The sequence below is a fragment of the Nocardiopsis valliformis DSM 45023 genome (assembly GCF_000340985.1).
Taxonomy (GTDB): Bacteria; Actinomycetota; Actinomycetes; order Streptosporangiales; family Streptosporangiaceae; genus Nocardiopsis; species Nocardiopsis exhalans.
The window spans coordinates 1-57,671 of the sequence record NZ_ANAZ01000028.1; the positions used below are offsets into that span (position 1 = coordinate 1).

Sequence of the window (57,671 nt, forward strand, 5' to 3'; positions counted from 1 at the left end):
GCTTCTGGTAGCAAGATCACCGGGGATGAGGGGGTTTCGGAAGCAGTGGACAGCCTCAGGCGCAGGTTACGGACACCCCGGCTTCCCCAGGACCAACACCACAGCGCTGAACCCCATCCTCGCCGCCGCTGTTGCGTCGGCACGAGTGATCGGCCGCGACACGTCCAGGCGTTGGGCGCCGGGCTGGGGGCGCTCCCGCCTTCGCTGCCGGTTTTCGTTGCTGACCTTGACCGGCCGCGACACGTGGCCCGGTCCGCGCAGGGCTGGGGAGACCGGGATCTTCGCGGCCGCTTTTCGTTGCTGACCTTGACCGGCCGCGACACGTCCAGGCGGTGGGCTCCGGGGTGTGGAGGGCACCGGCCGAAGGCCGCGCAGTTGGCAGTTGCAGTTGGCAGTTGCCGTTGGGCCCCTTTGGGGCCCGTCTGCCACCCCGACCACACCTCCCCCGTTTCCCGATAGCCGCCACCCGCCGTCGCAGCGAAGCGGGTCAAGGTGGAGCGCCCCGATCCGGCGAAGCCGCGATGGCGAGGACCTTGACGCGCGCAGCGCAGACAGCAACCATCAAGCGGCGGGAAACGGGGGAACCGCAACCCGAACCGCAGGCCCCAGGCCCCACACAGACCCCACCCCGGAATTGACCAACAGCATCGGGGGAGTGCGGGTCCTACGGGAGAACACCTGGCCGGCCGAGAGGTGACGTCCTCAGCGCCGGGCGCTCGGCATGGGCGGGGCGGGACGGTTGGGCTTCGCGTTCCGCCCGGCCTGGCGGGGGTCGTGTCCCTCACTGATGCAGTCCAGGATCTCGCGGGCGGCGTGTCTTCCGGCGATCTCGAAACTCTGGAGGTTGGAGTCGACCTCGCTCCACACGGCGTCACGGAGTACGACCCGGGTCGCGTAGGGCGATCTGCCCCGGCCGCGTGCCTCCATACCCTCTCGGACCCCCCTGTGCGAGGTAACGCCGGAACACGGCGGGGAGGGGTTCGTCCGGGTGCCGGCAGGTCGGGGGCAGGGCGTCGACGAACTCGAAGTCCACGCCACTCCGTGCGGGTTCGGCGTCGAGCCAGACCTGAGCGAAGTAGCCCGGGCAGGCCGTCTGCATGACGTTGGCGACGAAGACGCCGCTGACCGGCCGGGGCAGCGGGGACAGCGAAGAACCGGAGCTGAGGGGCATACCGCCTTTCTGCTCGGTCGGTCGGACGGGGCGGGCTGACCGGTGTCCGTTCCGGTCAGCCCGCCCGAGGTCGGTCCGTCCCCGCCCCGTGTTCAGTCGGCCAGTCGTTTGAGCAGGTCGGGCAGGTCGGCCTCGTGCGCCACGGTCAGGCGTTTGGTCGCTCGGGTGACCGCCACGTACAGGTCGTTGGCTCCGCGCGGCTGGGCCAGCAGCTCCTCGGGGCGGACCACGATCACCGAGTCGAATTCCAGCCCCTTGGACTCCGTGGCGGTCAGCACCACCGCGGTGTTGCCCAGCTCGTCGTCCGAACCCGTTCCGGGGCGGCCCGCCTCGGGGAGCGCGGACGCCACCCCGGGCAGGGAGGCGTCGGAGGTGACCACCGCGATCCGGCCCTCGCCCACCGCTGCACGCTCCTCGTCGACCAGCGCGGGCAGACCGCCCAGGCCGGTCAGCCGCATCGCACGGGGCGGCTCGCCCTCCTCGCGTACGGATTCGGGGATCTGCTGGTCGGGCGCTGCCTCGCGCAGGACGTCGGCGGCCACGGCCATGATCGGCGCCGGGGTCCGGTAGTTCACCCGCAGGTGCTCCACGTGCACCTTGCCGGGGGCGTACTCCTCCAGCGACCCCTGCCAGGAGCTGGTCCCGGCTGCGCTGCCGGTCTGGGCGACGTCGCCGACGACGGTCAGGGAGCGGGTCGGGACCCGGCGCATCACGGTGCGCCAGGCCATCGGGGACAGTTCCTGGGCCTCGTCCACGATCACGTGCCCGTAGGACCAGGTGCGATCCGCCCCCGCCCGGTCGGCGGTGGTCAGGTTCGGCCCCGAGTCGCGGTGGCGGGCGGCGAGGGTGACCGCGTCCAGTCCCTCCGCCGGGTCCTCGGTCAGGCCGGTGAAGTCCAGCACGCCCTGGGCGTAGCGGACCTCCTCCTCCCGTTCGGTGTCCAGCTGGCGCTGCCGCGCGCGCAGGAGGCTGTCGTCCTGGCCGAGGAGCTCCGCCACCTCGTCCAGCAGCGGCACGTCCTCCACGGTCCAGGGTGCTTCCGGGTGGCGGGCCATGGATCCGGCCTCCGCGACCCCGGCCTCGGCACCCACCCGGGCCAGGGCCTCGGGGTCGGCGTACAGGTCGCGCAGCACCCGCTGCGGGGTCAGGTCGGGCCACAGGGCGTCGAGGGCCTGCTGCACGGGGGCCTCGTGCCAGAGCCGCGCGCCCACGTGCGGGAGGTCCTCCTCCGTGGCGGGGCGGCTGAGCAGCTGGGACTCGGCCCGGGCGAGTTCGGTGAGCAGCGTGTTCACCAGGTACTTGCGCGCGGTGTTGTGCGGCAGCTTCAGGTTGCGGGTGGTCTCCAGCACGTGCGCGCACACGTCGGCGGGCACGACCAGCGTCCCCGCGTCGGTTTCCACGCGCAGGTCCGCCTCGCCGAAGGCCCTCAGGGGCGAGCGCTGCCGGTCCCGGACAGCGGCGCCCACGAAGTCGATCATGCGCGGGGATCCCTTGAGCACGGCGGTCGCGTGGTGGTCGTGGGCGGCGGTCTCCACACCGGGGAAGAGCTCTCCGACCGTGCGCATCACCACGTCGGTCTCGCCGAGGGAGGGGAGCACGTTGCCGACGTAGCGCAGGAACGCCGGGTTGGGGCCCACGACCAGGACGCCGCGGCGCTCCAGAATCCGGCGGTGCGTGTAGAGCAGGTAGGCGGCGCGGTGCAGGGCGGCGACGGTTTTACCGGTGCCCGGGCCGCCCTGGACGACCAGCACCCCGGCCAGCTGGGCGCGGATGACCCGGTCCTGCTCGGCCTGGATGGTGGCGACGATGTCGGCCATGCGTCCGGTGCGGCCGCGGTGCAGGGAGGCCAGCAGCGCGGCCTCGCCGACCAGCTGGCGGCGGTCGCCCTCGGAGAGGCCGTCAGCGTCGAAGACCTCGTCGTCCAGGCCGAAGACCCGCCTGCTGCGCACCCTCAGGTGGCGTCGGCGGGTGATCCCCTCCGGGTCGCTGGGGGTGGCCGCGTAGAAGGGGCGGGCGGCCGGGGCGCGCCAGTCCACGAGGATGGTGTCGTGTTCGGTGTCACGCAGTCCGATGCGGCCCACGTAACGGGCCTCGGTGTCATCCGGGCCGTAGGAGATGTCGATCCTGCCGAAGCACAGGCCCTCCTCGACCGAGCTGAGCTGGGCCCGGCGCCGGGCGTGCTCGTAGGAGCGGGTCTCGCGTTCCACGATGGCGGCGTACCCGCTGCGTTCCTCCAGGTGGGCGTCGATGAGCCGCTGTTCGGTCTGCGCTCGCAGAGTGTCCAGGCGCTCGTACATGACGCTGACGCGCGCCTGCTCGACCGCGATCGCGGCCTCCTCGGGCGAGGGGGCCGAGCTGTCGGATTGACAGGAATCCATCTGGTTGCTATCCTTGCGGCTAAGAAGTTTTTTGATAGCTCTTTTTTTGTGAATGAGAATCGTAGCCTAGCAGGATGCGTGCACCATTCGCCAATCCGCGTGTCCAGGACCCGCACCCTCCAGGGGTGGGGGTTTTCTTTGTTCCCGGGCTCCGACCGGTTCCCCGCAGCCGCTGGAACCCGCTCCGTGCGCCCGCCCGCCCCGCGACGTTCCGGGAGCCCCGGCGGTGGCAGTGCCCTCAGGCCAGGCCCAGCCGCTCCAGGTCGGCGCCGATCCGGGTGTCCTCCTGGCTCAAAAAGTCGGCGAAGTCCTCACCCTCCATGAACGCGTCCGTCCACCGGTTACGCTCCAGCCTCGCCCGCCACTGCGCCGATCCGTGCATGTCCGACACCATGGACCGGAGCCGCCCCAGGTCGTCCGCGGTAAGACCCGGTGGTGCGAGCAGCCCCCGCCAGTTCATGAAATGCAGGTCCACACCCGCCTGGATCAGGGTCGGCGCGTCGGTGCCCGGATCCGGGTCGGAGCTGGTCACCGTGAGGGCCCGCAACTGGCCGGCGTCGATCGCTGAGCGCTGCTCGCCCGGCCCGGCGGCAGCGAAGTCCACCTCGCGGCTGATCAGCGCCGCCTGCATGGGTCCGCCCCCGTCGAAGGAGCGGTAGTCCACCGCCAGCGGGTCGATGCCGAGTTTCTCGGCCAGCAGCATCGTCACCATGTGGTCGGGTCCGGCCGGTGTCGAGCCGCCTCCCACCGTGATGTCCTCCGGATTCTCGCGCCATGCCTCGAGAAGGTCCTCGATCGACCGGAAGGGTGAGTCCGGCGTCACCAGAAGTACCTCCGGCTCCTGGAGCAGGCGCGCCAGCGGCTCAGCCTCCGTCACTGACTGCGAAGCGGAGGCGGCGTGGGTGTTGGCGACCACTCCCAGACCCATCTGGAGCAGGAGGTCCGGTGTACCGCGCTCGTAGAGCAACCGCGCCAGCCCCGCCGTGCCGGAGGCCCCGGGCAGGTTGAAGACGGTGGTGTCCCTGACCGAACCGCTCTCCTCCAGGACTGAGGCCATCGTCCGGGCGGTGTGGTCGAAGCCGCCCCCGGGCGGGGTCGGCACCATGATCCGCAGGGAGCGCAGCCGCCTCGCGGGCAGACAGCCGGCCAGGGGCAGCACGAAGCCGGCCGCCAGTACGGCGCGCCGGCTCATGCCGCTCATCGCATCCCCTGTTCCCCGGCCCGGGCGTTCCCGCCGTCGCGGCCGCCGCCCGGGTGCCCCGGCGTCACTCTTCCTCAGTCCTTGGCGGACCCCGCCCGTTCGCGCTCTTCGGAGCGGTTGGCGCCCCCGCGCCCCCGAAGGGCCCGCACCAGCGCCGGTGTCACCGACAGCAAGGCGAGCGCCAGCAGGGTGGCGGAGATCGGTCCGCTGACGAACACCGACCAGTCGCCGCCGGAGATCTGCAGGGCCCGACGCATGTTCGTCTCCATCAGACCGCCCAGGATCAGCCCCAGGATCAGGGGCGCGGCCGGGAAGTCGTTGCGCCGCATCAGGAAGCCGATGGCGCCGAACGCCGCCAGCAGACCCAGGTCGAACACGCTGAAGCTGAGCCCGTACACGCCCACCACGCAGAATACGACCACCAGCGGAACCAACACCGCCTTGGGGGTGTTCAGGACCTTGGCGAAGACCGGGATCAGCGGCAGGTTGAGGACCAGCAGGACCACGCTGCCCACGTACATCGAGGCGACCACGCCCCAGAACATGTCGGGGTTGTCGGTCAGCATCATCGGCCCCGGCTGTACGCCCAGCACCAGCAGCGCGCCCAACAGGATCGCGGTCGTGCCCGAACCCGGTACCCCCAGGGTCATCAACGGCACGAAGGAGCCCACCGCCGCCGCGTTGTTGGCGGCCTCGGGCGCGGCCACGCCCTTCGGGTTGCCCTTGCCGAAGGTGGCGCCGTCGCGCGCCAGCTTCTTCTCCATCGAGTAGGACAGGAACGAGGCCACCGTGGCCCCCGCCCCGGGCAGGACCCCGGTGAAGAAGCCCAACACCGACGAGCGCAGCGTCGGCGGGGTGATCCGGCCGAGCTCGCGGCCGGACAGTCGCAGTGAGGTCACACCACCGCGCGCTCCGCCCTCGCCGCGCCGGTTGAGCATGACCAGCACCTCGGCGAGCGCGAACACGCCCAGCGCGACGATGAGGAACTCCACGCCTTCGTACAGCTCGGGCAGGTCGAAGGTGTAGCGCACGATGGCGGTCTGGGAATCGATGCCCACCAGGGCGATCATCACTCCGACCACGGCCGAGATCAGGCCCTTGACCAGGTTGCGCCCGCCCAGGGTCACCACCGCGGTCAGCCCCAGAATCATCAGCGCGAAGTACTCGACGGGTCCGAAGCTCACGGCGAAGGACGCCAGACTCGGCGCGATCGCCATCAGCCCGATGACGCCGACGGTGCCGCCGACGAACGACGAGAGCGCCGCGATCGCTAGTGCCTTGCCCGCCTTGCCCTGTCGGGCCATCGGGTAGCCGTCGAAGGAGGTGGCGACGGTCCCGGCCACCCCCGGTGCGTTGAGCAGGATGGAGGAGGTCGATCCGCCGAAGATCGCCCCGTAGTAGACCCCCGCCAGCATGATGATCGCCGAGGTGGGGTCCATGCCGTAGGCGATGGGGATCATCAGCGCGATCGCGCTCATCGGGCCCAGGCCGGGCAGGATGCCGATGATCGTACCGGCCAGGACACCGATGAAGACAAAGAGGAGGTTCTCCGGGGTCAGCGCGATGCTGAAGCCGTGCAGGAGTTGGTCGAACATGCCCATGGGAGGGGATCCTTGGTTCGGGTCAGGTCAGAAGGGAAGCGGTCCGCTCGGCAGCGACACGCCGAGGCCCCAGGTCATCCCCGCGTAGAGGGCGAAGGGGAGCACGAGGGCGACCGCGGCCGTGACGAGGTGGCGGCGGTAACCGAGGTACCAGGTCATCGACCCCAGGTAGAGGGCGGTGGAGAGGACGAACCCCAGGGGCTCGAACACGGCGACGTAGAGGCACAGGGCGCCGACGAACAGGCCGGTCTCCCAACGTGGGTCCTCCAGGCGGCCGAGCCGGGCCCCTGCTCCGTCGGCCGCACCGCTCGCCGCCGGGCCGTCGGCTTCGGACACGGTGTCTGCCGCTGGTCCGTCGGCTTCGGACGCGGTGTCTGCCGCCGGGGCCTCCGCCGGGGCGCGCTGGAAGAGCAGCAGCACCGCCAACAGCAGCAGAACAGCACCCAGCCAGAGCGGCAGGGTGGAGGGCTGCACCGGGACGCTCACCGCCGTGTAGTCGGGCATCTGGAAGGCGAGGACCAGATAGCCGACCGCGAACAGCCCGATCGCGACACCCAGGGTCCGGGGGGAGAACCGGAAGGCCTTCTCGGGCACGACCGCGCGGCCCGGCGTCCAGGGGCGCCGGGGGCGGCGCGCGGCCGCCCCCTCCTCGGGCGCGCCGCCGGGGCGCGCCGTGGTCTCTTCGCTCACTGGAGGCCGACCTCCGTCAGGATCTCGGCGAACTCGTCACGGGTCTCGTCCAGGAAGGAGCCGAAATCATCGCTGCCCATGTAGGCGTCGGTCCAGCCCAGGCGTGCGGACTCCTCCTGCCAGGCCTCGGTCTCCACCAGGTCCCCGAACAGCTCCTCGTAGTAGGCGACCTGAGCCTGCTCGAGGTCGGCCGGGGCCATGACGCCGCGCCAGATGTCGAACGTGAAGTCGATGTCCTGCTCCAGCAGGCTCGGCACCTCCGGCAGGGCCTCGCTGCGCTCGGGCGAGGAGATCCCGACCGCGCGCATCTCGCCCGCCTCGATCATGCCCAGAGCCTCGCCCGCGCCGGTCACGGCGGCCTCCACGTGGCCGCCCAGCAGGGCGGTCATGGCCTCACCGCCACCGTCGAAGGGGATGTAGTTGGCCTCGGTCGGATCAGCCCCGGCTGCCTCCAGCGCCCCCGCCAGCGCGACGTGGTCCATGCTGCCGGGCCCGGAGCCCCCGCCGATGCTGAAGCCCCCCGCGGATACTTCCGCGGCTAGGTCGCCGAAGGTCTCGACGGGTGAGTCGGCTGCCACGAGGTAGACCATGTAGTCGGTGGCCAGGCGCGCCACCGGGGTGAAGTCGTCGTGGTCGTGGTCGGAGTCGCCGGCCATCGGAACCAGCAGGATGGGTGGGCTCGTCACGAACAGCTTGTGCGGGTCTCCCGCGTTGTTCGCGATGTAGCCCCAGCCGATGGCGCCGCCCGCGCCGGGTTTGTTGACCACCTGGACGGACTGGTCGATCAGTTCCTGCTCTTCCAACAGGCGGGCGCTGGTGCGGGCCAGGGTGTCCCAGCCGCCGCCGGTGGCGGCCGGTGCGGTGATCTCGATCGGCTTGGTCGGCGCCCAGGTCCCGTCCTCGGCCACCCCGTCGGAGGGGCCGCAGGCGGCCAGCAGCACCGGCAGGGCGGCGCCGATCGCGGCAGCGCCCGTCATCCGGGTCCTCAGGGAAGGGGCCGAACCGGTGGCACGGGAACTGACGTGCGTCTTCGTCACGCGGAGCATGATTTCTCCGTAGGGGATTTGGCCGGGTATGTTCCGGTTATCGTGTGATGCAACGCACAGGCAATCAGAGGGAAACCCCCGCGAGAAGTGTTGTGTCTTTTGTGCGGGCAATGGTGGTAAGGAATGTTGTGGTCGTTGTGTTCACGGTCACACCGGAGTCGAGGTGGGAATCGTGGTCACGGCGCGTCGGACGACGCTGGCAGGGCAGTTCCTCGCCCTGCAGCTGGGCATCGTCGTCATCGTGCTGGTGATGGTGGCCGCCGTGTCCCTGGCCCAGTCCGACGCCCGCCTGCGCCAGACCGAGGCCAGGCGTATGCTCTCGGTCGCCGAGAGCACGGCCGCCCGCGACACCGTCCGGGCCGGGCTGGGGGAGCCGGGCGGCTGGGACGTCCTCGCCCCGACCGCAGAGGGTGTGCGAGTGCTCTCCGGCGCCGACCACCTGGTCATCCACGACCGGGACGGGCAGGCCCTGACCCTGGACCCGGGGCCGAAGGCCGGTGGCTCCCAGGGCGACCCGGGTGTGGCATCCGCGCTGCTGGGACGGGCCTGGTCCGGGGTGAGCGAGACCAACGGGCAGCGGACCGTGGCCGCGGCCGTACCCGTCATCGGTGAGGGCGGGGAGGTCCTCGGCGCGGTGGTCGCGGGCATGGACTACCCCAGTACCGGGGAGCTGCTGGTCCTGGCCACCCCGAACCTCCTGGTCTACCTGGGCATCGCCAGCGTGCTCGGCGTGGCCGGATCCCTGCTGCTGTCGCGCCGCGTCAAACGCCAGACGCTCGGGCTGGAGCCTGACCAGATCACCCGGCTCGTGGAACACCGCGAGGCCATGCTGCACGGAATCAAGGAGGGTGTTCTGGGCCTGGACGCCGACGACCGCGTCACCCTGGTCAACGACGCGGCGGTCCGCCTGCTCGGCCTGCCGGCCGACAGCGTGGGCGCTGCCCTGTCCGAGCTCGGCGTGCCCGGTGACCTGGAGGAAGTTCTGCGGGGCCGGGTGCGGGGGCGCGACGCCGTCGTGGTCCTGGGCGACCGGCTGGTCGCCCTCAACCGCATGCCCCTGGAGAGCGACGGACGCCCGGCCGGGTCGGTGACCACCATGCGTGACCGCACCGACCTGGTCGAACTCCAGCACGAGCTGGACACCAGCAAGAACACCGCCGACACACTGCGCGCCCAGGCCCACGAGTTCAGCAACCGGCTGCACGTCATCTCCGGGCTTCTGGAGCTGCGAGAGCACGAGGAGGCGGCCAAGTACGTCCGTCTGGTGGGAGGCGCCCGCGCCCAGCTCAGCGCCGACGTCACCGCCCGGGTCGCGGACCCGTCGCTCGCCGCGCTGCTCATCGCCAAGACCAGCCTTGCCGACGAACAGCGCACCCGGCTGCGCATCGCCCCCGCGACCCTGTTGGGGCCGGTCTCGGAGGACCTGTCCGAAGACCTGGTCACGGTCGTCGGGAACCTGATCGACAACGCGCTGGACGCGGTCGCGCACACCGCCGCGGACACGGACCCTCCCTGGGTGGAGGTCGAGGCCGTCGGCGGTGACGGCGGTCCGGTGAAGGTCGCCGTCCGCGACTCGGGCCCGGGCGTCCCCGGCGAACTCGAGGGCCGGGTGTTCCAGCACGGCTACACAACCAAGGCGGGCTCGGACCGCAAGCGCGGCCTCGGGCTGGCGATCGTCGGCCTGGTGTGCGCCCGACGGGGCGGGGCGGCCACCGTCACCGGATCGGAGTTCACCGCCGTCCTGTACGAGAACCCTTCTGAAGGAGACGAGCACTGATGCCGGTGAGGACCCTCATCGTCGACGACGACTTCATGGTGGCCCGGGTACACCGCGGCCTGGTGGAGCGCGTCCCCGGCTTCACCGTTGTAGGCGAGGCCCGTAGCGGGGCCGAAGCCTTGGACATGGCTGGGAGCCTGCGGCCCGACCTGGTCCTGCTGGACATCTACCTGCCCGACATGAGCGGCATCGACGTGCTGCGCGGCCTGCGCGGGGCAGAGCGGGGAGAGGACCTCGCGGACGTCGACGTCCTGGTCATCACCGCGGCCCGCGACAGCGCGACCGTGCGCCAGGCCCTGCGCGGCGGCGCCGTCCAGTACCTCATCAAACCGTTCGAACCGGCCGCGCTCACCGAACGCCTGCGGGAGTACGCCAGGCTGCGACAAGACCTGGACCGGGAGGGCGCCGCCGACCAGGCCGCCATCGACCGGGCCTTCGGTGCGGCCCGGCCCGCCGCACGCCCCGCGGGGACGATGCCCAAGGGATTGACGAGGCAGACCGCCGAACTCGTGGAGAGAACGCTGAGCGACCTCGCCGTGACAGGGGCGGGCGGGGACAGCGGGATCTCGGCGACCGAATGCGCCGCCGCCACCGGGGTCTCCAGGGTCAGTGCCCGCCGCTACCTGGAGTACTTCGTCGAGACGGGCAGAGTCGAGGTCCGGTTGCGCTACGGCACCGCGGGCCGGCCCGAACGCCGCTATCACTGGTCGGGCTGAGGACGGCCGCGCGCCGCCGGTTCGGCGTCAAGGTGGCTGAGGCCCGCGCCAGGCGTTACACTCGGCTCCATGCGAACCAGTCCGACCCTTCGGGGACAGTGGTGGCGCCGCTTCTAGGCGGCGCACCGACAGTTCGCATTCCCCGAACACCGCAGCGACCGCCCCGGACCGGCGGTCGTTCCTGCTTTTGGCGGCCCCGGCCGGTGATGACCACCCCGACCGCAGAGCGCCAAAAGGACCGGCCGTGAACCCCAGCGACGCACAGACCACCACGTACCGCACCCCGAGCGGCGTGACCGTCCACCGCAGCGCCACCCCCTGTGACCCCGAGATCCTCACCGAACTCGTCAGCTCGGTCGAGTACCGCCGCGGTGGCGTGCTCTCCTCGGGGATGGAGTATCCGGGCCGCTACGACCGCTGGCACCTGGGGTACGTGGACCCCTGCCTGGAGATCAGCACCCGGGGGCGCCGGGTCACCGCCACCGCCCTCAACGCCCGCGGGCGCGTCCTGCTCCCGGTCCTGGCCCAGGCGCTGGACACCGTGCCCGGGGCGAGTGAGCGCGAACAGGACGCCGACCACGTCGCCGTCACCGTGCCCGAGCCCGACCCCGACGCCTTCTTCACCGAGGAGGAGCGCAGCCGCCGCCCCAGCGTCTTCACCGCCCTGCGCGCCGTGGTCGCGGCCCTGCGCAGCCCCGAGGACGCCAACCTGGGCCTGTACGGCGCCTTCGGCTACGACCTCGCCTTCCAGTTCGAGCCGGTGGAGCGGCACATCGACCGCGACCCCACCGACCGCGACCTGGTGCTGCACCTGCCCGACGCCATCGTGGTCCGCGACCGCAAGCGCGAGACCTGTGTGCGCTACACCTACGAGTTCACCGTTCCCGGTGACGCCGGAACCGAGGGCGGCAGTGCCGGGGGCGACAGTGTCAGCTGCGAAAGGGCGCGCCCCGAGGCCACCACCGAGGGCCTGCCCCGCGAGACCGAACTCACCCCGCCGGTGGTCGCCACCGAGGTTCCGCCCGGCCCCCAGCCCGGCTCCTACGCCCAGGTGGTCGCCGAGGCCAAGAAGAAGTTCCGCCGCGGCGACCTCTTCGAGGTGGTCCCCGGGCACCGTACCTACGCCCGCTGCTCCTCACCGGCCCGCTTCTACGAGCTGCTGCGCGACCGCAACCCCGCCCCCTACGAGTTCTTCTTCAACCTGGGCGAGGGCGAGTACCTGGTCGGCGCCTCCCCGGAGATGTTCGTACGGGTCAGCGGTGCGCCCGGCACCGGCCAGCGGGTGGAGACCTGCCCGATCTCCGGCACCATCCGCCGTGGTGAGGACGCGCTCGGCGACGCCGAGAACATCCAGGAGCTGCTCTCCTCGGTGAAGGAGAAGTCCGAGCTCACCATGTGCACGGACGTGGACCGCAACGACAAGTCGCGTGTGTGCGAGCCGGGCAGCGTCAAGGTGATCGGCCGCCGACAGATCGAGATGTACTCGCGCCTCATCCACACCGTGGACCACATCGAGGGCACCCTGCGTCGTGACTTCGATGCCCTGGACGCCTTCCTCACCCATATGTGGGCGGTCACCGTCACCGGGGCGCCCAAGACCTGGGCGATGCGCTTCATCGAGCAGCACGAGACCAGCCCCCGCCGCTGGTACGGCGGAGCGGTCGGGGTGATCAACTTCGACGGTTCCATGAACACCGGGTTGACCCTGCGCACCGCGCACATCCGCGACGGGGTGGCGGCGGTGCGTGTGGGCGCGACCCTGCTCTACGACTCCGACCCCGAGGCGGAGGAGAAGGAGACCTTCCTCAAGGCCCGCGCGCTGCTGGAGACCCTCGCCCTGGGCGAGGAGGCCCTGGCAGCGGAAGAGAGCGCTGACACCGCGGGGTTCGCCTCGGAGGACACCGCGACCGGAACCGAGCCCGCCGCCCCGGCCGAGCAGCCGGGTTCGGGGATGAAGGTCCTGCTGGTGGACCACGAGGACTCCTTCGTGAACACCCTCGCCGACTACGTGCGCCGCCACGGGGCCGAGGTGACCACCGTGCGCTACGGTTTCGACCCCTCGCTCCTGGACCGGCTCGCCCCCGACCTCGTGGTCCTCTCGCCCGGCCCCGGCCTGCCGGTGGACTTCGCGATGTCGGACCTGCTGGACGCGCTGTCCGCCCGTGGCCTGCCGGTGTTCGGGGTGTGCCTGGGCTTGCAGGGCATGGTCGAGCACGCGGGGGGAGAGCTGCGCACCCTGGACGAGCCGGTGCACGGCAAGCCCGGCCGCGTCCGGGTATCCGGCGGTCGCCTGCTGTCCGGGATGGGCGAGGAGGGCGCCTTCCCGGCCGCCCGCTACCACTCCACGTACTCCACGCCCGACCTGGTGAAGAACTTCGAGGTCACCGCGGTCCTGGACCGGGAGCCCGCTGAGGAGCCCGTGGTGATGGCGATCGAGGACCCGGCGGCCCGCTGGTACGCAGTGCAGTTCCATCCGGAGTCGATCCTGACCGCCAGCGTCGGCGAGGGCATCGTCGCCCGGGTGCTGCGACTGGCCCGCTCCTGACCGTCTGACCGCGGGCGCCGCCGGTGTGACCCTGGGGCCACACCGGCGGCGCCAGCGCGCGGTGCACGCCGCAACCCTCCCCACACCCGCCGCGATGACCTGTGGCCCCTGACTCCCGCGACAGCTCAGAGCGGCCACCGGCGACAGGACCAGGGCGGATGGGGGTCACCGTGCTGGCAGTGAGCCCTCGTCGCGCAGCGCGGACACCCTTGCCAACGGTGTGGTGCCGCTGGGTTCGTCACTCAGTGAGCCGTCGCCGATACCCGGGGTTGTCGAATGTCAGGGCAATCTCAACTCTTCTCCGCCTGATTGCGTGACGTGGGCCATGGTGACCACCATCACTACATCAAGGAGAAACACCAGGAAACTTCTCGGCAACAACGTCGTCGCCACTGGTTTTCTCCGGAGGCGGGCATCCGCTCCGCCCGCCTCCCGGATCCCCTCGAAGGAGAAGACCCACCATGGTGACCAGCGAAGCCCGCGGCAAGGCGGGACTGCCCGCCCTGACCACTGAGCAGGCTGCCAGACCCGAACCCACCCGAGCCAAGTTGATCGGCCTGATCCTCGGCCCGGTCCTCGCCCTGGTCCTGTTCCTGTTGCTCCCGGACTCCCTGGGCACCGGCGGAAGGATCACCGCGGGTGTCGCCGCGCTGATGGCCACCTGGTGGGCGACCGAGGCGCTCCCCATCCCGGTGACCGCACTGCTGCCAATGCTGCTGTTCCCGATGCTGCTGCCCGAGGTGGGCATCTCGGACGTGGCGCCCTCCTACGGCGCGGACGTCATCTTCCTGTTCATGGGCGGCTTCATGCTCGCCCTGGCCATGCAGAAGTGGAACCTGCACAAGCGGATGGCCCTGGCCATCGTCGCCTCTGTGGGCTCCAACCCCGTACGCCTCATTGGCGGCTTCATGGTCGCGACCGGTTTCATCACGATGTGGGTGAGCAACACCGCCGCCACGATCATGATGCTTCCGGTCGGCATCTCCGTGGTCGGCCTGGTCATCCAGCTGCGCGGTGGCAAGAAGGACGCGAACTTCGCGACCGCCCTCATGCTGGGCATCGCCTACTCCGCCTCCATCGGGTCGGTCGCCACCCTCATCGGTACCCCGCCCAACGCGCTCATGGTCGGCTTCCTCGCCGAGAACCACGACATCACCATCGGCTTCGGCCAGTGGATGATCGTGGGCGTGCCCCTGGCCCTGACCTTCCTGGTCGTGGCCTGGGTCGTCATCACCCGGTTCGTCTACCCGCCGGCCACCAAGAAGCTGGAGGGCGCACAGGAGCTCATCCGCGAGGAACTGCGGGAGATGGGCGCGATCACCCGCGGTGAGAAGCTGGTCGCTGTGGTGTTCGTGCTGGCCGCGACCTCGTGGATCGCCATCCCGCTGCTCGCCAGGAGCGAGGCCGTCTCCTCCGTCCTGCCCTTCCTGGGTGACATCTCCGACTCCGTCATCGCCATCGCGGTCGCGATCGCCCTCTTCCTCATCCCGGTCGACCGCCAGAACCGCCTGCTGGACTGGGAGACGGCGGTCCGTCTCCCCTGGGGCATCCTGCTGCTGTTCGGCGGTGGCATCGCCCTGTCGAAGCAGTTCGGCGACACCGGCCTCAGCGAGTGGATCGGCCTCCAGGTCGGAGTCCTGCAGAACGTGCCCACCTGGGTCGTGGTGCTGTGCATCGCCGCCCTGGTCCTGCTGCTCACCGAACTGACCAGCAACACCGCCACCACGGCGACGTTCCTTCCGGTGGTCGCGGGCATCGCCATGGGCATGGACCTGCCGGTGATGACCCTGGTCGTCCCGGCCGTGCTGGCCGCCTCCATGGCCTTCATGCTGCCGGTCGCGACCCCGCCCAACGCGGTGGTCTTCGGCTCCGGTCACGTCTCGATCGGTCAGATGCTCCGCGGTGGGGTCTGGCTCAACATCATCGCGATCTTCATGGTCATGTTCACCATGTATGCCTTCGCCGGCTGGGCCTTCGGAATCACCCTCTAGGAAGTTTGTGGAAAACCCCAGGTGAAAGCGGCCTCGTGGAGAATTCTCCGCGGGGCCGTATCAGTGCGGCCCGCTGCCTGTCGAAGGCCTCCCACCCGTGCAATGGACGCTCCGTACACAAGATCTACCGTAGAAGTAGTTTGATCAACCTGTTAGCGGACAGGGGTTGTGTATGAGTATTTTGTTGCTAATCCTCGGGATCATCCTCATCGTCGCCGGTGTTCTGGGCGTCCTGCGCGGCCAGCTCCTCTGGGGCATCGTCCTCATCGTGGTGGGAGTCATCCTTTCGCCCGGTGGTTTCGTCCTTGGCCTCTGACAAGCGACTGAACTCTGCTGACGATCACCATTCCCCTATGAGACCGGCGAGGGGCCGGGTGCCCGACCACGTTCACGCGCGGGTCGGGCACCCGGCCCCTCGGCCTTTCCCTGGTCCTCGCGCAGGTGCCCAGGTCCTACTCCCGCGCTGGACGTGTACCCTCGGGGGAGGTCAATCGGCCCAGCCCCACACACGCTCCCGTGCCCCGGAAAACCCTGGTCATGGCCCTGACGTGTGCCTTGGGGCGGGGAGCTGCGAGAAGAGGTTTCTGTGAAGAAGGTCGAGCCCCAGGTCCGCCTGGTTGCACGTCCGCAGGTGGACTACGACGCGATCGCCGACTACCTCAAGGAGGTCGGCGGTGAGGCGTGGTTGGAGCGCTTCGACCGGGGCGACCTGGACGCCCACCTGAACGACCCGCAGAACCTCGCCGAGTTCGCCGGGCGCCTGTGCTACCGCTCCTGGGAGCCGGGTCTGAACCCGAACGTCACCCGGGTGCGCAAGGACCAGGACGCCTATCTCGGCAACATCCTGGCCAGCCTGCACGGTTCGGTCCTGGAGCACGTCAGCTTCAGCTTCGTGCTGCACAACGTCTCCCGGGTGCTCACCCACGAGCTCATCCGGCACCGGCCCGGCGTGGCCGTCTCGCAGGAGTCGCTGCGCTTCGTGCGCCTGACCGACCTGCCGTTCTGGTTCCCCGAGTGGGCCGAGGAGGACCCGGAGCTGATGGAGCGCGCCACCGCGATGCTCCAGCAGATGGAGGAGTTCCAGTTCTGGATGGCCGAGCACTTCGGGCTGGACGACGAAGGTGTGAAGTTCGCGGAGAAGAAGCACAAGACCTCCTTCATGCGCCGCTTCGCCCCCGAGGGCGTGGCGACCGGCCTGGTGTGGACGGCCAACGTGCGCACCCTGCGCCACACCCTGGAGGCCCGCACCGCCCCGGGCGCGGAGGAGGAGATCCGCCTGCTGTTCAACCTGATCGGCGAGACCCTCAAGGCGGAGGCCCCGGCGCTCTTCGGCGACTACACCGTCGAGGACGGCGTGTGGGTGCCCCAGCACCGCAAGGTCTGACCCCGGTGCCGTGAACGCGCACAACTGAGCTGAACACCGGAGCGCCCGCCCCTGATTTTCGGGGGCGGGCGCTCCGTGCTGTTCGCGGGGTTCGCCCGGAGTTAACAGGTGGCCAATGGGTTGTCACTGGCTGATGAAGGGGAAAGGCCCAGTTCAATTGGGGGTTCTAGGCTCGGTACTCGCTCGTGCACGGAGTGGTGCGAAGGACTGTACTCGAGCTTGTCACCGGGTAGAGGCGGGGAGCGAACCGGGGGAGCACGCTCTCACCGCAGCGAACCAGGAAGGGGCTGTCCTGTGACAGGCGAATTCGTACCCGAGAACCTCGTCGGCCACCGTGTGCTCGACACCGAGGGCCACAACGTGGGCAAGATCAAACAGGTCTTCCTCGACGACCAGACGGGCAGGCCCAGCTGGGTGTCGGTCCACACCGGCCTGTTCGGCATGAGGGAGACCCTGATCCCGCTCCAGGGAGCCCAGCCGGTGGAGGAGGACATCCAGATCCCCTATGACAAGGCCACCGTGAAGGAGGCGCCGAACGTCGACGCGGACCGGCACGTGTCTCCGGAGGACGAGGAGATCGTGCGCGACTACTTCGCCCGCAACGGCGGTTTCCCCCGGCAGGCGCAGGGGGAGCAGCGGCTGCCGGGTGGCGCCGAAGAAGCGGCCAATGACGCGCAGGGGGTCCCGCTCGGGCAGGAGATGCCCAAGTGGCTGGGTGGTCCGGGGCTTCCCAAGGCGGGCCGGGATCGAGCTGAGGAGCCTGAGTCCCCGGGGGCTGGGGGCTACGGTCAGTTCGCGGACCCGCGCGAGGGCCGGGGCGACGAGCCGGAGATGCACGGGAACGCCCCGGCCGACGCCATGACCGAGAGCGGTCAGGCCCACGCCATGCCTCCGGCGGCCCACGATGAGACCGCCGACCACCACGCCGGTGAGCACGCCAGCGAGCGCCTCGGGGGACCGGGCGGGACCGACGCCGAGGAGATGTCGGTGCTCCGCCACGAGGAGCAGGTGGACATCGGCGTCGAGCGGCGCGAGGGCGGGCAGGCCCGGATGCGCAAGCATGTGGAGACCGAGCGTTTCGACGAGACGGTTCCGCTGCACCACGAGGAGCTGGAGGTGGAGCGCCGCCCCGTCACCGACCCCTCGCAGGTGACGGACACCGGTCGCATGGAGGAGGACGAGGAGACCTTCACTCTGTACGAGGAGCGTCCGGTCGTCTCCAAGGAGGAGGTCCCGGTCGAGGAGATCCGGGTCCGCAAGCGCGACGTCACCCGCGAGGAGCACGTCGAGGGCGAACTCCGCAAGGAGCGGATCGAGTTCGAGGACGACGACGGGGAGCCGCCCAGGTCCTGACCGGACCAGGGGCGCGACCGGTCCGCCCGTGACACCGAGTGGCCTCTCCGAGTGGAGGGGCCACTCTCCTTCTGGCATGCTCTGCTAGTGGTATACCAAAAGCGAGGAGGCTGCCATGGCCGAGCGGAGCCACACGACGATCTTCCGGAACGTCCGACCGATGGGCGGGGACGCCGTCGACCTGGTGGTGGTCGACGGGCGGGTGTCGGAGGCGCAGGCGCAGGGGAGCCCCGAGGTGGTGGACTGCGGCGGGCGGATCGCCCTGCCCACGCTCGTCGACGCGCACATCCACCCGGACAAGACCACCTGGGGCGAGCCCTGGCACTCGCGCCGCCCGGCCAGCGGGATCGCCGAGCTGGGCGAGCAGGACGCCGAGGTCTTCCGGGACACCCCCGCCCCGGTCGCCGTGCGGGCCGAGCGGCTCATGGGCCACGCAGTCACCCGCGGCACCCGGGCCATGCGGGCCCACGCCGACATCGCTCCCGCCTACGGGCTGGAGGGCCTTCAAGGGGTCCGGGAGGCCGCCGAGCGGCTCGAGCACGCCCTGGACGTGCGGATCGTCGCCTTCCCCCAGCACGGGGTCCGGCGCGCGCCCGGAACCGACGCCCTGCTGGAGGAGGCGTTGCGCACCGGGGCGGCCGACCTGGTCGGCGGGATCGACCCCGAGGGCTTCGACGGCGACCTCGACGGCCAGCTCGACCTCGTGTTCGGCCTGGCCGACCGCCACCGGGTCGGGGTCGACATCCACCTGCACGACGACGGTCCCGTGGGCTCGCGCACGATGCGGGCGATCATCGAACGCACCCGGGCCCTTGGCCTGGGCGGCAACGTGACGGTCAGCCACGCCTTCGGGATGACGGGGGCGGAGGAGGACTTCGACGCCCTTGCCGCGGCCCTGGGAGAGGCCGGGATCGCGCTCACCACCGTGGCCCCGAGCCCGGCCCGGGTCCTGCCCGTGGCGCGGCTGCGCGAACACGGGGTGCGGGTCGGGGTGGGCTCGGACGGTGTCCGCGACTCCTGGAGCCCCTTCGGTGACGCCGACATGATGCACCGCGCGCACCTGCTGGCCAAGGCGTCGCGGGCCCGCCTGGACGAGCAGCTCTCGGACGCCTACCTCACCAGCGCGCACGACGGCGCGGCGCTGGTCGGCCTGGACCGGGCCGATTTCCAGCCGGGCGCCCCCGCGGACTTCCTCCTGGTGGAAGGCGAATGCCTGCCCCAGGTCGTGGTGGACCTGCCCGAGCGCCATGCGGTCGTGCGCGCGGGCCGGGTCGTGGCCCGGGAGGGGCGCCTGGTCTGATCTTGTTTCTAGCGGCGCAGATCCCCGGCTTCAGCCGTGGGGTCAGCCGCTTTCTTGGAACACACCTGCGATAGATGGCTTCACGCTGTATATTTTTCGGGTGGCTGCCACTCTCAGGTCGAACAGCAACATCACGTTCCAGTGCGCCTTTCACGTGGTGTGGTGCCCCAAGTACCGGCGCCCTGTTCTCGGTGGGCGAATCGAGGAACGGCTGAAGCAGATCATCCGCGAGGTCATCGACGAAAAGGGGGCATGGCTGGTGAAGATGGAGGTCATGCCCGACCACGTGCACCTGCTCGTGGAGGTCGACCCCCAGTTCGGTGTGCACCGGCTCGTCAAGGCCATCAAGGGCCGCTCCTCGCGACTGTTGCGTGCCGAGTTTTTGTCGCTGAAGTCGCGTCTGCCCACGTTGTGGACGAACAGCTACTTCGTGGCGACGGCGGGCGGTGCTCCGCTGGAGCAGATCAACAAGTACGTGCAGAACCAGAAGAACCGCTGAGGAAAGGGGGTGTTCCATGCTGTCGGGTCGCAGGTACCGGCTTGAGCTCACCGGCGTGCAGGCGCAGTCCTGCGCTGAGTTCGGGGATGTGTGTCGGGCGGTGTGGAACACCGCCTTGGATCAGCGCCGTCAGTATGTGGACCGGTATACCCGGGGCCGCGGTGGTGAGTTCTGCGGATACCACCTCCAGGCCGGGCAGCTTGCGGAGGCCAAGGCCGAGGAGGAGTGGCTGAAGGCCGCGCCCTCGCACATCCTCCAGCAGACGTTGAAGGATCTGGATCGGGCCTGTCGTGAGCACGGCACGTTCCAGGTGAAGTTCCGCGCCAAGGGGCGGTGGAGCCCGTCGTTCAGGTTCCCCGACGCCAAGCAGATCCGGGTCGAGAAGCTCAACCGGAAGTGGGGTCGGGTCAAGCTCCCCAAACTCGGCTGGTGCACCTTGAGCATGTCCCGCCCCCTCGGCGGGCAGGTCAGGTCCGCCACCGTGTCGCACAAGTCGGGCCGCTGGTTCGTGTCGTTCCTGGTCGAGGACGGACAGCTCGCCCCCGAACACCACCCGGGGACACCGGTGGGTGTGGATCGGGGTGTGGTGGTCGCGGCCACCACATCCGATGGCCAGTTCCATGATCGGGAGTTCGCCACCGAGGGTGAGAAGACCCGGTACCGGTGTTTGCAGCAGCGCCTGGCTCGGCAGCGCAAGGGCAGCGCGAACCGCCGCAAGACCCTGGCGGCGATGAACCGGATCATGGGTCGGGTCACTGACCGGCGCGGTGACTTTTGCGCCTGGACGGCGAACCGGCTCACCTGCAAGCATTCCGTGGTGGTGTTGGAGGATCTGAATACCCGGGGCATGACGGCGTCTGCACGCGGAACCGTTGAGGACCCCGGTAAACGGGTGCGTCAGAAGGCGGGGCTCAACAAGGCAATTCTCGGCAAGGGGTGGAACCGCCTCGAAGCCGCGTTGAACAACGCCGCCCGGTACACGGGCACCACGATCGTCAAGGTCAACCCGGCGTTCACGTCCCAGACGTGCCACGAGTGCGATCACACGGACTCGGCCTCGCGCGAGAGCCAAGCGCGGTTCCGATGCACCAAGTGCCAGCATGAGTGCCACGCCGATGTGAACGCCGCCAAGAACGTCTGTCGCGCCGCAGGGCATGCGGTGCCAGCCTGTGGAGACCTCGGGGTTACCCGGTCTGAGAAGCAGGAACCAGTGGGAATCCGTGAGGTAGTACCGCACCAACCAGCGCTGCCGCTGGTTGGAATCCCCCGGCTTTAGCCGTGGGGAGGAAGTCAACCCCGCGTGACCCGAGCCCGGACCGGGCGCGTTCGTGCTCGATGGCGGCCAGCCCCCGGTTCAGGCCGGGGGGGATCCGGTCCAGTGCGGGGCCCACCGCGCCCGGGCCGGAGCGCCGATGGCTGGGCCGGTGCCGGGAGAACGTTTTCCGTACCAGCTTCCGGAACTCACTGTGCGGGATCCGTTCCGCGCGGCATTCGTGATCCCCAGCCCCCATGGGCCCGCACACGAGGAGCGGTATGAGCCCGCAGGGCAACCGGACCCGTCCTCGCGGGGCCCTGCCCGCCGCGGCCCCTGGCACGCTGCCCGTCCCGCCGGGGGCCGCCCGGGGCCGGTTTCGGTCGCTCTCCAGCACGAATATCGGGAATGCGCTTTCCGTGCTAGCTTCTCCCACTCCACATGTTTCCGCGAGCGCGCCCCCGTGCGCTCGCCTCCTCCGGATCCCCCTCCGGATCCCCCTCCGGAGCCCGCTGACATGGAGTAGCGATGACAGAGAAGACCCCCACCAGGAGGGCGAACAGGCGACGCCGCTCGCCGTGGATCGCGGCGGCCGCCGCCGCGACCACCCTGGCAGCAGCGGCAGCCCTGGTCCTCAACCCGTTCGGTGACGACGCCGAGCCGGAACTGCAGAGCGGTAGCGAACCCCTGGTCGCGGCCGCCGACATCTCCCCGGACGCCGAGTACGTCCTGGTCAATCAGCACAGCGGCCTGGCCGCCGACGTCACCGGCGGCTCGCGCGAGAGAGGTGCGGAACTCATCCAGTGGGAGCGCACGGACCGCCCCTGGCAGCGGTTCCGCTTCGTCCCGGCCGGCGACGGCTTCTTCAGCCTCGTCAACGTCCACAGCGGTATGGCGGTGGACGTGTGGGAACGCTCCACGGAGGACGGCGCCGAGATTCGCCAGCACGAGCCCAACGACGGTCACCACCAGCAGTGGGAGCCCGTCGAAGGCGAGGGGGGCGTGTCCCTCCTCAACCGCAACAGCGGTAAGGCCCTGGAGGTGTGGGAGTGGAGCGAGGAGCCCGGCGGGCGCCTGTCCCAGTTCGACCACCACGGAGGCCAGGGCCAGGTCTGGTCCGTGGTCCGCGTCGACGAGGCGCCGGAAACGGCCGACTGCGGTGAGGGCGACGCCCACGCCGAAGCGGTCCTCGACGGTTCCACGTGGACCTCGCGTGCCGGGGGCGGCGTCCTCTACGAGGGCGGCGACATGCTCCAGGCGATGCGCGCGGCCGTGGACGGACTCACCCCGGACCGCGTATCGCAGGAGCGGGTCGTCGTGCGGGGCACGGGCACGGTTCCGGCCAACGCCTCGCTCGACCTGCCCAGCCACACCTCGCTGGAGGTGTGCGGCACCATCAACGTGACCGGTACGCCCGGTGCCGGGCACGCTCCCGTCCGGATCCGCCACGCGGAGAACGTGTCGGTGCCGCACCTGACCCTGACCGGCAACCCGTACTTCGGCGTGTACGTGCGCACCTCCGAGAACGTCCATCTGGGTCAGCTCGACCTGCGCCTGTCCGGCGGTCTGGGCGTGCGGATCGACAGCCGCGACAACGACTCGGTCCGCGAGGCGCGGAACATCCGCGTCGACGACGTCTTCGTCTCCGGCACCGGGAGCCACGGTGTGGAGACCTACGGCGTGGACGGGCTGGACATCGGCACCGTCACGGCCCGTGACACCGGTTACTCCGGCCTGCTGCTCAACGACACCGTCAACGCCGACATCGGGCTGGTGGACGCCGAGGGCGCGGGCACCGGTACCGGGTACGCGGCGTTCCGGATGGCCAACCGCAACGGTCGACTCGGCGACGAGTACTCCACCAACATCCGGGTCGGCGAGGTCCGTGCGCGCGGCGGCGGCCGGGGGATCTTCTGCGTCTCGGAGAGCGGCGGCGCCGTGATCGAGCGCGTGGACATCGCCGGGACCGGCAACAACGCGGTGCTCATCGAGAACTGCTACAACGTCACCCTCGCCGAGGAAGGCGGTACCGTCGCCGGGCCGGGCGGTATCCGGATCGCCGCCCGCTCGGAGTTCTCCAACACCCGCGACATCACCTTCGCCAACCTGAGGCTGGTCGACAGCGAGATCACCGAGAACCCGTGCGGTGTGAACACGGTCGTCCGTGACATCACCTGGGAGAACAGCCGGGACAACACCTGCTGATCCCGGACCGGGCAGATCCGGCGAAAGGCAGAGGCGGTAGGCCCCGGATAAAAGAAATCTGAAAGCCTCGTGCACTAGGTTTCTGGACGGGCGAACGCCGGGGAACCCCGGCGGTGACGTGGACTCGGGCTCTGCCACCCGGGTGCCCTGAGCGGTCAGGACGGGACCGCTCCTACGTTCGGGCGGTCAGGACGGGACCGCCCGTGCATGTGGGGGCGGCGGTGGGCGTGAAGAGCGCCGACCGCCGCCCCGCCGCTGTGCGGCCCCTCCCGGTTCCCCCTGAATGTCCTCGGCCCGCGTTATCGTCGGGCCCTGGCTGTCGTCCGGCCCTGGTAGGGGGCGTCTGAACGGGGTGGGTCCATGGAGCGGGAACGGCACGGAAGCGAACAGGGTGCGGGGAACGCGCGGGTCGACCGCGCCGAACGTGTCGTCGCGGCGCCGCCGGCGGCGGTCTACCGCGCGATGACCGACCCCGAGGCCCTGGAGGCCTGGCTGCCCCCGGAGGGCATGACTGGCCGGATCGAGCGCTTCGAACCCTGGCCCGGCGGCGGCTTCCGGATGGTGCTGACCTATCTCGATCCCGGAACCGGGCAGGGCAAGACCACGGAGTCCACCGACGTCACCGAGGTCGGGTTCGCCGAACTGCTGCCCGACGAACGGATCGTTCAGCGCGTGGACTTCGCTTCGGAGGACCCCGACTTCTCCGGGACTATGACGATGACCTGGCGGCTCGCACCGGTCGACGGGGGCACCCGGGTGAGCGTCGAGGCGACCGGCGTGCCGCCGGGCATCACACCCGGGGACCACGCCGCCGGGCTCGGCTCGTCACTGGCCAACCTCGCCGCCCACCTCGAACCCTGACCTCCGCTACCCGAGTTCCCGGGCCCGGTCCAGGCGTGCGCGCAGCCAGGGCGGCGTGTGCTCGGCCGGGCGCGGGAAGTACACCTGGTCCAACGCGAAGCTGAAGTCCGTCGGGTCGGCGGCGAAGGTGGGCTCCTCGGGGCGGCCTGTGGAGTGGAGGGGCATCGGTGGTCTTTCCGTGTGCGGGCGCAACCAACACCTCTGTTTCTAGTGGGCACCCCCGACAGCAGTGAAACGGGAGGCCGCCCGGAAAGTACCTCGCGCGCGAGGTTATCACTTTGAGTGATTTTCTGGGTGGCCGGATCAGGTCAGGCCGAAGACTGAACCAGCGCCATTATCGGCCCGTCTGTACTCGGTGAACAGTGCAAGGAGGTGGGGCTCCGGCCCATGGCAAGGAAGCGATAATATGACTCTCAGTAATGTAAACGGCGTGCGGAAGAATTCGCTGCTGACCCTGCTCGGATCCCTGGGAATCGTGCTGGTCCTCGGAGCGACCGCGACCGGTTGCGGCGAACTGCTTCCGGGGCCCTCCTCCGGCGGTGAGGGTGCCGCGGCGGTCGAGTCAACGGAGGACGGTGCCGCTGAGGGTGCCGCCGCGGAAGGCGACGGCGAGGGTGCCGTCGGCGACGAGGGCGACACCGACGAAGAGAGCGACACCGGAGGCCAGGGCGGAAACGGTGGCGGTGACTCCGCCCAGCCCGGTGACCTGGAGTTCACGTTCGTCTCGATGACCGTGGACGCCGGCGCGTTCACCAGCGCCGGTACAGGAGACGAGTACGTCCCCGACGGCCAGTACGTTCTGGTGGAGCTCGAGCTGGAGAACCATGGTTCCGAGACGGTCGAGTACAGTCCCGCGCCCCTGAGGCTGGTGGACGCCCAGGGCGTCGAGCACGAGCACGACATTCCCGCGACCGTTGCCAAGTACGACGCCCTCGAGTCCTTCCGCCTCTTGGAGCCCGGCGACCACGGCTCCCAGAAGATCCTGTTCGACATCCCGGTCGACGCCCTGCCGAGCTACATGATCGTCGGGGAAACGGGATACGGCGCCCCCACGGCCAACCTCGCTCTGAACTGAGTCCGGACCGGGCTCTCCCGGGGAGGGGTTCCCGTCGGGCCTCTCCCCGGGGCCGGGCCCTTCCCTCCCCTCCCCCCTTTCCCTCCCCGTCTTCCCCTAGCCCTCCTGGCGGTCTTCTTCCGGCTCCCTTGCCGGGTTCCCTCGGGTGTGTCCTCCCTGGTCGGGGCAGTTGGGACGCATAAGGTCGCACTTGTGGGCCGCCAGCATGGAAGCGCCGGCACGGAGGGGGAGTGCGATGAGCGAGGACGTGAGCGCGGAGGTCACCGGGGTGGGTACCCGCGCCGAGCCCGAACCGCGCGGACGCGAGGCCGCCCCGGGACGGGGGCACACCATCGTCGTGGGCGCCGGGATGGCCGGGCTGGCCGCCGCGGACCGGCTGGCCGACCAGGGCGAGCGTGTGACGGTGCTCGAGGCGCGCAGCCGGACCGGGGGGCGCATCCACTCGGTGCACACCTGGGACGGCACCACCCTGGACGCGGGGGCCTCCTGGATGCGCGGCCAGGAGAACAACCCGCTGTCGCGGCTGGTGGAGGAGGTGGGCGCGCGCACCGCCGTGTTCAACCGCTCCACCGAGACCGCCTACGACCCCAAGGGCCGCAGGCTCCTGTTCGACCGGCACACCCGCAACATGGAGGACGTCAACCTCCTGCACGAGCACATGTACTGGGCCACGGTCGGTGCGAGCCCGGAGGAGTCCATGGAGGAGGGCATCAACCACGCCCTCTACGACGTCAACCTCGTGCGCTCGCGGGCCAGGGACGCCGCCGAGATCGTGCACCGCATCGCCGAGGCCGACCACGGGGCGGACGCCGAGGAGGTCGCCTTCTCCGCGGTGGCCTCCGTCCACGAGTTCAGCGGTGACGACGTGGTCTTCCCCGAGGGGATGAGCCAGCTCACCGACTACCTCGCCCGAGGGCTGGACGTGCGCATGGAGCACGTCGTGCTGAGCGTCTCCCACGACGACCGCGGAGCCAGCGTGCGGGTGGAAACCCCCGACGGCGAGGAGACGCTGACCGCGGACCGGGTACTGGTCACCCTGCCGCTGGGGGTCCTGCAGGCCGGGCAGGTGGACTTCACTCCGGAGCTGCCCGCGGACAAGCGCGACGCCGTGCGGCGCCTGGGCAACGGCCGGCTGGAGAAGCTCTTCCTGCGCTTCGACGACGTCTTCTGGGGCGACGCCGAGGTGCTGGTGCACCTGGGCACCGAGGAGGGCGCCTGGTTCCACTGGTTCGCCGGGCAGAACGTTCTGGGCGAGCCCATCCTGGTCAGCCGCAACGGGGGCAACGCCGCGCGGTTCCTGGCCGGGATGGACGACGGCGACGTGGTCGAGCACGCCATGGCGTCCCTGCGCGGCATGTTCAAGAAGGCACCGGACCCGATCGACCACTACCTGACGCACTGGATGGACGACCCCTTCGCGCGGGGCGGGTTCTCCTTCACCGCCGTCGGGGCCGGGGACGACGACCGCACGGCGCTGGGCGCGCCCGTCGGCGATCGGGTCTTCTTCGCGGGGGAGGCCACCGACATCGAGCACACCGCCACGGTGCACGGGGCTCTGCTGTCGGGGCGGCGCGAGGCCGAGCGCATCCTCTCCCTGGACTAGCGCCGGCCGGGGCGCCGCGGCGGGCCGCTCCCCGCTCCGCGGCGGCTCCCCGGGCTCTCGTCCGCCCGGCGGCGCCGCCCTCTCGCGGCGCGGCGGGCAAGAAGCTCCCCGCCCGCCCTTCACCGTGGCGAACGTCACGTGCTAATTTCGCCTGCACTGTATACACCCTAGTCAGGCGCCAATCCCCTTTCCCAGCCGCACCCGGTGCCGTGAGTTCGAAGGAACCCCCATGTCGGCCCTAGCAGTCCTTCTCGGAGCCCTGGCGCTGTTCGCCCTCGGCTACCGGTTCTACTCGGCCTATCTCGCCAAGCGGGTCTACGCCCTGGACCCCGACTTCGTCACCCCCGCCCACGCCTACAAGGACGGCATCGACTACGTCCCCACCAACAAGCACATCGTCTTCGCCCACCACTTCATCTCCGTGGCGGGCGCGGCGCCGATCGTCGGCCCCGCCATCGCGGTCTTCTGGGGGTGGGGGCCAGCGCTCCTGTGGGTGGTGCTGGGCACGATCTTCGCCTCCGGCGCCCATGACTTCGGGGCGATCGTGGTGTCGGTGCGGCACAAGGGCAAGAGCATCGGCGCTCTGGCCAAGGACGTGATCGGGACCCGGGCCCGGATCCTGTTCCTGCTGATCATCTTCTTCCTGGTGACCATGGTCAACGCGGTGTTCGCGGTGATCATCACGGGCCTTCTCATCGCCAACCCCCAGGCGGTGCTCCCGGTCCTGGTCACCATTCCGCTGGCGATCGGGGTGGGCCAGGTCGTCTACCGCAGGCGCACCGCCGCGCTCGTCCCGTCGCTGATCAGTCTGCTGGTCGTGTACGCGTGCATCCCGCTCGGGCAGGCGTTCCCCATCACCGTGGACCCGTTGGCGAACCTGCTGGGCGCCGACCCCGCGCTGGTGTGGCTGGTGCTGATCTTCGTCTACACCTTCTTCACCTCGCGCCTGCCGGTGTGGCTGCTCCTACAGCCCCGCGACTACATCAACCAGCAGCAGATGGTGGTGGGCCTGCTCGTCATCATGGTCGGCATCATCGTGGGCATGAACACGATCGAGGCCCCCGCCTTCCGCGGTGACCTGCCCGAGGGAAGCCCGCCCATCTTCCCGCTGCTGTTCATCACCATCGCCTGCGGTGCGGTGTCCGGTTTCCACAGCCTGGTCGCCTCGGGGACGACCTCCAAGCAGCTGAACAAGGAGACCGACGCACGTTACGTGGGCTACCTGAGCTCGCTCGGTGAGGGCACGCTGGCCGTTTGCTCGATCCTGGCCTGCACCGCGGGCATCATGGTCTTCTCAGCCAACGAGGGGACCGCCTGGACCGACCACTACGCCGACTGGGCGACCGCCGGTACCAATCCGGCGGGCCGTTTCGTCGAAGGGGTGGCCGGTTTCGCGTCCAACATCGGGATCCCCGAGGGCGTCGGTCTGGTGTTCGCCACCGTGGTCGTGGTGAGCTTCGCGGCCACGAGCCTGGACACCGCGGTCCGACTCCAGCGCTACACCATCCAGGAGATCAGCTCCATCGTGAAGGAGAAGGCGGCCGAGGGCGGCGCGCTCGAACGCTCCTCGCGCTTCCTCAGCCGCAACATCACCGCGGCCACGCTCGTCGCGGTGGTGATCCCCTTCGGGCTGGCGCTCATCCCGGGGAACTTCGCCGCCGGGACCCTCTGGCAGCTGTTCGGTACGACCAACCAGCTGACCGCGGGACTGGCGCTGTCGGTCATCGCCGTGTGGGTGACCAAGCAGGGGCGCAACCCCGTCGCGGTCCTGGTGCCCCTGGTGTTCCTGGCGGTCATGACCTCGTGGGCGCTCCTGGTGCAGCTGAGGGACTTCGCGTTGAGCGACGATCCGATGCAGCGCTTCGTGCTCGCCCCGCTGGACCTGGTCATCTTCGGCCTGGCGGTGTGGATGATGGTGGAGGCGTCCGTGGCCCTGCGCAAGGCCTTCGCCGCGCGCCGCGGCGCGCCGGATGAGGTCGGCCAGGAGCGGGCCGCGGCCGAGGACGGTTCCGGTAGCGACGGGCCTGCCTGACCACGGGTCCGCCCTCCCCATCGGCGGGGCCCGGCCGAGGGCCCCGCCGACGAGCCGGGAAGCACAAAGCGGGCGGAGACCGTCGTTCGTCCCGGGCGCCCCACGAGCCCCACCGGTGACCCAAGGGACCGAAAGTCCAGGTGGATACCGGGTCACGGGACAAATCCGTACACGATACGATTAGCGGGCGGTCCTCCGCCGGGCATCCTGGGCCCGGTGGGGCGCGAGGTGGCGGGAAACGACGGTCCCGCCGGTTATCGTTGGCGCCATGGGGCGATCCGCGGAAGAAGGCAGACACGAGGCGGGGGGCAGCGTGGCCAGCCCGGTGGTCAGTGACCGCATCTGGACGGTTCCCAACCTGTTGAGCATGCTCCGGTTGTTGGGCGTGCCGCTGTTCCTCTGGCTCATCCTGGGCCCGGAGGAGGACTGGTGGGCTCTGCTCGTGCTCGCCCTGGCGGGTCTCAGTGACTGGCTGGACGGCAAGATCGCCCGGGCCTGGGACCAGGCCACCAAGCTGGGGCAGATCCTCGACCCGCTCGCCGACCGCCTCTACATCTTCGCGGCCCTGCTCGGCCTGGTCGTGCGCGGCATCGTCCCGTGGTGGCTGATGGCCCTCCTGGTCCTGCGCGACGTCCTCATCCTGGGCGCGCTGCCGCTGCTGCGCCACTTCGGCTACGGGCCGCTGCCGGTCAACTTCGCGGGCAAGGCCGCCACGCTCTGCCTTCTGTACGCGTTCCCGCTCCTGTTCATCGCGGGCTACGCGTCGATCATCGGAGATGTGGCCAGGATTATGGGTTGGGCCTTCGCCCTGTGGGGAACGGCTCTGTACTGGTGGGCCGGACTGCTCTACGCCGTACAGGGACTGCGCCTGATGGGCCAGACCCGCCGCGACGAACGCGCTGATCACGCGGGTATCCACGCGGGTGCCCGGGACAGCGACCCCGCACGCGGCCACGGCGTCGACCGATCGGATCCGATCGCACCGGCGACCGCGGACGGTCATCCCGGCGCGGCACCCGAAGGCCCGGACGGACCGGGCCTACCGGATCAGGGCAGGACCGGGCCCTGATCCACTGAACGAACCGGCGGACCGGCTCACCAGAGTCCTGTCGGATCGAAAGGGAGTGTCATCTCCGCCATGAGAACATGTCCCATCGCGCGCGAGGCCGCGCGTTCCGAGTACCTACCCCCCGTCGCGCCCCCTGGCCGCGTTGACCGCACCGCCGTTCGGGGGTCCCTGCGATGAGTACGACCGATTCCGCGTCCGGCGCCGCACCCGACGCCACTCCACCCCCCCCGATGAAGGCCGTGGTGATGGCGGGTGGCGAGGGCACGCGCCTGCGCCCCATGACCGCCAACCAGCCCAAACCGCTCCTGCCGGTGGTCAACAAGCCCATCATGGAGCACGTGCTGCTCCTGCTGCGCAAGCACGGATTCACCGAGACCGTGGTCACCGTGCAGTTCCTGGCCACGCTCATCCGCAACTACTTCGGTGACGGCGAGGAGCTCGGCATGAAGCTCCACTACGTCGCCGAGGAGGTCCCGCTCGGTACAGCGGGCAGCGTCAAGAACGCCGAGGAGCACCTGCGCGGGGAGCCGTTCATCGTCATCTCCGGCGACGCGCTCACTGACATCGACCTCACCGACATGGTCCGCTTCCACAAGGAGCGCGGCGCCAAGGTCACCATCGCCCTCAAGCGGGTCCCCAACCCGCTGGAGTTCGGCATCATCATCGTGGACGATCAGGGGCGTATCCAGCGCTTCCTGGAGAAACCCACCTGGGGCCAGGTCTTCTCCGACACCGTCAACACCGGCATCTACATCATGGAGCCGGAGGTCCTCGAACGAGTGGCCGCGGGCGAGGTGGTCGACTGGTCCGGCGACGTCTTCCCCGAACTGCTGGAGGAGGGCGAGCCCCTCTACGGGTACGTCGCCGACGGCTACTGGGAGGACGTGGGCACCCACGAGAGCTACCTCAGCGCCCAGGCCGACGTGCTCTCGGGCAAGGTCGACGTGGAGATCGACGGCTTCGAGGTGTCCCCGGGGGTGTGGGTCGGCGAGGGCGCGGAGGTCGACACCAGCGCCGTCCTCAAGGGCCCCCTCTACATCGGCGACTACGCCAAGATCGAGGCCGGGGCCGAACTGCGCGAGTACACGGTGGTCGGTAGCAACGCCGTGGTGCGAGCGGAGGCCTTCGCCCACCGCACGGTGCTGCACGACAACGTGTTCATCGGCCGCAACGCCAACCTGCGCGGCTGTGTGATCGGCAAGAACACGGACGTCATGGCGGCCGCCCGGATCGAGGAGGGCGCGGTCGTCGGCGAGGACTGCGTCATCGAGTCCGAGGCGTACGTCAACAACGACGTGAAGGTCTACCCGTTCAAGACCATCGAGGCCGGGGCGGTGGTCAATACCAACGTCGTCTGGGAGTCGCGCGGGCAGCGTTCGCTGTTCGGTCCCCGGGGCGTGTCCGGTCTGATCAACGTCGAGATCACGCCCGAGCTCGCGGTCCGGCTGGCCAACGCCTACGCCACCACGCTCAAGAAGGGCGCGATGGTCACGACCTCCCGTGACGTCTCGCGGGCGGCGCGCACGCTCAAGCGGGCGATCATCAGCGCGCTCACGGCCGCGGCCATGGACGTCCGGGACCTGGAGGTCGTGCCGCTGCCGGTGGCGCGCTTCCACACCTCGCAGAGCGGGATGAGCGGCGGCATCATGGTGCGCACCAGCCCCGGCGACCCCGAGTCCGTGGACATCCTGTTCCTGGACGGTCAGGGCGCCGACCTCTCCCCGGGGGCGCAGCGCAAACTCGACCGGGTCTTCTCCCGGGCGGAGTACCGGCGCGCCTTCCCCGGCGAGATCGGTGAGCTGACCTTCCCCTCCCGCAACGTCGAGAACTACTCCTACGAGCTCCTGAGGGCCGTGGACACCTCCGGGGTGGCCGAGGCCGAGCTGAAGGTCGTGGTGGACTGCGCGGGCGGTACGGGCTCGCTGATCCTGCCCTCGCTCCTGGGGCGGATCGGCGTGGACGTGCTCACGGTCAACAACCGGCTGGACGAGGCCTCGCCCACCGACACCGTGGCCAAGAAGATGCGGGACCTGGAGCGGCTGGGCGAGCTGGTGGCCAACTCCGGTGCCGACTTCGGGGTGCGCTTCGACCCGGTGGCCGAACGGTTGGCCATCGTGGACGAGAACGGCGAGCTGGTGGACGGCGACCGAGCGCTCCTGGTGGTACTGGACCTGGTCGCCGCCGAACGCCGCGGCGGGCGGGTGGCGCTTCCGGTCACCACGACCCGGGTGGCCGAGACGGTGGCCCGCTCCTACGGGGTCGAGGTGCTCTGGACCGCCACCGCCACCGACGAGCTGACCAAGGCGGTTCGCTCGGAGGGCGAGGAGATCATCTTCGCCGGTGACGGCCGGGGTGGGTTCGTCCTTCCCGAGTTCAGCCCCACCAGTGACGGCATCGCCGCCTTCGTGCGGCTGCTGGGGCTGGTGGCGCGGACCCGGCGCTCGCTCGGCCAGATCGACCGTGCGATCCCTCAGGCGCACCTGCTGCGCCGTTCGGTGCCCACCCCGTGGGCGGTCAAGGGGAGCGTCATGCGCGCGGTCGTGGAGGCCGCGGGCGAGCGCGAACTGGACACCACGGACGGGGTCCGGGTGATCGAGCCGGACGGTAGCTGGGCCCTGGTCCTGCCGGACACAGCCGAAGCGGTCACCCATCTTTGGGCCGAAGGTCCTGATTCGGACGGCGCGCAGCGCCTGCTCGACGAGTGGGCGGCCGTGGTGGAACGGGCTGAGGGCTAACGAAAGTGCCAGGCGGGTGCGGGCGGTGGGGCCGTCCGCACCCGCCTGACGCACGCAGGGATGTTTCTGGCATGGTCTCCCATTCCGGAAAAATCAGCGGTAAAGTGAATAAAAGCCCAGGTCAGGGCGGGGGTTGGGGGTGCGTGAAAATCCATTCGGGAATCCGGAGAACCAAACGCCCGGGCGGGGCATCTGCCCCAGAACAGGTGTTGGTTTCCCACGAGGCCTGTCCGAGGCCGAGGCGGCGCCCCAGGTGTCGAAGCGGCCCAACCCCGCAGCGCGGGCACCCCCAGGGTGTTCGCGGCGGGCCGAGGGGGAGCAAAACCCTGTCTGGACAGGGATATGGTTTAAAGTCGAGTGTTCCCTGAAGCACCGTGTCACCACCCGCCCCGGGAATCCCGGCAACGGCGGACACCCAACGGGGGGTGACAAGTTGTACAACATGGGGGATGAGACCTAGCGACCGACCGTGTGGGCCGTACCGCTGCCGCGACAGTGGGCCGTCCCGCCGTGTTCCGGAAGACGGGTGGGCCCGGTGCCCGCCGATCGCCCGGGACGCGCCACCGATCAGCCGAATCAAGCACCGCCCCGTGCGGTAGGAGGCCGAGCCGACCTATGTCGAGCGTTTACTGCACGCAGTGCGGTCACGCCGTTGCGGATGATGCCCGTTTCTGCTCCCACTGTGGGACCCCCGTCCGCAGGGCCGAACCCCAAAGTCCCCAGCCCAGTGCTGGTGGCGACGCCGGGGGAGATGTCACTTCCACCATCTCCATCTCCGGTATACAGGCCCTCGAGGAGGAGGAATCGGGTGACGAGCTCGGCGGCGACGACCCCGCCAGCGCCGACGCCCTTCCCCCTGGAACCGCTTTGCTGGTGGTTCGACGAGGCCCCAACGCAGGGAGCCGTTTCCTGTTGGACAGCGACGTGACCACCGCGGGTCGCCACCCCAACAGCGACATCTTCCTCGACGACGTCACCGTGTCCCGCCGCCACGTGGAGTTCTTCCGCCGCGGCAACGGTTTCGGCGTCCGCGACGTCGGCAGCCTCAACGGAACCTACGTCAACCGGGAACCGGTGGACGAGGCCGAACTGGGCGGGGGGGACGAGATCCAGATCGGCAAGTTCCGGATGGTCCTACTGACCAAACCGCGCCGATGACGGTGCGCTGACCACGGTCGACGGGGGCGGGAGGGCCGAAGAGGTTTGCGGCCCCCCGCCTCCGGAGAGCTTTGTAACGAAGGGTGCCGATTTCGCCCTCGGGTCCTGGTCCGACGGGGGAGCAGGGACGAGCGCCCATCCGGCATGACGACTCGTGGGACGGAGCCGCTGTGAAGCACATGGAAGTCGTCGGCGTCCGGGTTGAGATGCCCTCGAACCAACCGATTGTCCTGCTCAAGGAATCCGAGGGTGACCGCTACCTGCCGATCTGGATCGGCGGGGTAGAGGCCACCGCCATCGCGCTCGCCCAGCAGGGCGTGGCGCCCGCGCGCCCGCTCACGCACGACCTGTTCCGTGACGTCCTGGACGCACTGGACACGGGGCTCGAGACGGTGAACATCACCGGCCTGAGCGACGGCATCTTCTACGCCGAGCTGGTCTTCAGCAACGGGGTGGAGGTCAGCGCGCGCCCCTCGGACTCGATAGCCCTGGCGTTACGGACGGGGACCCCGATCTACGCCCACGAGGACGTGATCGAGGAAGCCGGGATGCCGATCCCGGACGAGCAGGAGGACCAGGTCGAGGCGTTCCGGGAGTTCCTGGACAACATCTCGCCCGAGGACTTCGGCCGACGCAGCACGTGACACGACGGGGCCCGCGCACTGCGGGCCCCGCCTTGTGTTTCCTGGGGAGCTTGGGTCCTGTAGGGATCTGTAGGGATGAGGAATTTTTGACCGGAATGAGTGGTTCGGGAGGATTCGGGGTGTGCCCCGAAGAACACGGCCGTGACCTGCGACTTTGTCAGTTGTGTGAGTGGTAGATTAGGCGAAGGGAATGGTCGTGGAGTGCGCAGCCGAAAACCGCCGGGCGCGTTCGCTCGCCGCCGGCTCCGGTGCCGCGGCGGCGTCGCCGCACGCACTTGGCGACGCGCCGAGCGGCTTCGTTGACGCTGCCTTGCGGCCGTCCTACGGTCAGTGCTGTGAACCCCACGGCGCGCCCATTCCCTGAGTGGACCTTCCCCTGTCGATGCCGTCGTGGGCCGAGAAGCCGGAGGTCGGCGTGGCGGTAGCGAGCGGCAAACGGGATCCCCATGACAGGCGGTCCGCGCTGCGGCTAGCGGGGCAGCAGGGCCTACTGTGCGAAGAGGACGTGATGGCGCTGCCTACGGACGTCGGGTATCGGGGCCCAGCGGCGTGTACGGCCGCGGGGATCACCTATCGACAGCTCGACTACTGGGCCAGGACCGGCCTGGTGGAGCCGAGCGTGCGCACTGGAGCCCATAACGCCCCTCTGTACAGCCTCCCGGACATCCTGATGCTCAAGGTGGCCAAGAGGCTCCTGGACACCGGGATCTCGCTCCAGCAGATCCGGACCGCGGTCGACCACCTGCGCGGGCGCCCTGCCGCCGAGCTCTCCCGCATCACCCTGATGAGTGACGGCGTCAGCGTCTACGAGTGCACCTCTCCCGACGAGGTCGTCGACCTCATGCAGCGCGGGCAGGGTATGTTCGGCCTGGCCCTGGCCAACGTCTCCCGTGAGTTGGAGGAGGCCCTGGGGGTGGTGCCCGCCGAGGAGCGGACCGACCTTCCGGCGGCGGCTCCCCAGCCCGTGGACGAGCTGGCCCAGCGCCGTAGAGAGCGGCGCACCGGCTGACCCGCGCCCCGCAGGATCGGAGCACGGGCTGTGTCCGGGGCCTCAGCAGGAGTCGTCGGAACCGTGCGCGCAGCGCAGGGCCTGGCTCAGAGCGGCGCGTTGGCTCTCGGTGAGCCGCTCGTCGGTGAAGTGGATGACGAAGTGGTTCACGTGCTCGGCGTCCGCGCCGACCTCCGAGGCGGCCGACGCGGCCTCCTCCGGAGTCTCGAACATCAGATAATCGGCCTGGTCCGTGGAGTAGGCCTGGTCACAGTCGAACCCGTCGGCGCACAGCAGCGCGGTGGTTTCGCGGGGGTTGCTCTCCAGGTACCACCCCATGGTCGGATCGGCGAAGAGGGGGCCGAGGTCGGCGTCGGGTTCGGATTCGTGCTCCAGCCATTCCTGAACGGCGTCCTTCTCCTCCTCGATCAGTGACGAGGAGGAGAAGCGGATGAGGACGGAGTCCGAAACCCGGGTATCGCCAGCCGTGTTCCCAGCGGCCTCCTCGGCCTGTTCCGGTGAGTCGAACCTGAGGAAGTCCGTGTGCTCGGTCGTGTACGCCTGGACACACGCCGTCTCCTCGTCGCACAGTTCACCGGTCGCCTCCTGAGCGTCGGTGATCAGGTACCAGGGTTCGGTGTCGGCGGAGAAGTAGTCCTCCAGGTCGAGGGAGGGCCCGGCCGAGCACGCGCTCAGGATCGCGACAATACTTAAAGAGCCGGCGACGGACAGGTTCCGCCATGGTTGACGCATCACTTGATCCTCCTATTTGTTGCCGCTCGCGGTGGTCCAGTTGCAGCGGTGCCTTGCCACGCCGTAGGTCCATGACCGGGTTCGGGTCGGGCGCCGTTTCTCCAAGTTCCAGTCGCCCGCGATGTTGAAGAACCCACCGGCCACGTGGCAGTCGTACTGCTGGCGCAGGGTTTTCTTTTCGGTCACCCGAGGGCGTTTGGCCTTGAGTTCGTTCCAACCGGCGGAGAGGAAGATCGCCTGCCCTGTTCCGGGCATAGGGATTCCCTGGCCGTAGGCGGACTTCCTGGCGTTTACTCTCAACTGGCTTCTCTCGGTGGTGTACGACGTCCAGGAGAAGAGGTCGATGCCCAACCACGGGTCGGCGACGACCGGGTAGGCGAACACCTCGCCGGGGTGGTCCACCACCTGGACGATCTTCGTGCCGTCGATCTCGTACCGGGTGGACACGGGACTTCCGTGGGCGTCCTTCGCCCATGCCGGGGCGATGCTTGCGAGATACGCTCCGTCGGGGTCGAGCAGGACCAGGATTCCGTCGTCCTGCTCTTCGATCCGGTCCAGGCCCACGGCCGAAAGATCGTACTCGTAGCCGGTGGGTGCGGAGGAGTCCTCGATGATGGTGGTGATCTGGACCGAACCGTCCGTCTTCAGCAGCGGGACCGTCTGGGCGCCGTTGCCGTGATCGAAGACGGCGGTCCCGTCGTCGAGTATCTCCGCGGGCTCGGTGCTCTCGGGGAAGGGCAGACGAATGGAAACATGGTGGTCGCCGTAGCCGTCAACGGAAATCGGTTCTTCGATCTCGATGGGGATGACGCTCTGACCGTTTTCGGTGACGGCCTTCACAGCGGTGTTCGTGGCATGGGGATTCTCGTGGATATCGCCAAGGTTTCGGGTGCGGAGGCTTCGAGTGCCCGGCCGACGCCAGTCGCCTCCAAACGAGTTGCCGCTGCTGTCGGGGTACTCATCAACGAAAGGATCACCGTGGCGGTGACCACTGTTCCAGTGGTGTGGGCGAGGGCACGTCTCATCTTCACGGGGGCCGTTCTCGAGGGATTCTCTGTGATCCGCGCGCTGGTTCTCGTGTGTCGGGGGCGGCAGACGAACACGGGAATCCTTTTCCGGGGATTCCTGGAGCGAGCCGGCCTTCTGGTCAGCTCGTCGGTCCCTAACGCGGGGTAGCGGGGCGGGGGTTCTCCGGTGGCCGCATGCGGTCAGGGGCCCGCACGGGTGCCTGGGACGGGCTACTCGTGTGATCCGCCGAAAAGGTGTGCCCTGGCTCGGTGGTTCGGGGGCCGATCGAGTACGGTCGTAGTCGCAACGGGGATGAAAACCGACATCAGCCCTGCTTGTACACATATACAGAGCGTCAGCAGGCTGCTGATACCGCGCGGGAGAGACCTCGGCAACGGGGCGCCGACGGGGCAATACTCCCCAGTAACCTCTCAGGCACCATGGACCGCGCGGAGTAGGCCGCTCTGAAGCCTGGGCACCGCCGTGCCCGGTGACAGAGGGGGAGACCGTGAGGAACACCGCCGACCCGATCGGCCCTGTCACCAGGAGGTCTCCGTGCCTGACCCGTCGAATGTCCCCACCTCGGGCGCGCCCGCCAGAGTGTTCGCCGACCGCCACATCGGCCCCACGCCCGCCGAGACCGCGGAGATGCTCAAGACGGTCGGCTACGGCTCCACCGCCGAGCTCATGACCGCGGCGGTGCCCGAGTCCATCCTCAGCGCCCCCGGGCAGAGCGCCGCGCTCAACCTGCCCGAGGCCATCGGTGAGGCCGAGGCCCTGGCCGAGCTGCGCGACCTCGCCTCGCGCAACAAGCTCAACACCCCGATGATCGGCCGCGGCTACTACGGCACGCTCACGCCCCCGGTCATCCTGCGCAACATCATGGAGAACCCTGCCTGGTACACGGCCTACACGCCCTACCAGCCGGAGATCTCCCAGGGCCGCCTCGAGGCCCTCATCAACTTCCAGACCATGGTCTCCGACCTCACCGGTCTGCCCATCACCGGCGCCTCCCTGCTGGACGAGGCCACCGCCGCCGCCGAGGCCATGACCCTGGCCCGCCGGGCGACCAAGGTCAAGAGCGACGTGTTCGTGGTCGACTCCGACGTCTTCCCGCAGACCCTCCAGGTCCTGCGCACCCGCGCCGAACCCCTGGGCATCGAGGTGGTCGTCGCCGACCTCACCCAGGGCCTGCCCGAGGGCGACTTCTACGGCGTCCTGGTCCAGTACCCCGCCTCCAGCGGTGTGGTGCGCGACCCCAGCGCCATCATCGCCCAGGCACACGAGCGCGGCGCCCTGGCCGTGGTCGCCGCCGACATCCTGGCCCTGACCCTGCTGCGCAGCCCCGGTGAGCTGGGTGCCGACATCGCGGTGGGCTCCACCCAGCGCTTCGGTGTCCCGCTCGGTTTCGGCGGCCCGCACGCCGGTTACATGTCCGTGGGCCAGAAGCTGCGCCGCCAGCTGCCCGGCCGCCTGGTCGGCGTCTCGGTGGACAACGCGGGCAAGCCCGCCTACCGCCTGGCCCTGCAGACCCGCGAGCAGCACATCCGCCGTGAGAAGGCCACCAGCAACATCTGTACCGCTCAGGTGCTGCTCGCTGTCATGGCCGGGATGTACGGCGTCTACCACGGGCCCGACGGCTTGCGCGCGATCGCCCGCCAGGTGCACACCCGCACCGTCGCCCTGGCCGACACGCTCACCCGGCGCGGCTTCGAGGTGCTCCACGGCGAGTACTTCGACACCCTGCGCGTGCGTGTGCCCAACGCCGACCGCGTGGTCGAGCGGGCCCTGGAGGCCGGGATCAATCTGCTCGACGTCGACCAGACCACGGTCGGCCTGAGCGTGGACGAGACCACCACCGTCGCCGACCTCGACAAGGTCCTGGCGGCCTTCGGTGAGGCCGACCGCGGCGCCGAGCGCGGCCCGGTCGCCGTGGACGAGGGCGCCGACCGCCTTCCCGGGGACCTGGCCCGGGGCGTCGACTACCTCACCCACCCGGTGTTCAACACCCACCGCAGCGAGACCTCGCTGCTGCGCTACATGCGCCGCCTGTCCGACCGCGACCTCGCGCTGGACCGCACGATGATCCCGCTGGGCTCGTGCACGATGAAGCTCAACGCCACCGCCGAGATGGAGGCCGTCACCTGGCCGGAGTTTGCGGGCCTGCACCCGCTGGCCCCGCTCGACCAGGCGGCCGGCAGCGTCTCGCTCATCCGCGACCTGGAGAAGTGGCTGGCCGAGGTCACCGGCTACGACGCGGTCTCCCTGCAGCCCAACGCCGGTTCGCAGGGTGAGCTCGCCGGTCTGCTGGCGATCCGCGGCTACCACCGCTCGCGCAGTGAGGCCCACCGCGATATCTGCCTCATCCCCAGCTCCGCGCATGGCACCAACGCCGCCAGCGCGGTCATGGCTGGCATGCGGGTGGCCGTCGTGGCCTGCGACGAGGACGGCAACGTCGACCTCGCCGACCTGCGTGCCAAGACCGACAAGCACCGCGAGGACCTGGCGGCCATCATGGTCACCTACCCCTCCACCGCGGGCGTGTACGAGGACACCATCACCGAGGTCTGCCGCCTGGTCCACGAGGCGGGCGGTCAGGTCTACGTCGACGGCGCCAACCTGAACGCGCTGGTCGGCTGGGCCAAGCCGGGCGAGTTCGGCGCGGACGTTAGCCACCTGAACCTGCACAAGACCTTCTGCATCCCGCACGGCGGCGGCGGCCCGGGCGTGGGCCCGGTCGCCGTCCGCTCGCACCTGGCGGGCTTCCTGCCCAACCACCCGGGCCAGCCCGAGGCGGGCCCGCACACCGGGGTCGGCCCGGTCTCTGCCGCGCCGTTCGGCTCCGCGGGGATCCTGCCGATCTCCTGGGCGTACGTGCGGATGATGGGCGGCGACGGCCTGCGCTCGGCCACCGAGACCGCGGTGCTCTCGGCCAACTACGTGGCCAAGCGCCTGGAGCCGTACTACCCGGTGCTCTACACCGGTGCGGGCGGCCTGGTCGCGCACGAGTGCATCATCGACATCCGTCCGCTGCAGAAGGCCAGCGGGATCAGCAACGAGGACATCGCCAAGCGCCTGATGGACTACGGCTTCCACGCGCCGACGATGTCCTTCCCGGTCAACGGCACACTGATGGTCGAGCCGACCGAGAGCGAGAACCTCGCCGAGCTGGAGCGGTTCATCGAGGCGATGATCGCCATCCGCGGTGAGATCGACCGCGTGACCGAGGGCGAGTGGGACGCGGAGGACAACCCGCTGCGCGGCGCTCCGCACACCGCCGAGGCGGTCACCGCCGACGACTGGAAGCACGGCTACACGCGTTCGGAGGCGGCCTACCCGCTGCCGGCGCTGCGCCAGGACAAGTACTGGCCGCCGGTCGGCCGGATCGACCAGGCCTACGGCGACCGCAATCTGGTCTGCTCCTGCCCGCCGCCGGAGGCCTTCGAGTTGTAAAGGCGAGAGCTGTGAGGCACGAGCTGTAAGAAGTGCCGGGGCGCCGACCCGCGAGGGGAGGCGCCCCCCTTGTGAGCTATCAAAGATCTACGTTGTAAAGACAGTGCTGGGGTAGGCAGCGGGTGGATCGGGAAGAACCACGGAAACCGACACCCGCGCCGCGGACCCCGGCACCCGGGGGAGGGCGCGTTAGAGTTGCACCGCTGCGGATCCCCACCGGCCGCGGCCACGCCGCACGGTCCGCGCTCCCCACCGCCCGGACCCGACACCCCCATGGAAAGCGGAACGAATGACCACGACGTCCGGATCCTCCGCGCGCTCTGGCCCCGCCGACCCCACGCCCCAGGCCACCGATCCCGACGACGCCGGGGACACCGCGGTGCCCGCCGCCGGGGAGGCGGACGACCTGTGCGCACAGGCCCAGGACCTGGCCGAGAACGGCCACCTCAAGCGGGCCGCCAAGCTCTACCAGCAGGCGGTCGCGGCCAACCCCCGGCCCGCGGTACAGGCCAGGGCGCTGCTCGGGCTGGCCGTGGTGCAGGACCAGCGCGGGGACCTGGCCGCCGCCCGGGAGGCCGCGCGCCGCGCCCTGGCCACCGGAGACGCCCGCTACGCCCCGCGCGCCGCCTACCACCTGGCGCTCTCCCTGGAACAGGAGGGCGCCCACGGCGAGGCCGCGCGGGTCTGGCACCGGCTGCTGGATCTGGGCGGTCCCGCCTACAGCGCGGTGGCCCGCTACGGACTGGCCCGCGAGGCGGAGCTGCGCGGTGAGCCGGAGGAGGCCGAGGAGCACTGGGAGGCCGTGCTCGAGCTGCCGCCCGCCGACCAGGCGATCAGCCGCCTGCACGCCACCACGGTCGTGGAGGCCGCCCGCGACCTCGCCGGCCGCCTGCTGGAGCGGGGGCGGCCTGACGCCGCCGCCGTGGCGGTTGAACGCGGGCTGAGCGTGGGGGACGACCCCGGTCTGCGGCTGCTGCGCGCCGCCACCCACCTGGAGCGTGCCATCGCGGACGTGGGTGCCGTCGCGGACCAGCCCGCCAACGAAGAAACGCAGGGCGCGCACCCGGAGCCGCGCACCTCGGGTGCGGCGGTGGAGCTGCTCGCCGGGCTACTGGCACTGCGCGGCGAACCGGACTCGGCCGAACAGGTCTGGCGGGCGGGTCTGGACAGCCGAGACCGGGACACGGCCGAGGCGGTACGCGAACGGCTGCGGCGCCCCTTCGCCCAGCTCCCGGAGGAGGGCGGGGAGGAGCCCCCCGAGCCCTGGTGGGACGTCTACCTGGAGGAGGCCGTGGCCACATCCAGCGCGCCCGCACTCGCGGGGGAGCTGTTCGCGGTCATCACCCAGATGCACGCCCTGCTGGCGGTCCCGGTGGTGGAGGGCGAGGCCCGCCCGGCCGCGTTGCGCGCCGCCATGGAGGAGGCGCTGCGCACTCCGAGTGAACTGGTGTGGGGCGGCGCCGTGCACGCCGACTTCCGGCGTCGGCTCAGCGCCGCGATGGGCGAGGACGTGCTGCCCGAGAACTGGCCCGACGGCCGTTGAGACGTGTCAGGCAGCACTGTCCACGCTGCTCAAGCGGCGGCCCTGGGACGGTGCGGGGCGACAACAGCCCCGTCGGGGAGAAGCTCGCCGGTGTCGTCGAAAAGGACGACGCCGTTGCAGAGCAGGCTCCACCCCTGTTCCGGGTGGCTGGATACGACGCGCGCGGCTTCTCGGTCGGTGTCCTCGAAGGACGGGCAGGAGGGTGAATGGCTACACATGACAGAGCCTTTCGTTCGAGTGCTCCTCGTTGAGCTGAAGTCAACAATAGTGTCTGACATCACATGGTGTTGTCGGTTTGGGCGACAACAACACGACCTTCTTGTTGTTCGCTCGTACTAACTGAGACTCACGTCACTGCCCACTGGTTCTGCTGGATTCGCTCCGTTCCTGACCGGGTCCGGCCAGGCCGGACCCGCCAGATCAGTAACCGCCGCGGGTACGCCGCGCCGCCGGACGGCTGCGCATCCCCGCCCCGGCCAGACCGCCGCGCTGGAAGGCCCGAACGAGCTCGCCGCCGAGGTTGACCCCCGCGCCCAGCGCCAACGCCACCATGACCGCCTCAGCGATGCTGAGCAGCCCCGAGACCGCCGTTCCCTGCGTGATCTCGATCAGCCCCCGGTACAGGATGCTGCCGGGCAGCAGCGGCGCGATGGAGGGGATCAGGTAGGGTAGTACCGGTCGCCGGCTCCGCCGGGCCAGCCAGTGCCCGACCACGCCCACGGCCACCGCGCCCACGACCGTGCCCACCACCGGAGGGACCTCCAGGAGCAGGCGCAGTCCCGCGTAGATCAGCCAGATCATCACGCCCATCGCACCGATCGTGGGCAGCATGCGCGGTGGCACTGCCAGTGAGATGGCGAAGGCCATGGCGATCCCGGCCGCGCCGATCAGAACCGGAACGTCCATCGCGGTTCCGGCCGAGGGCAGGTTCTCCAGGTCCAGGTCGACGCCCAGGCGCGTGGCGGTGTAGGCCACGGTGACCACACCGGTCACGATCGCGCCCAGGATGAAGAAGGTCTCCAGCAGCCGGGCGGCCGCCGAGACGTAACTACCGCTGATGCCGTCCTGGATGCTGGACACCAGTGGACGGCCCGGTAGCAGCGCCATGATGTTGCCGGTGATGATCGCGCCCGCCTGCAGGCCCAGGTTCATCTCGGTGCTCACCCACAGCAGGCCCACCCCGATCGAGGCGGCGACCACCGCGGCCGCCGCCATCTGGTAGAACTCCGCGACCCCGCGGTTGGCCAGGAACACCGAGGTGCGGTCGCCCAGCACCGTGGCGAGGAAGGCCACGGTCGCCACGATCGGACCGCCGCCCACCATCAGACTGGCGCTGGAGGCGATCAGGCCGAAGCCCACCGCGATCATCCAGTTCGGGTAGGGCATGCGCGCCCGGCGGATCTGCTCCAGGCGGGCGTTGGCGTCCTCCAGCTCCAGCAGCCCCAGCGCCGCCTGCTGGACCAGGGTGTGCAGCTCGTTGACGCGGAAGTAGTCCAGGGTGCGGCGGCGCACCACCCGCTCACCGGTGATCGGCGGGCTGTCCCCGCCCGGGTGGGTGGACAGGGAGATGGTGGTGAAGGTGACCGACACCTCCGAGCGGGGCAGGTCGAAGGCGACGGACAGGCTCAGCATGGCCTCGCTGACGGCCTCGGTACCCTCACCGCTGGCCAGCATCAGCTCGCCCACGCGCAGGACCAGGTTGATCGCCCGCGCGTCCGGGAGCTTGACGTCCTCGTCGTCCTCCAACTCGTCCGGGATCAGCTCGCGTTCGTGCTCGGCCCGCCAGTCGCGCATCCGACTGAGCATGAACTCCTCGCTCGGCGGCCCCGAACGCTCCCGCTTGCTTGGCATCGCTGTACTCCGTTTCCTCCCCGTCGCCTGCACCCATGATGGTCGGCGCACTGCCTCGGCAACCCCAAGGGGGACGCCGCGCCCCCCTGCCGGGTTCGCCCCCGGGTGCGGTGGCACCGGTGAGTTCGGTCACCGGATCATCCTGCCAAGGCGCGCGGTCGGCCCAGGGCGGCGACGCGCCGTTTCCATGGGCTGTACGGGGCCCTCAGACCGAGGGTCCCGAAGCCTCACCGTGCTGCTTGCCGCCGGTCCCCTCACCCGTCTCGTCGGTCTGTCCTGGGCGGACCAGACCGGTCTCGTAGGCGTGCACGACCGCCTGGACGCGGTCGCGCAGGTCCAGCTTGGTGAGGATGCTGCCCACGTGAGACTTGACGGTGGTCTCGCCCAGCACCAGGTGCGCGGCGATCTCCCCGTTGGACCAGCCCCGGGCGACCAGACGCAGCACCTCGCGTTCGCGCGGGGTGAGGGTGTCCTCGGGCGGCTCGGGGCCGGCGTCGGGCAGCGGCAGCAGGGTCGCGAATCGGTTCAGCAGACGGTTTAAGACGGCGGGGGAGACGACGGAGGAGCCCTCGGCGATCACCTGCACCGCGGAGAGGAGTTCGGCGGGCGGGGTGTCCTTGAGGAGGAAACCCGAGGCGCCCGCGCGCAGCGCCCCGACCACGTACTCGTCCAGGTCGAAGGTGGTCAGGGCCAGGACCCGTACCCGGTGGCCGAGCGGGCGGGCCCACCCGACGATCTCGCGGGTGGCCTCGATCCCGTCCATACCGGCCATCCGGAGGTCCATGAGGACGACGTCGGGCAGCAGGCTGCGGGCCGCGCGCACGGCCTCGCGGCCCTCGGAGGCCTCACCCACCACCGACACGTCCGGCGCGGACTCCAGGATCATGCGGAACCCCGCGCGGACGAGGGGTTGGTCGTCGACGAGCAGGACTGAGACGGGGGTTGAGGCGGGCACGGGCCGATTCTCCCGCACTCCCGGAGTCCTTGGCGCGGCTGACGCGCCCGACCTCACGGGGCGCTCGTCACAGGCACTCGTCATCACCCGGTCGCTACTCGTGTTCATTCCACCTGCTCGTCACCCCTGCTCGTCACCCCTGCTCGTCACCCCTGCTCGTCACATTGGGGGACGCGCGGTGGGCAGCGGCGGCGGGGTCCCGCCGAACTCCGGGCACAGCGCCTGGTGTTCGCACCAGCCGCACAGCTTGCTGCGCTTGGGCTCCCATTCCCCGGCGCGCCCGGCCGCCTCGATCTGCGCCCAGATGTCGCCGATCTCGGCCTCGGCGGCGGCGAGTTCCTCCTCGGTGGGGTCGTACCAGCGCACCGATCCGTCGCCCAGGTAGATGAGCTGGAGCCGGGCGGGTACCACACCCAGGTCGCGCCAGATCATCACCGCGTAGAAGAAGATCTGGAACTTGGCCTTGTCCTCGAACCTGGGGTGCGGTGACTTCCCGGTCTTGTAGTCGACCACTCGGATCTGCCCGCCCGGCGCCACGTCCAGCCGGTCCACGTAGCCGCGCAGCCGCAGACCGGTGGGCAGGGAGACCTCCAGCCGCATCTCGCGCTCGCGGGGCTCCAGGAGCTCGGGGTTTTCCAGGTCGAAGTAGCGCTTGACCAGGGTGCGGGCCGACTCCAGCCAGTCGGCCAGACCCTCCTCGCCGGGGAAGAGCTGCTCGGTGACCTCGGGCTTCTTGGTGCGTATCTTCTCCCACTGCGGGTCGACCAGGCTCAGCGCGGTGCGGGGCGTGCGGGTGTCGGCGGGCAGCTCGTAGAGCCGCTCCAGACAGGCGTGCACGAGAGTGCCGCGCAGCGCGGCGGCGCTGGGCGCCTCGGGCAGGCGGTCGATGGTGCGGAACCGGAAGAGCAGCGGGCACTGGAGGAAGTCGGAGGCCCGGGAAGGCGAGAGAGCGGTCGGCAGTGGCGCGGTGGTCATACTCCGAGCCTATGCCCGAGCCGATGAGAGGCATCGACCCTGGAGGAGACCATCCAGGTGAGGGCCCTAGTGTGGACCCGTGAGCAGAGGCAGTGACCGCACCGGACCCCCGATCGACGACCGCGCGAAGAAGAAGCGGCCGGGGTTACTCCTGGGTCGCCCGTTCGGGGTGCCGGTCTACGTCACCTCCTCGTGGTGGATCGTCGCCATCTTGATCACGCTGGTCTACGGGGGCATCGTCCAGTCCAGGCTCGCGCTGGGGCCCTCCGCCTACCTGCTGGCCTTCGTCTTCGCGATCCTGCTCTACGCCTCCGTACTCGTGCACGAACTGGCTCACTCGGTGGTGGCCCGCTGGTACGGGCTGCCGGTGCGCCGCATCGTTCTCTACGTGCTGGGCGGGGTCTCCGAGATCGACCGGGAGGCGCCCACCCCGGGCCGTGAGTTCTGGATCGCCTTCTCCGGTCCGCTGCTGTCCCTGGTGCTGGCGGCCGCCGCGTTCGTGCTGACCGCCTTCGCCGACCCCTTCAGCGTCACCGGTGAGCTGCTCTTCCAACTGTGGGTCGCCAACCTGCTCGTGGGCGTGTTCAACCTGCTGCCGGGGCTGCCGCTGGACGGCGGCCGCCTGCTGAGCGCAGGGGTGTGGAAGCTGACCGGCCGCAGACACACCGGGAGTGTGGTCGCGGCCTGGGGCGGCAGGGTGCTGGCCCTGGGTGTGGTGGCCCTGCCGTTCCTGTTCGCCTGGAGCGCCGGGAGCACTCCGGGGCCGTGGGCGGTCGTGTGGGGGGTCGTGCTGGCCGGGTTCATGTGGATGAGCGCGAGCGAGGCGCTGCGCAACGCCCGCATCCGGGCCCGGGTACCGGGGCTGCGGGCGCGTGCCCTGGCCCGGGCGGCCGTGACCGTCCCGGCCGACCTGCCGCTGGCTCAGGCCGACCGCCGCGCCGAAGAAGCGGGCGCGGTGGCGGTGGTGGTCACTGACAGCGGGGGCACGCCGATCTCGGTGCTGCACCCCGCCGCCGCGGAGGCGATCACCGGCGCGCGCCGTGCCTGGGTCCCGGTCTCGGACGTGTCCCGGGCGCTGACCGAGAACTCGACGGTCGCCGCGGACCTGGAGGGCGAGGAGCTCCTGCAAGAGCTCACCAGGTCCCCGCTGCCGGAGTATCTGGTGCTGGAGGCCGACGGCGCCCTGCTGGGTGTGCTGCGGGCCGTGGACGTCAACGCGGTGATGGCCGGCCGCACGGTGGAGGGCGGCGCGGGGGGAGTGGCCGGCGAGGAGGGGCGCGGCTGAGCCGGACCCGGGGGCGAGCCGGAGTCCGGGTCGTGGCCGGACCCGGACCCGGCCTCAGCGCTTGGCACCCTCGGGCCACAGGACGGTGACGGGGCGGTCCAGCGCGCGGGCGTAGGCGACCACGTCGGCGGTGCCGCCGGGGCCGCGTGCGGGCTCACCGTCCCAGACCGCCACCAGGTGGTCGCACTGCTCGACGAGCAGGCGCCCTGCTGCCATGTGGGCGCGGGGGGCGGACTCGCGGTGGGGTAATTCGTGGACCAGGACCGCTTGCTCCAGGAGGTGGTCGTACACCGGGTGGTGCTCGGCGGGAAGGGCCTCCCGGTACCCGGCTGCCGGGATGATCGCCTCCAACGGAGCACCGGCGGTCACCACCGCCTCGGCGAAGACGGCGTCGGCGCCGTCCGCCAGGCAGGACAGCCCTACCATCTCGCATCCGTACGGTTCCAGTTGGGCCTTGACCAGACCGGCGACGGCGCCGATCACGTCAGGGTCCAGATTGCGGTGTCCGGTGATTCCGATCCGAATCACACGACCTCCCTGCTGCTCGCTTCGCCGGCTTTCTACCCACTCACGGGAAGACCGGTAACAAGTGACGAAAGTCTGTTGTCGAGGTCCTCGACGCAGTGCGCCCGGGGGCCCCGGTAGCGCTTTCGGAAGGAGCGCACCCGGCCCACCACGCGCTCGGAGTCGAAGCGCACCCCGGTGGTGAGCGCCTCCTGCGCGAGCCGGAAGGCCTCGTCGATGTCCCCGGCCTCGGCGTGGGTCGAGGCCAGCTCCACCTTGAGCAGGGCCGACTGCTTGACGTTGCGGGGCGAGGGGGCCACGGCCTCGGCGAAGGCGGCGCGGGCCTCGTGGGGGCTGCGCAGCCGGACCCCCACCAGCGCGCGGTACCCGGCGACCTTGGCCTCGTCGAAGGCGAACACCCACGGCCAGGGCGGTTCGGCGTTGTCCGGGCGGGCGATCTCGCGTTCGGCGTGCCGGATGGCCCGGGCCGCGGCCACGCGGTCGCCGATCCCCGCGTGGGCCAGCGCCCCGATGCAGGCCAGCCAGGCGCGGGCAGTGGGGTGGGCCGAGGGGCCCAGGACGTGCTCGGCCTCCTTCACCAGGCCCAGGCCCAGCTCCGGGTCCTCGGCGACGTCGATCTCGAAGGCGGCCAGGGAGCCGAGCATGTAGACGTCCAGCAGGCGCATCCCGGCCTGCCGGGCGCGCACGACCGCGGTCCGGTAGTGCATGCGGGCCGACCCCATGTCGCCGAGGTCGGCGTTGAGCCAGGCGGCGAAGCCGGAGGCCTCGCTGGCCGAGGCGCTGAGTTCGGTGTGGAAGGGTGTCCCGCGTGCGTTACCGAGCATCTGCTCGGCCAGCTGCACGTGCGCCACCGCGCTGGGCAGCAGGTGGCGGGCGGGGGAGTTGGCGTCCATACGGCGCTGCCCGCCGGTGATGGAGCGCAGCGCGGGGGCGGTGGTCTCGTCGACCCCGTGGTAGGCGCCAGCTTCTGCGGCCTGGCGCGATGCCGTGGCCATGAACGTGCCCGCGGCGACCGCCTTGCCGAAGTCGCGGCGTCTCGTGGTCTTCACCCCCTCCCTGGTGGAAGCCGCCCCCGCTGCTGTGGCCGTCCCGGACACGGCGCCGCCGAAGCGGAGCAGGTGGAGCGGGACGTGCAGCCGTTGGGCGAGGTCCTGGACCTGGCTGACGGTGAGGGTCTGCTGGCCGTTGACGACCCGGGAGACCCAGCTCTGCGAGTAGGTCAACGCTTGGGCCAGTTCGCTCTGGGACCAGCCGCGCGCCGTGCGCACGCCTTCGATGACCGTCGGCATGTCACAGGTGGCCAGGGCGGCGGCCATGCGCGGTCTGGTCCACAGGTCGTCGGGAAGATCACCGTCTGCTTGGGGCATGCAGCTTAGGTTAGGGATTCCAGGCGCTCTTGGTGGCTATGTGTGAAAAAGAAGGCGTGATGCGTGATCCGCATAGCCGTACCTGGGCCGTCTCCGAGTACGGCACAGTAAAGGGGTCGGCAGGTCCCGGTCGAGCGTGTGCCGGGCCCGGGAAGTGCAGGGGAGGCCACGTGACCGTTGAGACACCACCGGCGGGTAACCCGAGTCTGGCCGGCGACGGGCACCCGGATCACGGCGCCGCCTCGCCGGGCGTGTTCAGCGGGCCCACCCGCACCGAATTCGGTGCGCAGACCCCCGTCGATTCCGGTGCGCGCGCCTGCGCCGAACCTCTGTACCCGGTCGACCTGGCCGTTCTGGCCCTTCGGGGAATGGCGGTGGAACTGCGGGCCCGCGGGGTGGAGGCCCGTGAGGACGGGGTGTCCGGCGTGGTCGACGCCGGACCGGCCGCCAGGCCGCAGAGCGCTCTGCTGCGCCCCCATCGGGGCGACCTGTGGTGGTGGATGCGCTGGCCCCGTCAGGATGGCGTCCCCTCGGCGCTGTCCGGGGTCCCGCTCTCACCGGTCACCCGGACCTCCGATGCGGCCCGGAGGATCGTGGGCGCCCTGTCCGCCTCGGCGGAGGGCGGCTGACGAAGGGCAGCTGGCAGACGCGTCCGGGTGCTGACCGCGCCTGGACCACAGGACGGGCTGTGCATGCGCACAGTCCCGGGTGTCGGAACGGTGTCCGGGGTCGAACCCGCGGCCCAGTCTCCCTCTGTGCGGGTCCTGGACCCGTTCGACACCCGAAGCGGGCCGTCCCCGGCCGCTCCCTGAGGGGCACCCGGCTCCGCCATGTCGAGGCGGGCGCCCCTCACCCCCGTTCCCTCCCACCGAGGGTCCGTCGCGGAGGACCCCTAGACCTCCGCGACGGACTGGGTCTCCGTGGAGGATCGGGCCTGCGCGGCGTACAGGGCCGCGCCGACGATGCCCGCGGTGTTGCGCAGCTTGGCGGGCACGATCGGGGTGCGGATGTCCAGGTGGGGCAGGAACTTGTCCGCCTTGCGGCTCACCCCGCCGCCGACCACGATCAGGTCCGGCCACACCAGGTCCTCGATGGTTCGGTAGTAGCGCTGGAGCCGCTCCTTCGCCCAGTCGGGGTAGGAGAGCCCCTCCCGCTCCTTGGCTCCGGAGGAGGCGCGTGACTCGGCGTCGTGTCCGTCGATCTCCAGGTGGCCGAACTCGGTGTTGGGCACCAGTCGCCCGCCCACGACCAGGGCAGTGCCGATCCCGGTGCCCAGGGTGGTGAGCAGAACCGTGCCGTCCACCCCCTTGGCCGCCCCGTAGCGGGCCTCGGCCAGCGCGGCGGAGTCGGCGTCGTTGAGCACTCGCACCGGTCGGCCGACCGCCTCGCCGAACAGGGCGTGGGCGTCGGTGTCCACCCAACCCTTGTCGAGGTTGGCGGAGGTGCGCACTATCCCGCCCTGGACCACACCGGGGAAGGTGATGCCGAGCGGAGCCCCGGCGGTCTCGGGGAAGTGCTCGGCGATCTCGGCGACGATGCTGGCCACCGCGGTCGGGTCCGATCGGTCTGGGGTGAGGATCTTCAGGCGGTCCCGGAGGAACTCGCCGGAGACCAGATCGACCGGGGCGCCCTTGATTCCGCTGCCGCCGATGTCGATTCCCAGGCCCGTGGTCTGCTGTGACATGGGTCGTGTCTCCCGGAGTCCTCGTGGATTGGATGGATGCGTGGAAGTTCCCCACGCCTGATACTGCCCAAGGGGACGGCTTTTCGCACGCCTTCGGCTCCGTGCCCGGCCGTACCGACCGCGGCGGTGGTTCGTCCTGGTGTCCGGGGCCGATACGCTGGGCGATTGCCCCGACCAAACGCGACGTGGGAAGACGAGAGCGACGTTGACCGGTATCCATGGCCGCCGCGGCCCCTTCACCGACGGCGACACCGTGCAGTTGACCGACCCCAAGGGTCGCATGCACACCATCACACTGCGTGAGGGTGGAAGCTTCCACTCACACAAGGGCAAGGTCGATCACGACGACCTCATCGGCGAGCCCGACGGCAGTGTGGTGACCTCCAACACCGGCACGGCCTACGTGGCGCTGCGCCCCCTGCTCATCGACTACACGCTCTCCATGAAGCGTGGTGCGACCATCGTCTACCCCAAGGACGCCGCCCAGGTCATGGTCGAGGCCGACATCTTCCCGGGCGCCCGGGTGGTCGAGGCCGGCGCCGGTTCGGGCGCGATGTCCAACTGGCTGCTGCGCGCGGTCGGCGAACAGGGCATGGTCCACTCCTACGAGCGCCGCGAGGACTTCGCGAAGATCGCGCGCAAGAACGTGGAGAACTTCTACGGGGGCCCGCACCCGGCGTGGAAGCTCACCGTGGGAGACCTGGTTGAGGAGCTCGACGAGACCGAGGTGGACCGGGTCTTCCTGGACATGCTCGCGCCCTGGGAGTGCCTGGACGCGGTTGCCGAGGCGCTGATCCCCGGCGGTCTGGTGTGCTGCTATGTCGCCACCACCACCCAGCTCTCCCGTGTGGTGGAGGAGCTGCGCGGTGACGACCGCTTCTACGAGCCGCGCTCCTGGGAGACCATGCTGCGCACCTGGCACGTGGAGGGTCTGGCGGTCCGTCCGGACCACCGCATGATCGGACACACCGGCTTCCTGGTGGTCGCGCGCCGTCTGGCCGACGGGGTGGCGGCCCCCGAGCGCCGTCGCCGTCCGGCCAAGGGCGCCTACGGCAAGGACTACGAGGCTGCCAAGGCCGCCGCCGACGCCGGGGCCAAGGCGGCCAAGCCCGCCGCGGTCACCGCGACGGAGAGCGACACTGAGGCCGAGGCCGTCAAGGCGCCCGAGGTCGAGTCGCCCGAGGGTGGCGAGTAGCCGACACACCTGCCGGTCGACACGCCCGGCGTGTGACAGTGAGGGCCCCTTTTCGGACAACGTGTCCGGAAGGGGGCCTTTTTGTTTTCGTGTCCGGGGAGTCTTCGCGGGGCGCGGAAGACCCCCGCGGGCCGCCGTGTGCGGCCGGTCGTAGCCGGCGGTGAACGCCGAAACACCGGGTCGGCGCTTGCCTGATCCCTGCCGCAAAGGTTACTTTCTCATTACGTCGGGTCATCCGCTGCCGCTGTGACCTGTGTCTTTGTCAGCCGAGCGAGCGATCCCCGCGAGACTTCCAAAGTCTGAGTGGTTAGGAATAGTGTGCGATAGGTAGGACCCCCAGTAGTCGTCCTTCTCAAAGGGAGGTGGCGGACGTGGCCGAGCGCGAAGACGAGCGTCAAAGCGACCGGGACCGTGAAGTCGCTGAACTCACGGCCCAGGTCTCCTACATGGAAAAGGAACTCAGCGTGGTTCGGCGTAAGCTCGCCGACTCGCCCCGACATGTACGCCTGCTGGAAGAGCGGTTGCGGGAGGCCCAGGCCAACCTCGCCGCCACGAACGGGCAGAACGAACGGCTCGTCTCCACACTGAAGGAGGCGCGCGAGCAGATCGTGGCACTCAAGGAGGAGGTCGACCGGCTCGCGCAGCCGCCGTCGGGCTTCGGTATCTACCTTGGGTCCCGCGACGACGAGACCGTCGAGATCTTCACCAACGGCCGCAAGATGCGGGTCAACGTCAGTCCCTCCGTGGACTCCGACGACCTGCGCCCCGGCCAGGAGGTCATGCTCAACGAGGCGTTCAACGTCGTCGAGGTGGAGTCGTTCGAGACCGTCGGCGAAGTCGTCCTGCTCAAGGAGCTCCTTGAGGACGGCGAGCGGGCGCTGGTGATCTCACACCACGACGACGAAAAGATCGTCCGGTTGGCCGAGCCGTTGCGGGACGAGCCGATCCGGCCGGGGGACTCCCTGCTGTTGGAGCCCCGTTCCGGTTACGTGTACGAGAGGATCCCCAAGTCCGAGGTTGAGGAACTCGTCCTCGAAGAGGTTCCCGACATCTCCTACACCGACATCGGTGGCCTGTCGGGGCAGATCGAGATGATCCGCGACGCGGTCGAACTGCCCTTCCTCTACAAGGACCTGTTCCGGGAGCACAAGCTCACTCCGCCCAAAGGCGTGCTGCTGTACGGTCCGCCCGGCTGCGGTAAGACGCTCATCGCCAAGGCGGTCGCCAACTCGCTGGCCAAGCGGGTCGCCGAGCGCACCGGCAAGGACGTCGGCAAGAGCTTCTTCCTCAACATCAAGGGCCCGGAGCTGCTCAACAAGTACGTGGGCGAGACCGAGCGGCACATCCGCCTGGTCTTCCAGCGTGCTCGGGAGAAGGCCTCCGAGGGCACTCCCGTCATCGTGTTCTTCGACGAGATGGACTCGATCTTCCGGGTCCGCGGCTCGGGCGTGTCCTCCGACGTGGAGAACACCATCGTTCCGCAGATGCTCAGCGAGATCGACGGTGTGGAGGGTCTGGAGAACGTCATCGTCATCGGTGCCTCCAACCGTGAGGACATGATTGACCCGGCGATCCTGCGGCCCGGCCGTCTGGACGTCAAGATTAAGGTCGAGCGGCCCGACGCCGAGGGCGCCCGAGACATCTTCGGCAAGTACATCACCGAGGACCTGCCGCTGCACGAGGAGGATGTGGCCGAGCACGACGGGTCCGCCCGGGCCACGGTGGACGCCATGATCCAGCGGGTCGTGGAGCGGATGTACACCGAGGGCGAGGAGAACCGTTTCCTGGAGGTCACCTACGCCAACGGTGACAAGGAGGTCCTGTACTTCAAGGACTTCAACTCCGGCGCGATGATCGAGAACATCGTCTCGCGCGCCAAGAAGATGGCGATCAAGGACTTCATCGACCAGCAGTCCAAGGGTCTGCGGGTGTCCCACCTGCTCCAGGCCTGCGTCGACGAGTTCAGCGAGAACGAGGACCTGCCCAACACCACCAACCCGGACGACTGGGCCCGGATCTCGGGCAAGAAGGGCGAGCGGATCGTCTACATCCGGACCCTGGTGACCGGCAAGAAGGGCGCCGACTCCGGTCGGTCCATCGACACCGTCGCCAACACCGGCCAGTACCTGTAGCAGTCCGTAGCACTCTCATCGAAGCGGGGCCCGCGGTCATCGGCGGGCCCCGCTTTCGTGTGCCCGGGGCTGGTGCCGCGTCGCCTCCCTGGCGAGTAAAGGCAGCGGGATCGTGCTCAGTGGGGACAGCTGGGGTCCTCCGGTCTGTTGGGCACGGATGAATACCCTTCGACTGGCGGGGCGAAACGTGCCGTTGATTCCCGGATTCGCCATGCCCTGTTTTTTCTTCGCACGAATCCCTCCAGTGCGGCTGTGAGCTGCGAGGACACGTCCGGTAGTGCCCTTTCGAAACGCCCGGGAAGACGGCGCTTAGGCCACAATTGGCGCGGAAGCGTTCAAGACAGGTCTGTGGCGGATAACCTCTCACCATGAGTGTGCGGCGGATTATGGGTATCGAGACCGAATACGGGATCTCCGTGCCGGGAAACCCCGGGGCCAACGCGATGGTCACCTCCACCCAGGTGGTCAACGCCTACCTTGCGGCTTCGGCTGCCCGGGCTAGGAGGGCCCGCTGGGACTTCGAGGAGGAGAACCCGCTGCGGGACGCCCGCGGGTTCGACCTGGCGCGGGAGGTGGCCGATCCCACCCAGTTGACCGACGAGGACCTGGGGCTGGCCAACGTCATCCTCACCAACGGCGCGCGCCTGTACGTGGACCACGCCCATCCCGAGTACTCGGCCCCCGAGGTCACCAACCCGCGGGACGCGGTCCTGTGGGACAAGGCGGGGGAGCGGGTGATGGCCGACGCGGCGGCCCGGGCCGGGGCCACCCCGGGCATCGAACCGATCCAGCTGTACAAGAACAACACCGACAACAAGGGCGCCTCGTACGGTTGCCACGAGAACTACCTGATGAACCGGTCGACGCCCTTCGGGGACATCGTCCGGCACCTGATCCCGTTCTTCGTCTCCCGGCAGGTGGTGTGCGGTTCGGGCAAGGTCGGGATCGGCTCGGACGGCCAGGGCAGCGGCTTCCAGATCTCCCAGCGGGCGGACTTCTTCGAGGTCGAGGTCGGCCTGGAGACCACCCTGAAGCGTCCCATCATCAACACGCGGGACGAACCGCACGCCGACCCCGACCAGTACCGGCGCCTGCACGTCATCATCGGCGACGCCAACATGAGCGAGATCTCCACCTACCTCAAGCTGGGCACCACCGCGCTGGTGCTGTCGATGATCGAGGACGGTTTCCTCAACGCGGACCTGTCCCTGGAGACCCCGGTGGCGGACCTGCGGGAGATCTCCCACGACCCGGGGCTCACCCACCGGGTGCGGCTGCGCGACGGGCGCCGGATGACCGCGCTGGAGCTCCAGGGCGAGTACCTCGACCAGGCCCGCAAGTACGTGGAGGACCGCTTCGGCACCGACGTGGACCCCGACACCGCGGACGTGCTCGACCGCTGGGAGTCGGTGCTGTCCCGGCTGGCATCGGACCCGATGAGCCTGGCCACCGAGCTGGACTGGGTCGCCAAACTCAAGGTGCTGGAGGGCTACCGCTCCCGGGATGGTCTGGAGTGGTCCCACCCCCGGTTGCAGCTGGTGGACCTGCAGTATTCCGACGTGCGCGCGGAGAAGGGCATCTACAACCGGCTGGCCGCCCGCGGGCGGATGCGGCGCCTGCTGGAGGAGCCCGAGGTCGTCCGGGCCGTCACCGAGCCGCCGGAGGACACCCGCGCCTACTTCCGGGGGCGCTGCCTGGCCAAGTACGCCGACGAGGTGGCGGCCGCCTCCTGGGACTCGGTGATCTTCGACCTGCCGGGCTACGATTCCCTGCAGCGGGTGCCCACCCTGGAGCCGCGCCGGGGTACCAAGGAGCACGTGGGGAACCTGCTGGACGCCTCCGCCACCGCCGCCGACCTGGTGGCGGCCCTGGCCGGCGGCCGCAGGGGCTGACCGGTAGCGATGACTGAGGGGGTCGGCGCGCCTGCCCGGGCGCGCCGACCCGCGGTCACCCTTCTCACCCCTCCTCGACGGCCAGCTCGGCCACCCCGGTCCACCCCAGACCCCGGTCATCAGGGCGACCTGCACGCCGGTCCCCTCCGCTACGTCGAAGGGCACGAACAGGGTCACCGCCGCGCCCGGATTGATGTCGGAGTAAAGGACGTCGTTCTCGTCCAGGACCCGCAGGGCGTCGAGGTCGTAGGCGTACCGGTTGCTGTCGGCGTCCATCAGCTCGCAGCCGTCCACATCCGGGGTCTGCGGTCGCTGGAGGCGTTGGTCAGCTCAGCCTCCAGCACCACGAACTCCCGGCCCGCTGCCGCTGTGGCATTGGAGTAGGAACCCGAGATGTGGGTGGTGCGCTCCACCCCGGTCAGGGTGATGTCCCAGGTGCCGTCGGAGGCGCTCTCACCCAACCCATGGGGGCGGCGTTCGGCCGCGGGGCACGAACGGGCTCGTTCCGCGTCACTCGTTTCAGCGTACGCCTGTTCCTCCAGCTCAGGCAGGGCGTACCGCTGGCCGGAGCAGGACCGGGCGCGGGGAGGGCGAGAACGCGGACGTCCCCGCCCGCTGGAGCGGACGGGGACGCCAGTGGCGCGCCGTGCTAGGTGCTACCTGGCACTACCCACCTGTCGGTGTGTCAGGTGCGCAGACGCAGGTTCCAGGAGTTGAGCATGGGGTTGACCTCCTGGTAGAAGGTCGTTCCGCCCCAGCTGCAGTTGCCCGAGCCGCCGGAGGTGACGCCCTGGGCCTGGGTTCCGGAGATGAACGAGCCGCCGGAGTCGCCGGGCTCGGCGCACGCGCTGGTCCGGGTCATGTTGTAGATGGTGCCCTGGGGGTAGGTCACCGTCTGGCCACGGGCCTGGATGGTGCCGCAGCGCCATCCGGTGGTGGAGCCGGAGCGGCACACGGAGGAGCCGATGGGCGCCACGCTGGAGCCGGAGACCGTGGCGTAGCCGCCGCTGTTGTAGCGGCTGACCAGGTTGGTCAGGGTGAAGTTGGACGTGCCCCGGACGAAGGCGGCGTCGTTGCCCGGGAAGACGGAGCGCTCGAAGACGCCCCGGCCGTTGCCGATGGTGACCTGGGTGCCCACACGGCCGCAGTGGCCCGCGGTGACGAATCCGGGCTGGCCGGAGGCGTTGGTGGCGGCGAAGCCGACCGAGCAACGGCCGCCCATGTAGTACGCGAGGCCGCCGATGATGTCGGCGTAGAGCTCGGGCTGTTCGGTGGTGCTCTCGACCTTGACGGCGGAGGCGTCCACGCCAGCTTCGGCGAGGAGTGCGTCCACGTCGGCCCCGGAGCCCTCCAGGACCTCCAGGATGACTGTGTCGCTGTCGATGTCGGGGTACCAGCCGACCACACCCTCGGGGGCGTCGGCCTCGTTGAGGTCGTCGATGATGGTGTCCAGGCCGTCGATGCCGTACGAGACCACATCGGCCTTGGCGCCGGTGGCTTCCACGGCCTGGACCGCTGCGGCGTCGGTGACCATGACGGTCAGGTCCAGGGTTTCGGTGTCGAACACCGAACCGCCGTAGGCGTCTCCGGCGGCTTGCGCCGCGGCCTCGTCGACCTCGAAGGCGGCTTCCTGGGCGGTGAGCAGGTCCTGGGCCTCGGTCGAAGTGAGGTTCAGGTCGCGTTCCAACGCCTCGGCCATGGTGGTCGCGACGTCGGAGTCGGGGGAGGGTGACTGCGGGAGTGGTCCGGAAGCCGCGAGGGCTCCCGGGGCGGCGGCCA

At 70.0% G+C, this 57,671-nt stretch carries 46 protein-coding genes and 1 riboswitch (1 of these 47 running past the window's edge); of the genes, 27 read left to right on the forward strand and 19 right to left on the reverse strand.

Annotation, left to right across the window (positions count from 1 at the left end; all coding sequences use genetic code 11):
- Positions 1-702: 702 nt before the first annotated feature.
- From D457_RS37745 to D457_RS0123445, 7 genes are all read right to left on the reverse strand, one after another.
- The gene (locus D457_RS37745; RefSeq protein ID WP_017583112.1) at positions 703-867 is read right to left on the reverse strand and encodes a hypothetical protein; all 165 of its coding nucleotides are present in this window, start codon (positions 865-867) and stop codon (positions 703-705) included.
- A 4-nt stretch (positions 868-871) separates the two neighbouring features.
- Positions 872-1,171: a hypothetical protein gene (locus D457_RS37750; protein WP_017583113.1), complete on the reverse strand. Its 300-nt coding sequence runs from the start codon at positions 1,169-1,171 to the stop codon at positions 872-874.
- A gap of 92 nt (positions 1,172-1,263) precedes the next feature.
- The gene (locus D457_RS0123425; RefSeq protein ID WP_017583114.1) at positions 1,264-3,549 is read right to left on the reverse strand and encodes a HelD family protein; all 2,286 of its coding nucleotides are present in this window, start codon (positions 3,547-3,549) and stop codon (positions 1,264-1,266) included.
- A 238-nt stretch (positions 3,550-3,787) separates the two neighbouring features.
- Positions 3,788-4,750 carry a Bug family tripartite tricarboxylate transporter substrate binding protein gene (locus D457_RS0123430; protein ID WP_017583115.1) on the reverse strand — a complete coding sequence of 321 codons (963 nt, stop codon included), beginning with the start codon at positions 4,748-4,750 and terminating at the stop codon, positions 3,788-3,790.
- Positions 4,751-4,824: 74 nt separating this feature from the next.
- Positions 4,825-6,351, reverse strand: a complete 1,527-nt coding sequence (locus D457_RS0123435) for a tripartite tricarboxylate transporter permease (RefSeq protein ID WP_017583116.1) — start codon at positions 6,349-6,351, stop codon at positions 4,825-4,827.
- A gap of 27 nt (positions 6,352-6,378) precedes the next feature.
- On the reverse strand, positions 6,379-7,041 hold the full coding sequence (locus D457_RS0123440) for a tripartite tricarboxylate transporter TctB family protein (RefSeq protein WP_017583117.1): 663 nt from the start codon (positions 7,039-7,041) through the stop codon (positions 6,379-6,381).
- Positions 7,038-8,087, reverse strand: a complete 1,050-nt coding sequence (locus tag D457_RS0123445; protein WP_017583118.1) for a tripartite tricarboxylate transporter substrate binding protein — start codon at positions 8,085-8,087, stop codon at positions 7,038-7,040. Before D457_RS0123445 ends, D457_RS0123440 begins: the two co-directional genes overlap by 4 nt.
- 172 nt (positions 8,088-8,259) lie before the next feature.
- On the opposite strand from D457_RS0123445, the gene D457_RS0123450 reads away from it, so the two are divergent.
- The 12 genes from D457_RS0123450 to D457_RS0123505 all read left to right on the forward strand — a co-directional run bounded on the left by D457_RS0123450 (position 8,260) and on the right by D457_RS0123505 (position 23,970).
- Positions 8,260-9,864 carry a sensor histidine kinase gene (locus D457_RS0123450; protein ID WP_239646196.1) on the forward strand — a complete coding sequence of 535 codons (1,605 nt, stop codon included), beginning with the start codon at positions 8,260-8,262 and terminating at the stop codon, positions 9,862-9,864.
- On the forward strand, positions 9,864-10,580 hold the full coding sequence (locus tag D457_RS0123455; RefSeq protein ID WP_017583120.1) for a response regulator: 717 nt from the start codon (positions 9,864-9,866) through the stop codon (positions 10,578-10,580). The genes D457_RS0123450 and D457_RS0123455 overlap by 1 nt, the downstream gene beginning before the upstream one ends.
- A gap of 244 nt (positions 10,581-10,824) precedes the next feature.
- Entirely contained in the window at positions 10,825-13,125 is a 2,301-nt protein-coding gene (locus D457_RS0123460; RefSeq protein ID WP_017583121.1) for an anthranilate synthase component I, read from the forward strand.
- 461 nt (positions 13,126-13,586) lie between these two features.
- A complete protein-coding gene (locus D457_RS0123465; RefSeq protein WP_017583123.1) occupies positions 13,587-15,116 on the forward strand; it encodes an SLC13 family permease in 1,530 nt (509 codons plus the stop codon).
- A 172-nt stretch (positions 15,117-15,288) separates the two neighbouring features.
- Positions 15,289-15,432 carry a GPGG-motif small membrane protein gene (locus tag D457_RS36525; protein WP_017583124.1) on the forward strand — a complete coding sequence of 48 codons (144 nt, stop codon included), beginning with the start codon at positions 15,289-15,291 and terminating at the stop codon, positions 15,430-15,432.
- Positions 15,433-15,702: 270 nt separating this feature from the next.
- Positions 15,703-16,500, forward strand: a complete 798-nt coding sequence (gene thyX / locus D457_RS0123475) for an FAD-dependent thymidylate synthase (RefSeq protein ID WP_017583125.1) — start codon at positions 15,703-15,705, stop codon at positions 16,498-16,500.
- A 294-nt stretch (positions 16,501-16,794) separates the two neighbouring features.
- On the forward strand, positions 16,795-17,853 hold the full coding sequence (locus D457_RS0123480; RefSeq protein WP_017583126.1) for a PRC and DUF2382 domain-containing protein: 1,059 nt from the start codon (positions 16,795-16,797) through the stop codon (positions 17,851-17,853).
- Positions 17,854-17,968: 115 nt separating this feature from the next.
- The gene (locus D457_RS0123485) at positions 17,969-19,153 is read left to right on the forward strand and encodes an amidohydrolase (protein ID WP_017583127.1); all 1,185 of its coding nucleotides are present in this window, start codon (positions 17,969-17,971) and stop codon (positions 19,151-19,153) included.
- 100 nt (positions 19,154-19,253) lie between these two features.
- Positions 19,254-19,652: an IS200/IS605 family transposase gene (tnpA, locus tag D457_RS0123490; protein ID WP_017583128.1), complete on the forward strand. Its 399-nt coding sequence runs from the start codon at positions 19,254-19,256 to the stop codon at positions 19,650-19,652.
- 16 nt (positions 19,653-19,668) lie between these two features.
- Positions 19,669-20,928, forward strand: a complete 1,260-nt coding sequence (locus tag D457_RS0123495) for an RNA-guided endonuclease InsQ/TnpB family protein (protein ID WP_017583129.1) — start codon at positions 19,669-19,671, stop codon at positions 20,926-20,928.
- Between the two features lie 504 nt (positions 20,929-21,432).
- On the forward strand, positions 21,433-23,109 hold the full coding sequence (locus tag D457_RS34220) for an RICIN domain-containing protein (RefSeq protein WP_017583130.1): 1,677 nt from the start codon (positions 21,433-21,435) through the stop codon (positions 23,107-23,109).
- Between the two features lie 360 nt (positions 23,110-23,469).
- The gene (locus D457_RS0123505) at positions 23,470-23,970 is read left to right on the forward strand and encodes an SRPBCC family protein (protein WP_017583131.1); all 501 of its coding nucleotides are present in this window, start codon (positions 23,470-23,472) and stop codon (positions 23,968-23,970) included.
- Positions 23,971-23,976: 6 nt separating this feature from the next.
- Here D457_RS0123505 and D457_RS36265 read toward each other — a convergent pair whose 3' ends face one another.
- On the reverse strand, positions 23,977-24,135 hold the full coding sequence (locus D457_RS36265) for a hypothetical protein (protein ID WP_017583132.1): 159 nt from the start codon (positions 24,133-24,135) through the stop codon (positions 23,977-23,979).
- Positions 24,136-24,400: 265 nt separating this feature from the next.
- Between D457_RS36265 and D457_RS0123515 the strand changes: the two genes are divergently transcribed.
- The 8 genes from D457_RS0123515 (at position 24,401) to D457_RS0123550 (ending at position 35,295) form a co-directional block, all read left to right on the forward strand.
- Complete coding sequence (locus tag D457_RS0123515) at positions 24,401-25,045, forward strand: DUF4352 domain-containing protein (protein WP_017583133.1); 645 nt, start codon at positions 24,401-24,403, stop codon at positions 25,043-25,045.
- 235 nt (positions 25,046-25,280) lie between these two features.
- Positions 25,281-26,648, forward strand: a complete 1,368-nt coding sequence (locus tag D457_RS0123520; protein ID WP_017583134.1) for a flavin monoamine oxidase family protein — start codon at positions 25,281-25,283, stop codon at positions 26,646-26,648.
- A gap of 229 nt (positions 26,649-26,877) precedes the next feature.
- Positions 26,878-28,680 carry a carbon starvation CstA family protein gene (locus D457_RS33215; protein WP_017583135.1) on the forward strand — a complete coding sequence of 601 codons (1,803 nt, stop codon included), beginning with the start codon at positions 26,878-26,880 and terminating at the stop codon, positions 28,678-28,680.
- 313 nt (positions 28,681-28,993) lie between these two features.
- Positions 28,994-29,749, forward strand: coding sequence for a CDP-alcohol phosphatidyltransferase family protein (locus D457_RS0123530; RefSeq protein WP_017583136.1), 756 nt, complete (start codon positions 28,994-28,996; stop codon positions 29,747-29,749).
- A gap of 230 nt (positions 29,750-29,979) precedes the next feature.
- Entirely contained in the window at positions 29,980-32,484 is a 2,505-nt protein-coding gene (locus tag D457_RS0123535; protein ID WP_017583137.1) for a mannose-1-phosphate guanyltransferase, read from the forward strand.
- Between the two features lie 615 nt (positions 32,485-33,099).
- The gene (locus D457_RS0123540) at positions 33,100-33,642 is read left to right on the forward strand and encodes an FHA domain-containing protein (protein ID WP_026116950.1); all 543 of its coding nucleotides are present in this window, start codon (positions 33,100-33,102) and stop codon (positions 33,640-33,642) included.
- Between the two features lie 170 nt (positions 33,643-33,812).
- Positions 33,813-34,286: a bifunctional nuclease family protein gene (locus tag D457_RS0123545; protein ID WP_017583139.1), complete on the forward strand. Its 474-nt coding sequence runs from the start codon at positions 33,813-33,815 to the stop codon at positions 34,284-34,286.
- A 508-nt stretch (positions 34,287-34,794) separates the two neighbouring features.
- Positions 34,795-35,295 (forward strand): MerR family transcriptional regulator, encoded by a 501-nt coding sequence (locus D457_RS0123550; protein ID WP_083926846.1) that lies wholly within the window; start codon positions 34,795-34,797, stop codon positions 35,293-35,295.
- 42 nt (positions 35,296-35,337) lie between these two features.
- Here the strand turns inward: D457_RS0123550 and D457_RS0123555 are convergent, their stop codons facing one another.
- Both D457_RS0123555 and D457_RS34225 read right to left on the reverse strand, forming a co-directional pair.
- On the reverse strand, positions 35,338-36,027 hold the full coding sequence (locus D457_RS0123555) for a hypothetical protein (RefSeq protein WP_017583141.1): 690 nt from the start codon (positions 36,025-36,027) through the stop codon (positions 35,338-35,340).
- 12 nt (positions 36,028-36,039) lie between these two features.
- Positions 36,040-36,867: a DUF2599 domain-containing protein gene (locus D457_RS34225; RefSeq protein ID WP_017583142.1), complete on the reverse strand. Its 828-nt coding sequence runs from the start codon at positions 36,865-36,867 to the stop codon at positions 36,040-36,042.
- Between the two features lie 535 nt (positions 36,868-37,402).
- Positions 37,403-37,493: riboswitch (glycine riboswitch) on the forward strand.
- A gap of 97 nt (positions 37,494-37,590) precedes the next feature.
- Between D457_RS34225 and gcvP the strand changes: the two genes are divergently transcribed.
- Positions 37,591-40,488 carry an aminomethyl-transferring glycine dehydrogenase gene (gcvP, locus tag D457_RS0123570; RefSeq protein ID WP_026116952.1) on the forward strand — a complete coding sequence of 966 codons (2,898 nt, stop codon included), beginning with the start codon at positions 37,591-37,593 and terminating at the stop codon, positions 40,486-40,488.
- A gap of 289 nt (positions 40,489-40,777) precedes the next feature.
- Positions 40,778-42,031: a tetratricopeptide repeat protein gene (locus D457_RS0123575; protein WP_017583145.1), complete on the forward strand. Its 1,254-nt coding sequence runs from the start codon at positions 40,778-40,780 to the stop codon at positions 42,029-42,031.
- 29 nt (positions 42,032-42,060) lie between these two features.
- Here D457_RS0123575 and D457_RS37255 read toward each other — a convergent pair whose 3' ends face one another.
- The 4 genes from D457_RS37255 to D457_RS0123590 all read right to left on the reverse strand — a co-directional run bounded on the left by D457_RS37255 (position 42,061) and on the right by D457_RS0123590 (position 45,812).
- Positions 42,061-42,249, reverse strand: a complete 189-nt coding sequence (locus D457_RS37255) for a DUF5999 family protein (protein ID WP_083926843.1) — start codon at positions 42,247-42,249, stop codon at positions 42,061-42,063.
- A 202-nt stretch (positions 42,250-42,451) separates the two neighbouring features.
- Complete coding sequence (locus D457_RS0123580) at positions 42,452-43,882, reverse strand: threonine/serine exporter family protein (RefSeq protein WP_239646197.1); 1,431 nt, start codon at positions 43,880-43,882, stop codon at positions 42,452-42,454.
- 205 nt (positions 43,883-44,087) lie between these two features.
- The gene (locus tag D457_RS0123585; RefSeq protein WP_017583147.1) at positions 44,088-44,837 is read right to left on the reverse strand and encodes a response regulator; all 750 of its coding nucleotides are present in this window, start codon (positions 44,835-44,837) and stop codon (positions 44,088-44,090) included.
- 159 nt (positions 44,838-44,996) lie between these two features.
- Positions 44,997-45,812, reverse strand: coding sequence for a RecB family exonuclease (locus D457_RS0123590; protein WP_017583148.1), 816 nt, complete (start codon positions 45,810-45,812; stop codon positions 44,997-44,999).
- A gap of 79 nt (positions 45,813-45,891) precedes the next feature.
- Here D457_RS0123590 and D457_RS0123595 point away from each other — a divergent pair, with 79 nt between their 5' ends.
- On the forward strand, positions 45,892-47,097 hold the full coding sequence (locus tag D457_RS0123595) for a site-2 protease family protein (RefSeq protein ID WP_017583149.1): 1,206 nt from the start codon (positions 45,892-45,894) through the stop codon (positions 47,095-47,097).
- A gap of 54 nt (positions 47,098-47,151) precedes the next feature.
- Here D457_RS0123595 and D457_RS0123600 read toward each other — a convergent pair whose 3' ends face one another.
- Together D457_RS0123600 and D457_RS0123605 are read right to left on the reverse strand one after the other, a co-directional pair.
- On the reverse strand, positions 47,152-47,625 hold the full coding sequence (locus tag D457_RS0123600) for a hypothetical protein (protein ID WP_017583150.1): 474 nt from the start codon (positions 47,623-47,625) through the stop codon (positions 47,152-47,154).
- A gap of 32 nt (positions 47,626-47,657) precedes the next feature.
- On the reverse strand, positions 47,658-48,938 hold the full coding sequence (locus D457_RS0123605) for a helix-turn-helix domain-containing protein (protein ID WP_017583151.1): 1,281 nt from the start codon (positions 48,936-48,938) through the stop codon (positions 47,658-47,660).
- Positions 48,939-49,159: 221 nt separating this feature from the next.
- Between D457_RS0123605 and D457_RS37835 the strand changes: the two genes are divergently transcribed.
- Positions 49,160-49,618 (forward strand): hypothetical protein, encoded by a 459-nt coding sequence (locus tag D457_RS37835; RefSeq protein ID WP_017583152.1) that lies wholly within the window; start codon positions 49,160-49,162, stop codon positions 49,616-49,618.
- A 263-nt stretch (positions 49,619-49,881) separates the two neighbouring features.
- On the opposite strand, the gene ppgK is transcribed toward D457_RS37835, so the two are convergent.
- Positions 49,882-50,673, reverse strand: coding sequence for a polyphosphate--glucose phosphotransferase (gene ppgK, locus D457_RS0123615; protein ID WP_017583153.1), 792 nt, complete (start codon positions 50,671-50,673; stop codon positions 49,882-49,884).
- Between the two features lie 205 nt (positions 50,674-50,878).
- Here ppgK and D457_RS33230 point away from each other — a divergent pair, with 205 nt between their 5' ends.
- The 3 genes from D457_RS33230 to dop all read left to right on the forward strand — a co-directional run bounded on the left by D457_RS33230 (position 50,879) and on the right by dop (position 55,892).
- Positions 50,879-51,868 (forward strand): tRNA (adenine-N1)-methyltransferase, encoded by a 990-nt coding sequence (locus D457_RS33230; RefSeq protein ID WP_017583154.1) that lies wholly within the window; start codon positions 50,879-50,881, stop codon positions 51,866-51,868.
- Positions 51,869-52,230: 362 nt separating this feature from the next.
- The gene (arc, locus tag D457_RS0123625) at positions 52,231-54,000 is read left to right on the forward strand and encodes a proteasome ATPase (RefSeq protein WP_083926845.1); all 1,770 of its coding nucleotides are present in this window, start codon (positions 52,231-52,233) and stop codon (positions 53,998-54,000) included.
- Between the two features lie 368 nt (positions 54,001-54,368).
- Entirely contained in the window at positions 54,369-55,892 is a 1,524-nt protein-coding gene (gene dop, locus D457_RS0123630; RefSeq protein WP_039831801.1) for a depupylase/deamidase Dop, read from the forward strand.
- Between the two features lie 275 nt (positions 55,893-56,167).
- On the opposite strand, the gene D457_RS34230 is transcribed toward dop, so the two are convergent.
- Positions 56,168-56,353 (reverse strand): hypothetical protein, encoded by a 186-nt coding sequence (locus D457_RS34230; protein WP_017583157.1) that lies wholly within the window; start codon positions 56,351-56,353, stop codon positions 56,168-56,170.
- Between the two features lie 224 nt (positions 56,354-56,577).
- Positions 56,578-57,671, reverse strand: the 3' portion of a protein-coding gene (locus tag D457_RS0123640) for a S1 family peptidase (RefSeq protein ID WP_017583158.1). 61 nt of this gene lie beyond the right edge of the window; 1,094 of the gene's 1,155 nt are visible here — the last part of the coding sequence; its start codon lies off the right edge, out of view — the gene reads right to left on this strand; it ends in the stop codon at positions 56,578-56,580.

What these genes read in the sequence shown, in the direction of transcription:
- D457_RS37750 (WP_017583113.1), bottom strand. Translation starts at nt 1,171, where the DNA reads ATGCCCCTCAGCTCCGGTTCTTCGCTGTCCCCGCTGCCCCGGCCGGTC.
- D457_RS0123425 (WP_017583114.1), bottom strand. Translation starts at nt 3,549, where the DNA reads ATGGATTCCTGTCAATCCGACAGCTCGGCCCCCTCGCCCGAGGAGGCC.
- D457_RS0123430 (WP_017583115.1), bottom strand. Translation starts at nt 4,750, where the DNA reads ATGAGCGGCATGAGCCGGCGCGCCGTACTGGCGGCCGGCTTCGTGCTG.
- D457_RS0123435 (WP_017583116.1), bottom strand. Translation starts at nt 6,351, where the DNA reads ATGGGCATGTTCGACCAACTCCTGCACGGCTTCAGCATCGCGCTGACC.
- D457_RS0123445 (WP_017583118.1), bottom strand. Translation starts at nt 8,087, where the DNA reads ATGCTCCGCGTGACGAAGACGCACGTCAGTTCCCGTGCCACCGGTTCG.
- D457_RS0123455 (WP_017583120.1), top strand. Translation starts at nt 9,864, where the DNA reads ATGCCGGTGAGGACCCTCATCGTCGACGACGACTTCATGGTGGCCCGG.
- D457_RS0123465 (WP_017583123.1), top strand. Translation starts at nt 13,587, where the DNA reads ATGGTGACCAGCGAAGCCCGCGGCAAGGCGGGACTGCCCGCCCTGACC.
- D457_RS36525 (WP_017583124.1), top strand. Translation starts at nt 15,289, where the DNA reads ATGAGTATTTTGTTGCTAATCCTCGGGATCATCCTCATCGTCGCCGGT.
- D457_RS0123485 (WP_017583127.1), top strand. Translation starts at nt 17,969, where the DNA reads ATGGCCGAGCGGAGCCACACGACGATCTTCCGGAACGTCCGACCGATG.
- D457_RS0123495 (WP_017583129.1), top strand. Translation starts at nt 19,669, where the DNA reads ATGCTGTCGGGTCGCAGGTACCGGCTTGAGCTCACCGGCGTGCAGGCG.
- D457_RS34220 (WP_017583130.1), top strand. Translation starts at nt 21,433, where the DNA reads ATGACAGAGAAGACCCCCACCAGGAGGGCGAACAGGCGACGCCGCTCG.
- D457_RS0123505 (WP_017583131.1), top strand. Translation starts at nt 23,470, where the DNA reads ATGGAGCGGGAACGGCACGGAAGCGAACAGGGTGCGGGGAACGCGCGG.
- D457_RS36265 (WP_017583132.1), bottom strand. Translation starts at nt 24,135, where the DNA reads ATGCCCCTCCACTCCACAGGCCGCCCCGAGGAGCCCACCTTCGCCGCC.
- D457_RS0123520 (WP_017583134.1), top strand. Translation starts at nt 25,281, where the DNA reads ATGAGCGAGGACGTGAGCGCGGAGGTCACCGGGGTGGGTACCCGCGCC.
- D457_RS33215 (WP_017583135.1), top strand. Translation starts at nt 26,878, where the DNA reads ATGTCGGCCCTAGCAGTCCTTCTCGGAGCCCTGGCGCTGTTCGCCCTC.
- D457_RS0123535 (WP_017583137.1), top strand. Translation starts at nt 29,980, where the DNA reads ATGAAGGCCGTGGTGATGGCGGGTGGCGAGGGCACGCGCCTGCGCCCC.
- D457_RS0123540 (WP_026116950.1), top strand. Translation starts at nt 33,100, where the DNA reads ATGTCGAGCGTTTACTGCACGCAGTGCGGTCACGCCGTTGCGGATGAT.
- D457_RS0123550 (WP_083926846.1), top strand. Translation starts at nt 34,795, where the DNA reads ATGGCGCTGCCTACGGACGTCGGGTATCGGGGCCCAGCGGCGTGTACG.
- D457_RS0123555 (WP_017583141.1), bottom strand. Translation starts at nt 36,027, where the DNA reads ATGCGTCAACCATGGCGGAACCTGTCCGTCGCCGGCTCTTTAAGTATT.
- D457_RS0123575 (WP_017583145.1), top strand. Translation starts at nt 40,778, where the DNA reads ATGACCACGACGTCCGGATCCTCCGCGCGCTCTGGCCCCGCCGACCCC.
- D457_RS37255 (WP_083926843.1), bottom strand. Translation starts at nt 42,249, where the DNA reads ATGTGTAGCCATTCACCCTCCTGCCCGTCCTTCGAGGACACCGACCGA.
- D457_RS0123580 (WP_239646197.1), bottom strand. Translation starts at nt 43,882, where the DNA reads ATGCCAAGCAAGCGGGAGCGTTCGGGGCCGCCGAGCGAGGAGTTCATG.
- D457_RS0123590 (WP_017583148.1), bottom strand. Translation starts at nt 45,812, where the DNA reads ATGACCACCGCGCCACTGCCGACCGCTCTCTCGCCTTCCCGGGCCTCC.
- D457_RS0123605 (WP_017583151.1), bottom strand. Translation starts at nt 48,938, where the DNA reads ATGGCCGCCGCCCTGGCCACCTGTGACATGCCGACGGTCATCGAAGGC.
- ppgK (WP_017583153.1), bottom strand. Translation starts at nt 50,673, where the DNA reads ATGTCACAGCAGACCACGGGCCTGGGAATCGACATCGGCGGCAGCGGA.
- dop (WP_039831801.1), top strand. Translation starts at nt 54,369, where the DNA reads ATGAGTGTGCGGCGGATTATGGGTATCGAGACCGAATACGGGATCTCC.